53 protein-coding genes (1 of these 53 cut by a window edge) are annotated in these 55,963 nt (G+C 68.4%); 35 read left to right on the top strand and 18 right to left on the bottom strand.

Annotated elements, in window-relative coordinates:
* The 5 genes from FHS00_RS10335 to FHS00_RS10315 form a co-directional block, all read left to right on the top strand.
* Nucleotides 1-79 carry the end of a DUF2849 domain-containing protein gene (locus FHS00_RS10335; protein WP_183472734.1) on the top strand. It extends 221 nt beyond the left edge of the window, so the window shows 79 of its 300 coding nt (coding positions 222-300); its start codon lies off the left edge, out of view; it ends in the stop codon at nt 77-79.
* A gap of 2 nt (nt 80-81) precedes the next feature.
* On the top strand, nt 82-1,761 hold the full coding sequence (locus FHS00_RS10330; protein WP_183472731.1) for a nitrite/sulfite reductase: 1,680 nt from the start codon (nt 82-84) through the stop codon (nt 1,759-1,761).
* On the top strand, nt 1,751-2,500 hold the full coding sequence (locus FHS00_RS10325; RefSeq protein WP_183472728.1) for a phosphoadenylyl-sulfate reductase: 750 nt from the start codon (nt 1,751-1,753) through the stop codon (nt 2,498-2,500). Before FHS00_RS10330 ends, FHS00_RS10325 begins: the two co-directional genes overlap by 11 nt.
* Nucleotides 2,501-2,561: 61 nt before the next feature.
* A complete protein-coding gene (locus FHS00_RS10320; protein WP_183472725.1) occupies nt 2,562-2,969 on the top strand; it encodes a DUF934 domain-containing protein in 408 nt (135 codons plus the stop codon).
* 52 nt (nt 2,970-3,021) lie between these two features.
* Nucleotides 3,022-3,852, top strand: coding sequence for a ferredoxin--NADP reductase (locus tag FHS00_RS10315; protein WP_183472722.1), 831 nt, complete (start codon nt 3,022-3,024; stop codon nt 3,850-3,852).
* Between the two features lie 113 nt (nt 3,853-3,965).
* Here FHS00_RS10315 and FHS00_RS10310 read toward each other — a convergent pair whose 3' ends face one another.
* Nucleotides 3,966-4,553, bottom strand: coding sequence for a hypothetical protein (locus FHS00_RS10310; protein WP_183472719.1), 588 nt, complete (start codon nt 4,551-4,553; stop codon nt 3,966-3,968).
* 247 nt (nt 4,554-4,800) lie between these two features.
* Here FHS00_RS10310 and infC point away from each other — a divergent pair, with 247 nt between their 5' ends.
* Complete coding sequence (gene infC, locus FHS00_RS10305; RefSeq protein WP_322336374.1) at nt 4,801-5,277, top strand: translation initiation factor IF-3; 477 nt, start codon at nt 4,801-4,803, stop codon at nt 5,275-5,277.
* A 142-nt stretch (nt 5,278-5,419) separates the two neighbouring features.
* On the opposite strand, the gene FHS00_RS10300 is transcribed toward infC, so the two are convergent.
* Nucleotides 5,420-7,576 (bottom strand): OmpA family protein, encoded by a 2,157-nt coding sequence (locus tag FHS00_RS10300; protein ID WP_183472713.1) that lies wholly within the window; start codon nt 7,574-7,576, stop codon nt 5,420-5,422.
* 237 nt (nt 7,577-7,813) lie between these two features.
* Here FHS00_RS10300 and FHS00_RS10295 point away from each other — a divergent pair, with 237 nt between their 5' ends.
* From FHS00_RS10295 to FHS00_RS10270, 6 genes are all read left to right on the top strand, one after another.
* Nucleotides 7,814-8,767 carry a hypothetical protein gene (locus FHS00_RS10295; RefSeq protein WP_183472710.1) on the top strand — a complete coding sequence of 318 codons (954 nt, stop codon included), beginning with the start codon at nt 7,814-7,816 and terminating at the stop codon, nt 8,765-8,767.
* 63 nt (nt 8,768-8,830) lie between these two features.
* Nucleotides 8,831-9,883, top strand: coding sequence for a dihydroorotase (gene pyrC, locus FHS00_RS10290; RefSeq protein ID WP_183472707.1), 1,053 nt, complete (start codon nt 8,831-8,833; stop codon nt 9,881-9,883).
* A gap of 37 nt (nt 9,884-9,920) precedes the next feature.
* On the top strand, nt 9,921-10,595 hold the full coding sequence (locus FHS00_RS10285) for an orotate phosphoribosyltransferase (protein WP_183472704.1): 675 nt from the start codon (nt 9,921-9,923) through the stop codon (nt 10,593-10,595).
* Between the two features lie 208 nt (nt 10,596-10,803).
* Complete coding sequence (locus tag FHS00_RS10280) at nt 10,804-12,297, top strand: replicative DNA helicase (RefSeq protein ID WP_183472701.1); 1,494 nt, start codon at nt 10,804-10,806, stop codon at nt 12,295-12,297.
* A gap of 96 nt (nt 12,298-12,393) precedes the next feature.
* The gene (locus FHS00_RS10275; RefSeq protein ID WP_183472698.1) at nt 12,394-12,594 is read left to right on the top strand and encodes a heavy-metal-associated domain-containing protein; all 201 of its coding nucleotides are present in this window, start codon (nt 12,394-12,396) and stop codon (nt 12,592-12,594) included.
* Between the two features lie 23 nt (nt 12,595-12,617).
* The gene (locus tag FHS00_RS10270; protein WP_183472695.1) at nt 12,618-13,160 is read left to right on the top strand and encodes a L,D-transpeptidase; all 543 of its coding nucleotides are present in this window, start codon (nt 12,618-12,620) and stop codon (nt 13,158-13,160) included.
* On the opposite strand, the gene FHS00_RS10265 is transcribed toward FHS00_RS10270, so the two are convergent.
* The gene (locus FHS00_RS10265; protein WP_246391244.1) at nt 13,157-14,101 is read right to left on the bottom strand and encodes an NAD(P)-dependent oxidoreductase; all 945 of its coding nucleotides are present in this window, start codon (nt 14,099-14,101) and stop codon (nt 13,157-13,159) included. The two genes, FHS00_RS10270 and FHS00_RS10265, sit on opposite strands and share 4 nt — an antisense overlap.
* An 11-nt stretch (nt 14,102-14,112) precedes the next feature.
* Nucleotides 14,113-15,129: a glycosyl transferase family protein gene (locus FHS00_RS10260; protein ID WP_183472689.1), complete on the bottom strand. Its 1,017-nt coding sequence runs from the start codon at nt 15,127-15,129 to the stop codon at nt 14,113-14,115.
* A 188-nt stretch (nt 15,130-15,317) separates the two neighbouring features.
* Here FHS00_RS10260 and FHS00_RS10255 point away from each other — a divergent pair, with 188 nt between their 5' ends.
* On the top strand, nt 15,318-15,908 hold the full coding sequence (locus FHS00_RS10255) for a copper chaperone PCu(A)C (protein WP_246391243.1): 591 nt from the start codon (nt 15,318-15,320) through the stop codon (nt 15,906-15,908).
* A gap of 3 nt (nt 15,909-15,911) precedes the next feature.
* Here FHS00_RS10255 and argE read toward each other — a convergent pair whose 3' ends face one another.
* Nucleotides 15,912-17,051 (bottom strand): acetylornithine deacetylase, encoded by a 1,140-nt coding sequence (gene argE / locus FHS00_RS10250; protein WP_183472686.1) that lies wholly within the window; start codon nt 17,049-17,051, stop codon nt 15,912-15,914.
* Nucleotides 17,048-18,232, bottom strand: a complete 1,185-nt coding sequence (locus tag FHS00_RS10245; RefSeq protein WP_183472682.1) for a M24 family metallopeptidase — start codon at nt 18,230-18,232, stop codon at nt 17,048-17,050. The genes argE and FHS00_RS10245 overlap by 4 nt, the downstream gene beginning before the upstream one ends.
* 218 nt (nt 18,233-18,450) lie before the next feature.
* Between FHS00_RS10245 and FHS00_RS10240 the strand changes: the two genes are divergently transcribed.
* The 5 genes from FHS00_RS10240 to FHS00_RS10220 all read left to right on the top strand — a co-directional run bounded on the left by FHS00_RS10240 (nt 18,451) and on the right by FHS00_RS10220 (nt 25,145).
* Complete coding sequence (locus FHS00_RS10240; RefSeq protein WP_183472678.1) at nt 18,451-20,277, top strand: PAS domain-containing protein; 1,827 nt, start codon at nt 18,451-18,453, stop codon at nt 20,275-20,277.
* A gap of 136 nt (nt 20,278-20,413) precedes the next feature.
* The gene (locus tag FHS00_RS10235) at nt 20,414-22,018 is read left to right on the top strand and encodes an OpgD/OpgG family glucan biosynthesis protein (RefSeq protein WP_183472675.1); all 1,605 of its coding nucleotides are present in this window, start codon (nt 20,414-20,416) and stop codon (nt 22,016-22,018) included.
* A complete protein-coding gene (locus FHS00_RS10230) occupies nt 22,018-22,197 on the top strand; it encodes a hypothetical protein (protein ID WP_183472672.1) in 180 nt (59 codons plus the stop codon). The genes FHS00_RS10235 and FHS00_RS10230 overlap by 1 nt, the downstream gene beginning before the upstream one ends.
* Nucleotide 22,198: 1 nt before the next feature.
* Nucleotides 22,199-23,959: a glucans biosynthesis glucosyltransferase MdoH gene (gene mdoH, locus FHS00_RS10225; protein WP_183472669.1), complete on the top strand. Its 1,761-nt coding sequence runs from the start codon at nt 22,199-22,201 to the stop codon at nt 23,957-23,959.
* Complete coding sequence (locus tag FHS00_RS10220) at nt 23,952-25,145, top strand: OpgC family protein (protein WP_183472666.1); 1,194 nt, start codon at nt 23,952-23,954, stop codon at nt 25,143-25,145. Before mdoH ends, FHS00_RS10220 begins: the two co-directional genes overlap by 8 nt.
* Here the strand turns inward: FHS00_RS10220 and nadC are convergent.
* The 4 genes from nadC to FHS00_RS10200 all read right to left on the bottom strand — a co-directional run bounded on the left by nadC (nt 25,142) and on the right by FHS00_RS10200 (nt 30,105).
* Entirely contained in the window at nt 25,142-25,984 is an 843-nt protein-coding gene (gene nadC / locus FHS00_RS10215; RefSeq protein WP_183472663.1) for a carboxylating nicotinate-nucleotide diphosphorylase, read from the bottom strand. The genes FHS00_RS10220 and nadC overlap by 4 nt on opposite strands.
* Nucleotides 25,981-27,543, bottom strand: coding sequence for an L-aspartate oxidase (locus tag FHS00_RS10210; RefSeq protein ID WP_183472660.1), 1,563 nt, complete (start codon nt 27,541-27,543; stop codon nt 25,981-25,983). Before FHS00_RS10210 ends, nadC begins: the two co-directional genes overlap by 4 nt.
* 7 nt (nt 27,544-27,550) lie before the next feature.
* Nucleotides 27,551-28,603 carry a quinolinate synthase NadA gene (nadA, locus tag FHS00_RS10205; protein ID WP_183472657.1) on the bottom strand — a complete coding sequence of 351 codons (1,053 nt, stop codon included), beginning with the start codon at nt 28,601-28,603 and terminating at the stop codon, nt 27,551-27,553.
* A gap of 71 nt (nt 28,604-28,674) precedes the next feature.
* Nucleotides 28,675-30,105, bottom strand: coding sequence for a hypothetical protein (locus FHS00_RS10200; protein WP_246391241.1), 1,431 nt, complete (start codon nt 30,103-30,105; stop codon nt 28,675-28,677).
* A 223-nt stretch (nt 30,106-30,328) separates the two neighbouring features.
* Between FHS00_RS10200 and FHS00_RS10195 the strand changes: the two genes are divergently transcribed.
* The 5 genes from FHS00_RS10195 to FHS00_RS10175 all read left to right on the top strand — a co-directional run bounded on the left by FHS00_RS10195 (nt 30,329) and on the right by FHS00_RS10175 (nt 36,142).
* Nucleotides 30,329-31,912 (top strand): ABC transporter substrate-binding protein, encoded by a 1,584-nt coding sequence (locus FHS00_RS10195; protein ID WP_183472654.1) that lies wholly within the window; start codon nt 30,329-30,331, stop codon nt 31,910-31,912.
* A gap of 313 nt (nt 31,913-32,225) precedes the next feature.
* Nucleotides 32,226-33,233 (top strand): ABC transporter permease subunit, encoded by a 1,008-nt coding sequence (locus tag FHS00_RS10190; RefSeq protein WP_183472651.1) that lies wholly within the window; start codon nt 32,226-32,228, stop codon nt 33,231-33,233.
* Nucleotides 33,233-34,141 (top strand): ABC transporter permease subunit, encoded by a 909-nt coding sequence (locus tag FHS00_RS10185; RefSeq protein WP_183472648.1) that lies wholly within the window; start codon nt 33,233-33,235, stop codon nt 34,139-34,141. Before FHS00_RS10190 ends, FHS00_RS10185 begins: the two co-directional genes overlap by 1 nt.
* A 4-nt stretch (nt 34,142-34,145) precedes the next feature.
* A complete protein-coding gene (locus FHS00_RS10180) occupies nt 34,146-35,123 on the top strand; it encodes an ABC transporter ATP-binding protein (RefSeq protein ID WP_183472645.1) in 978 nt (325 codons plus the stop codon).
* On the top strand, nt 35,120-36,142 hold the full coding sequence (locus FHS00_RS10175) for a dipeptide ABC transporter ATP-binding protein (RefSeq protein ID WP_183472642.1): 1,023 nt from the start codon (nt 35,120-35,122) through the stop codon (nt 36,140-36,142). The genes FHS00_RS10180 and FHS00_RS10175 overlap by 4 nt, the downstream gene beginning before the upstream one ends.
* A gap of 42 nt (nt 36,143-36,184) precedes the next feature.
* Here FHS00_RS10175 and FHS00_RS10170 read toward each other — a convergent pair whose 3' ends face one another.
* From FHS00_RS10170 to FHS00_RS10145, 6 genes are all read right to left on the bottom strand, one after another.
* Entirely contained in the window at nt 36,185-36,763 is a 579-nt protein-coding gene (locus FHS00_RS10170; protein WP_183472639.1) for a hypothetical protein, read from the bottom strand.
* Nucleotides 36,764-36,901: 138 nt separating this feature from the next.
* Nucleotides 36,902-37,621: an ABC transporter ATP-binding protein gene (locus tag FHS00_RS10165; protein WP_183472636.1), complete on the bottom strand. Its 720-nt coding sequence runs from the start codon at nt 37,619-37,621 to the stop codon at nt 36,902-36,904.
* Nucleotides 37,614-38,402, bottom strand: a complete 789-nt coding sequence (locus tag FHS00_RS10160) for an ABC transporter ATP-binding protein (RefSeq protein ID WP_221188790.1) — start codon at nt 38,400-38,402, stop codon at nt 37,614-37,616. Before FHS00_RS10160 ends, FHS00_RS10165 begins: the two co-directional genes overlap by 8 nt.
* Nucleotides 38,399-39,433, bottom strand: a complete 1,035-nt coding sequence (locus FHS00_RS10155; protein WP_221188789.1) for a branched-chain amino acid ABC transporter permease — start codon at nt 39,431-39,433, stop codon at nt 38,399-38,401. Before FHS00_RS10155 ends, FHS00_RS10160 begins: the two co-directional genes overlap by 4 nt.
* On the bottom strand, nt 39,433-40,305 hold the full coding sequence (locus FHS00_RS10150) for a branched-chain amino acid ABC transporter permease (protein ID WP_183472633.1): 873 nt from the start codon (nt 40,303-40,305) through the stop codon (nt 39,433-39,435). The genes FHS00_RS10155 and FHS00_RS10150 overlap by 1 nt, the downstream gene beginning before the upstream one ends.
* 12 nt (nt 40,306-40,317) lie before the next feature.
* Complete coding sequence (locus tag FHS00_RS10145; RefSeq protein ID WP_183472630.1) at nt 40,318-41,460, bottom strand: ABC transporter substrate-binding protein; 1,143 nt, start codon at nt 41,458-41,460, stop codon at nt 40,318-40,320.
* 182 nt (nt 41,461-41,642) lie between these two features.
* On the opposite strand from FHS00_RS10145, the gene paaG reads away from it, so the two are divergent.
* The 11 genes from paaG to FHS00_RS10090 all read left to right on the top strand — a co-directional run bounded on the left by paaG (nt 41,643) and on the right by FHS00_RS10090 (nt 51,515).
* A complete protein-coding gene (gene paaG / locus FHS00_RS10140) occupies nt 41,643-42,440 on the top strand; it encodes a 2-(1,2-epoxy-1,2-dihydrophenyl)acetyl-CoA isomerase PaaG (protein ID WP_183472627.1) in 798 nt (265 codons plus the stop codon).
* Nucleotides 42,437-42,874: a hydroxyphenylacetyl-CoA thioesterase PaaI gene (gene paaI, locus FHS00_RS10135; protein WP_343064602.1), complete on the top strand. Its 438-nt coding sequence runs from the start codon at nt 42,437-42,439 to the stop codon at nt 42,872-42,874. Before paaG ends, paaI begins: the two co-directional genes overlap by 4 nt.
* A 40-nt stretch (nt 42,875-42,914) precedes the next feature.
* Complete coding sequence (gene paaK, locus FHS00_RS10130) at nt 42,915-44,225, top strand: phenylacetate--CoA ligase PaaK (protein ID WP_183472624.1); 1,311 nt, start codon at nt 42,915-42,917, stop codon at nt 44,223-44,225.
* Nucleotides 44,226-44,282: 57 nt separating this feature from the next.
* Nucleotides 44,283-45,134 (top strand): PaaX family transcriptional regulator, encoded by an 852-nt coding sequence (locus FHS00_RS10125; RefSeq protein ID WP_183472621.1) that lies wholly within the window; start codon nt 44,283-44,285, stop codon nt 45,132-45,134.
* 156 nt (nt 45,135-45,290) lie between these two features.
* On the top strand, nt 45,291-46,259 hold the full coding sequence (gene paaA, locus FHS00_RS10120) for a 1,2-phenylacetyl-CoA epoxidase subunit PaaA (protein ID WP_183472618.1): 969 nt from the start codon (nt 45,291-45,293) through the stop codon (nt 46,257-46,259).
* Nucleotides 46,260-46,264: 5 nt separating this feature from the next.
* Nucleotides 46,265-46,549 (top strand): 1,2-phenylacetyl-CoA epoxidase subunit PaaB, encoded by a 285-nt coding sequence (gene paaB / locus FHS00_RS10115; protein ID WP_183472615.1) that lies wholly within the window; start codon nt 46,265-46,267, stop codon nt 46,547-46,549.
* Nucleotides 46,549-47,298: a 1,2-phenylacetyl-CoA epoxidase subunit PaaC gene (gene paaC, locus FHS00_RS10110; protein ID WP_183472612.1), complete on the top strand. Its 750-nt coding sequence runs from the start codon at nt 46,549-46,551 to the stop codon at nt 47,296-47,298. The genes paaB and paaC overlap by 1 nt, the downstream gene beginning before the upstream one ends.
* Nucleotides 47,299-47,303: 5 nt before the next feature.
* A complete protein-coding gene (gene paaD, locus FHS00_RS10105) occupies nt 47,304-47,789 on the top strand; it encodes a 1,2-phenylacetyl-CoA epoxidase subunit PaaD (RefSeq protein WP_183473147.1) in 486 nt (161 codons plus the stop codon).
* On the top strand, nt 47,789-48,859 hold the full coding sequence (locus FHS00_RS10100) for a ferredoxin--NADP reductase (protein WP_183472609.1): 1,071 nt from the start codon (nt 47,789-47,791) through the stop codon (nt 48,857-48,859). The genes paaD and FHS00_RS10100 overlap by 1 nt, the downstream gene beginning before the upstream one ends.
* A 2-nt stretch (nt 48,860-48,861) precedes the next feature.
* Entirely contained in the window at nt 48,862-50,907 is a 2,046-nt protein-coding gene (gene paaZ / locus FHS00_RS10095; protein WP_183472606.1) for a phenylacetic acid degradation bifunctional protein PaaZ, read from the top strand.
* Nucleotides 50,907-51,515 carry an acyltransferase gene (locus FHS00_RS10090; RefSeq protein ID WP_183472603.1) on the top strand — a complete coding sequence of 203 codons (609 nt, stop codon included), beginning with the start codon at nt 50,907-50,909 and terminating at the stop codon, nt 51,513-51,515. The genes paaZ and FHS00_RS10090 overlap by 1 nt, the downstream gene beginning before the upstream one ends.
* On the opposite strand, the gene FHS00_RS10085 is transcribed toward FHS00_RS10090, so the two are convergent.
* Entirely contained in the window at nt 51,512-51,976 is a 465-nt protein-coding gene (locus tag FHS00_RS10085) for an Lrp/AsnC family transcriptional regulator (protein WP_183472601.1), read from the bottom strand. The genes FHS00_RS10090 and FHS00_RS10085 overlap by 4 nt on opposite strands.
* Nucleotides 51,977-52,105: 129 nt before the next feature.
* On the opposite strand from FHS00_RS10085, the gene FHS00_RS10080 reads away from it, so the two are divergent.
* The gene (locus FHS00_RS10080) at nt 52,106-55,519 is read left to right on the top strand and encodes an indolepyruvate ferredoxin oxidoreductase family protein (protein ID WP_183472598.1); all 3,414 of its coding nucleotides are present in this window, start codon (nt 52,106-52,108) and stop codon (nt 55,517-55,519) included.
* A gap of 38 nt (nt 55,520-55,557) precedes the next feature.
* Here FHS00_RS10080 and FHS00_RS10075 read toward each other — a convergent pair whose 3' ends face one another.
* Nucleotides 55,558-55,716 carry an RSP_7527 family protein gene (locus FHS00_RS10075; RefSeq protein WP_183472595.1) on the bottom strand — a complete coding sequence of 53 codons (159 nt, stop codon included), beginning with the start codon at nt 55,714-55,716 and terminating at the stop codon, nt 55,558-55,560.
* Nucleotides 55,717-55,963: the final 247 nt, after the last annotated feature.

Genomic DNA, 55,963 nt, shown 5'->3' with positions numbered 1-55,963 from the left:
CGAGCCCACGCATTTCCGCGAAACCTTCCGCACCCGCGGCCCGTCGAACTACGCCCACGGCAAGCAGGTGGAGCTCTGAGCATGTACCACTACAACGACTTCGACCGCACCTTCGTCCAGGAGCGCGTGAACCAGTTCCGCGGACAGGTGGAGCGCCGGATCGACGGCTCCCTCAAGGAGGAGGAGTTCCGTCCGCTGCGGCTGATGAACGGCCTCTACCTGCAGCTGCATGCCTACATGCTGCGCGTGGCGATCCCCTATGGCACGCTCTCCTCCGACCAGATGCGCACGCTGGCGCTCCTGGCCGAAAAGTGGGACCGTGGCTACGGCCATTTCACCACGCGCCAGAACATCCAGTACAACTGGCCCGCGCTCAGCGACGTGCCGGACATGCTGCAGGCGCTGGCTGACGTGGGCCTCCACGCGATCCAGACCTCCGGCAACACCATCCGCAACGTGACCGCCGACCATTTCGCCGGGGCTGCCCAGGACGAGATCGCCGATCCGCGCCCCGTGGCCGAGCTGCTGCGCCAGTGGTCGACCGATCACCCCGAGTTCCAGTTCCTGCCGCGCAAGTTCAAGATCGCAGTGACCGGCGCGAGCCATGACCGCGCGGTGATCCAGGCCCACGATATCGGCATCCAGATCGTCGAGAACGCCCGCGGCGAGATCGGCTACAAGGTGCTGGTCGGCGGCGGCCTCGGCCGGACCCCGATGATCGGCAAGGTGATCGAGGAGTTCGTCTCCCAGGAGGACCTGCTGCCCTACTGCGAGGCGATCGTCGCCGCCTACAACCTGCTGGGCCGCCGCGACAACAAGTACAAGGCCCGGATCAAGATCACCGTCTTCGAGAACGGCCTCGACGCATTCCGTGACGCGGTAAACGAGCAGTTCGCCCGCACCAAGCCCGCCTTCTCAGGCGTGGACGTGAAGATGTTCGAGGAGATCCGCACGCAGTTCGCCCCGCCGGCTTGGCGCAATGCCCCGGTGGACGCCTATGAGGCGGCCTACGGCGCCGACCCGGTGTTCCGTTCCTGGGCCGACACCAACCTCACCGCGCATCGCGCCGAGGGCTACGCCATCGTTTCGGTCTCGCTCAAGAAGCCGGGCCAGACGCCGGGTGACGCCACCGCCGAGCAGATGCGCGTGCTGGCCGACCTGGCCGACGCCTACGGGCATGGTGAGCTGCGGATCAGCCACGAGCAGAACGTGATCCTGCCGCATGTCCACAAGTCGGACCTGCCGAAGCTGCATGCCAAGCTGCGCGAGCACGGCCTCGCCACCGCCAATATCGGGCTGGTGTCGGACATCATCGCCTGCCCCGGCATGGATTACTGCGCGCTGGCCACCGCCCGCTCGATCCCGGTCGCGCAGCAGATCGCGCTGCGCTTCGAGGAGCTGAAGCTGGAGCACGATGTCGGCCCGCTCAAGATCAAGATCTCGGGATGCATCAACGCCTGCGGCCATCACCATGTCGGCCATATCGGCATCCTCGGGCTCGACCGCGCCGGCGTCGAAAACTACCAGGTTACGCTGGGCGGGTCGGGCGACGAGAATGCCGCGATCGGCGAGCGCGCCGGCCCCGGCTTCTCGGCCGAGGAGATCGTGCCCGCCATCGAACGGCTGGTTCTCGGCTATCTCGACCTGCGTGCCAGCCGCGAGGAGAGCTTCCTCGCCGCCTATCGCCGGCTGGGGCCCGAGCCGTTCAAGGCCGTGCTCTATCCCGAGCAGGTGAAACGGGAGAGAGCGGATGCTGCATGAGACCCCGCATCGGATCGACGAGACCGTCGCCGAACTGAACGGCCGCTACCGTCACCACGGCGCGACGGCCGTGCTGGAAAAGGCGCTGGCCGAGCACGCGCTCGGCCGGATCGCCATGGTCAGTTCCTTCGGCGCTGAATCGGTGGTGCTGTTGCACCTCGTCTCGGTGATCGACCGGACCACGCCGGTGCTGTTCGTCGACACTGAGATGCTGTTTCCCGAAACGCTGGCCTACCAGCAGGATCTGGCGGAGCGGCTGCGCTTCACCGACATGCGGACCATCAAGGCCCGCCCCGAGTCGCTGGCCGCGCATGACCCCGAGGGTCTGCTGCACAAGTCCGACACTGATTTGTGCTGCGCGATCCGCAAGACCGAACCGCTGCAGCGCGCGCTGTCAGGCTTCGACAGCTGGATCACCGGACGCAAGCGCTACCAGGGCAAGACCCGTGCCGCGCTCGAATTCTTCGAGAACGAGGACGACCTGCGGATCAAGATCAACCCGCTGGCCCACTGGACCAGCGAGGACCTGCAGGACTATATCGCCGAGAACCGGCTGCCGCGGCATCCGCTGGTGGCCCAAGGCTACCCCTCGATCGGCTGCGCGCCCTGCACCAGCAAGGTCGCGCCGGGCGAGGATCCCCGCGCCGGGCGCTGGCGCGACAGCGACAAGGAAGAATGCGGTATCCATTTCGTGAACGGCAGGATGGTGCGCGGCAAACCCGCCGAAGCCACCAGCTGAGACGCCGGAATTGGCCAATTCTTCGAAGTGACGAACAGGGGCGCGGCCCCGAGAGGACCAGATGACCGTGATCGTGACCGACAAGGGCTTTGCTCCCGACGACTTCACCGGCGGCTTCGCGCCGCTGGCCGAGGCGAGCGCGACCGACACCGCGATCGAGATCGCCCCCGCCGACGACCCGCGCGAGCTGGTCGGCCGGCTGGGCGAGATCGCCGCCATCCGGGTGCTGTTCCCGGCCTTTTCCGACGGGCGCGGCTTCACCCATGCCCGCGACCTTCGGAGCCTGGGCTTCACCGGCCGGCTGCGCGCGGCCGGCCACGTGATCGCGGATCAATACGCCATGGCCCGGCGTTCGGGTTTCGACGAGGTCGAGATCTCCGACGAGCTGGCCGAGCGCCAGCCCGAGGAGCAGTGGCTGGCCCGCGCCGACTGGCAGGCGCATCACTACCAAGCGCGGCTGCGCGGCTGAGCCGCCTTTACCTCCTGCGCCCCCTCCCCTATTCGAGCCGAGCGAGAAAGACATGACCGAGCAAAGCCCAGTGACCCAGACCAACGCCGCCCGCGTGGCCCAGTCCCCCGACGCGCAGGTCGTGACGTCCGTGCGTCACTACACCGACAGCCTGTTCTCGTTCCGCATCACGCGGCCCGCGAGCCTGCGCTTCCGTTCGGGCGAGTTCGTGATGATCGGCCTGATGGGTGACAACGGCAAGCCGCTGATGCGCGCCTATTCCATCGCTTCGCCCAACTGGGACGAGGAGCTGGAGTTCTACTCGATCAAGGTGGCCGACGGTCCGCTCACCTCGAAGCTGCAGCACATCCAGAAAGGCGACCACGTCATCCTGCGCCCCAAGCCAGTGGGCACGCTGGTGCATGACGCGCTGATCCCCGGCAAGCGGCTGTGGCTGTTCTCGACCGGCACCGGCTTCGCGCCTTTCGCCTCGCTGCTGCGCGATCCCGAGACCTTCGAGAAGTTCGAGCAGGTGATCGTGACCCATACCTGCCGCGACGTGGCCGAGCTGACCTATGGCCGCGAACTTGTCGACAGCGTCAAGAACGACGAGATGCTGCGCGAGCTGATCGGCGAGGAGAACCTCGACAAGCTGGTCTACTACCCGACCACGACCCGCGAGGAGAGCCCCAAGATGGGCCGGATCACCCATCTGATCGAGAATGGCGAGCTGTTCTCGGATCTCGGCGTCCCGACGCTCGACCCCGAGACCGACCGCGCGATGGTCTGCGGCAGCCTCGCCTTCAACCTCGACATCAAGGAACTGCTCGAAAAGGCCGGCCTGCGCGAGGGCGCCAACTCCGACCCGGCCGAGTTCGTAATCGAGAAGGCCTTCGTCGGCTGATCATTCAAAGCCTGTAAATAGAAACGCCGCGCGGAGCGATCCGCGCGGCGTTTCTGCATTTGGCCGCTGCTATCGGCGAGCGATGCGGCCCGGCGCGCCGGGCCGCAGCCGGATCACTCGACGCCGAGCTCGGCGCGGATGTCCTCGAGCAGCGCGTCGCGGATCGCGGGGTAGCGGCGGGCGCGCTCCAGCGCGGTGGCCAGCTGATCGCGGCGGTCGCTCTCGAGCGCGCTGTCGGCGATCGCCTGCTGCACGGCCTCGTAGTCGAAGGTCTCGGGCTCAAGCGCGGCCTCGATGATGGCGAGACCTTCGTTGTTGCCGGCGGCCTCGGTGCCGAGCGCCTCTTCGGCCTGGGCCTCGACCTCTTCGGCGAGGTTCTCGTCATCCATCAGGATCACCGGCTCGGCCCCCTCGGGCGCGTCGACGGTCTCTTCCTCGACTTCCTCGGTCAGCGCCTCGGTGTCGGCGGCACCGCCCTCGGGCGGGGTGATCTCGCCCATCTCGTCATTGGGTTCGATATCGGCAGCCGGCGCTTCGGCCTCTTCGTCGACGATGTCCGCGGTCGGGGTCTCGGCCAGCTGGCCCACCTCTTCATCGGTGGCTTCGTTGGTCGTGACCTCAGCGTCGTCGCCGCCCCAGATCGAAGTCACCACGACGACCGCGAGCACCGCGGCGGCGATGATGCCGAGAATTTTCATCATTGCGCTGTTCCTTGCTGCAAAACCTGAACTGTTTGCGGCCCACATAGCACGCTCTGGGGCATATGCCATCGCCCGAAGACCCTCATGGCGCGGCGGACCCCTTGTTTTGCGGCTTGAATCGCACTACCCGGACGACTACCTTCTGCCCACCAAATCGAACAACCGAAGGACGTGCACCATAGCCCGCAGACCTCATAACGCGCCTCCCACGCGCGACACCGGCCCCCGCGTCAACGAACGTATCCGCGTGGCCGAAATCCGACTGATCGGACAGAACGGCGAAAACATCGGCGTCGTCACCCCCGAGCGCGGCCTCGCCCTGGCCGAAGAGGCCGGTCTCGACCTCGTCGAGATCTCGCCCAACGCCACGCCTCCGGTCTGCAAGATCATGGACTTCGGCAAGTTCAAATACGAGACGCAGAAGAAGGAAGCCGAGGCGCGCCGCAACCAGAAGACCTTTGAAATCAAAGAGGTCAAGTTCCGCCCCAATACCGACACGAACGATTACGACGTGAAGATGCGGAACGTGCTGCGGTTCCTCGAGGCCGGTGACAAGGTCAAGGTGACCCTGCGCTTCCGGGGCCGCGAGATGGCCCACCAGGAACTGGGCCGCGAGCTTCTGGAGCGTGTCGCCAGCGACGTGTCCGAAATCGGCAAGGTCGAGAACATGCCGAAGATGGAAGGCCGCCAGATGGTCATGATGATCGGGCCGACCCAGAAGTAAGGGTCGTACACCGGCGAATCCAAGGGGCTGCCCATCGGGCGGCCCTTTTTGTTGACGCCTCCCCGCCCCGGGTCCCGATCCTGGGCCGACATGAAAACAGGCCGCCCCGAGGGGCGGCCCGCATGTCGTTCAAAGGTGCAGCTTACTGCGCGGAGGCAACCTGCTGCAGCAGCGGCGTGATGCGGCGCACCGTGGCACGACGGTTGGCCTGAACGTCGCCTTGGCTCTCCACCTTCAGGAACCGCTCACCATAGCCCTGCACCACGAGGTTCTCGGGCGGGATGGCGAAGTTCTCGGTCAGCGCCAGCGCCACCGTCTCGGCCCGACGGTCCGACAGGGCGAGGTTGTAGGCGTCATTGCCGACCGCGTCGGTGTGACCCTCGATCAAGAACACCTCGCGCGGGTTCTCGGCCAGCCGTTCCTCGATCGCGAGGCCGAGATCGACCAGCGTCGAGGCCTGCTCGGGCCGCAGCGCCGCCGAACCGGTGGCGAAGGTCAGCGTGTCCAGATCGATCGCCGGAACCAGCGCCCGGACCGGCTCGATTTCGCGGATCTGGCGCAGGCTGTAGCCACGGCCGGTATCCACCGAAGCCTCGGCGCGGAGCGCCTCGAGCAGCGCGGCACGGTCGGCTTCGGCGGCCGAGATGGTGATCGGCGCCGCCTCCATCTCGCGCAGCGAACGAACGTCGACCGGATCGGACTGTGCCAGATCGTCGAACAGCTCGATCTCGGTGCCGTCGGCGAAGACCCGGGTGCGGCGCAGGACGCGGCCCTGCGCATCACGGATGGTGACGACCTTGGTGCCGTCCTCGCGGGTCAGCGTGGTCCGGGTGGAGCCGTCGCTGAACGTCTCGGTGCGCAGGTCGGCGCCCGGCTGACGCAGCAGCGCGTCGTCGTCACGGTAGATCTCGAGCCCGTTCTCACCCTGCACCACGACCCGGTCGCCGGTGTTCGCCACGACCTGACGGCCGTTGTTGAGCAGCGAGCCCACGGCCACCGCGCCGACGCCCAGAAGAAGCGCCTTCTGGAAGTCGGACAGGCCGTCGCGATCCTTCTTCTTCGACTCGGTCTGGGTCTCGTTCGAAGCCTCGGTGGAGACGCTGGCGGCGAACTCCTCATCGCTCTGACGTGAGTTCTCCTCGTCGATCTCGGTCTCGGTCACCTCGGCCGGCTCGGCCTCGGACGCCGCGGCCGATGCGGCCACCGCGGTCTGCGGCTCCTCGGCGGTCGGGTCGACGTTCTCATCCGGCGCCGCGGTCTCGGTGTCGGCCTGGGTCGCGGTCGGAGCTTCGGCCTCGGTCGGCGCAGGGGTCTCGGCCGTGGCAGCGGTTTCGGCCTCTGCACCGGCTTCGCTATCGCCCGTCACCTCGGTCGTCGCCGCGGCATCCTGCTCGGCCTGGGCCTGGGATTCGGCTTCGAGCTGGGCCTGAAGCTCGGCCGCGCGCGCGGCGCGGTCGGCATCGGCCTGCGCCGGATCGGTGGCCGCGGTCTCGGCCTGCATCGGCTCCGACGCGCTCTCGGCCTCGGCGGTCGTCTCGGGCTGCGCCGTGTCGGCCGGAGCATCGGTCGCGATGGCTTCAGCCTGGGCGTCCGCCGGCGCGGTCTCGGTCATCGCTTCCGCTTCCGCGGTCTCGGCGGTGACCTCGGGCTCAACGGTCTCGGTCAAGGCTTCCGCCGGGGCGGTTTCGGCCATGGCTTCGGGCTGAGCGGTCTCGGCGGTTGCGTCCGCCGGGGCGGCCTCGGCCATGGGCTCGGCAGCAGTCTCGGGCGCGGCCTCGGCGGTCGCCTCAGGCTGAACCTCCTCTACCGGCGCTTCGGGCTGCGCCTCGGGGCTCACCGAAGCGCTGGCGGCGGCATCGCCGGCCGCGCCTTCGGTCTCCATTTCGGCTTCGGCCTCGAGTTCACCGCTCTGCTCGACCTCGGTCTCCATCTCGATGCCGGCCGCCTGGCCGAGCTCGGTGGCGATCGCCGTCCCGGCCGCGAGCGAATCGCGTGCCATGTCGAGCGCCGCCTCGATCTGCTCGTCGCCCGCTTCGCGCAGCATCTCGAGGTTCAGCCCGTATTCGGCCAGCATCTCGTCGTCGAGCCGGCCCTCCTCGGCCATTTCGCGCAGCGTCTCGACCGGCAGCTCGTAGAGCGCCACGCCGGCTTCGGGCGCATCCGCGCAGGGCGGCGTCTCGCCATCGAGGCAGAACATCTCCTGCCCGGCCTGCTGGGCCTGGGCCAGCGGCACCAGGTTGGGCAGCATCAGCGACAGGCTGGCCGCCAGTGCGGTCGTGGTACGAAAGCTCTTCTTCATCGACATCTCCTCTCGGGCCGCCCCGGGTGCGGGGCGGATCCGTCATTGCCAGCGCAACGCGGGCAATGGCCGCAAAGGTCCGTCAACTTCGCAGTTATGCAATAACCATGTGTCGGACAGCCACTTTCAGGCGCTGCCCGGGACGACAAATGAGCACTGGCCTTGCCAATTTACGCCGTAATCGCGCAGGATTCTGGTAAGCCATGGGAGACCCACTCCCTCAGCCCGGAGCGACCGATGACCGAGAACCTGCCTGATCCGCACACCGACTTGAGCGGCCTGTCCCCTGCGGACTGGCAGGCCCAGCTCGACCGGATCGGCGAGGAGTTCGGCTATTACGAACCGCTGGGCCAGCACCATGCGGCGCTGTTCATCGATGCCGGGCCGCGGCTCCTGGTGACCTTCGAGACCCGGGATTCGATTCGCCGCCGTCCCCGCGCCCTGCCGCGCGGCTTCGAGATGCTGGCGCGCACCGGCTGGTCGCTTCTAGTGCTGATCGCGGATGACGAGGGCTGGTTCCGCTCGCCGCGTGTCTGGGGCTATGTCGACCGTCTGGTCGATGAAGGCTTCTTCGAGGATTTCGAGCGAGTGCTGTTTCACGGGCATCACGCCTGCGGCTATGCCGCCGCCGCCTATTCGGTCGCCTCGCCCGGGGCGCGGGTGCTGGCGCTGCGCCCGATGGCGACGCTCGATCCGGCCATCGCCGGGTGGGACCGGCGCCACCTCGCCGCGCGGCGGCTCGATTTCACCAGCCGCTTCGGCTACGCGCCCGATATGGTCGACGCCGCCGCTAAGGTGACGCTGATCCACGACCCGAGGCACGCCGCCGATTCGATCCATGCCGCGCTGTATCGCCGGCCCAATGTCGTGGCGCTGCCCGCCTTCAACGCCGGCAGCCGCATCGAGCCCGTGCTCGACCAGATCGGCGCGATGCCCGAGCTTCTGGAGCTGGCGATGGAGGACCGGCTCGACCGCGCCGCCTTTGCCAAGATCTGGCGCGGCCGTCGCGGCAATCCGCTCTATCTGCGCGGCCTGCTGCGCCAGCTCGAACAGGCCGACCGCCCGGCGCAGGTCGCCCGGCTGTGCCGCCATGGCATCACCACGCCCGAAGCCAAGCATTACGCGCGACGGCTCGAGGCGCTGATCGGAGCCGATCCGGCCGAGACGCGGGTGCTGACGCGCAGCGCCTGACCCGGGGACGCGGCCACTCGTGACCTATGGTCAGGCCGAACGACCCGGTGTAGGAGAGCGGCCATGAAAGACGCACGCCCCGACCGGATCACGATCCGCCGCCCCGACGACTGGCACCTGCATCTGCGAGACGGCGCCATGCTCGAAGCCGTGGCCCCCGAGAGCGCCCGCCATTTCGGCCGCGCGATCATCATGCCCAACCTCGTGCCGCCGGTCGTGACCGCCGCGCAGGCCGAGAGCTACCGCGAGCGGATCCGCGCCGCCCTGCCCGAGGGCTCGGGCTTCACGCCGCTGATGACGCTCTATCTCACCGAGGACACCGGTCCCGCCGATGTGCGCCATGCGCATGAGAGTGGCATCGCCACCGCGGTGAAGCTCTACCCGGCCGGCGCGACCACCAATTCGGCCTCCGGCGTGCGCGACTTCGACAAAGTCCGCCCGGTGCTCGAGACCATGGCCGAGATCGGCATGCCGCTTTGCGTGCATGGCGAGGTGACCGACGGCGCGATCGACATCTTCGACCGCGAGGCGGTGTTCATCGACCGCGTGCTCAAGCCGATCCGCCGCAGGACGCCGGATCTGCGCATCGTCATGGAGCATGTGACCACCGCCGACGCGGTGGATTTCGTGCGCGACAGCCCACGCAACCTCGCCGCGACGATCACCACGCATCACCTGATCATCAACCGCAACCACATCCTCGCCGGGGGCATCAAGCCGCATTACTACTGCCTGCCGGTCGCCAAGCGCGAGCGGCACCGTGTGGCGCTGGTGCAGGCGGCGGTCTCTGGCGATCCGCGCTTCTTCCTTGGCACCGACAGTGCGCCGCACAGCGATCCGGCCAAGCTGCAGCCCTGCGGCTGCGCGGGGATCTTCACCGCGCCCAACACCATGTCCTGCCTCGCCGAGGTGTTCGAGGCGGCGGGCCGGCTGAACCATCTCGAGGCCTTCGCCTCGCTCAACGGGCCGCGCTTCTACAAGCTTCCCGTCAACGAGGACACCATCACCTTGGTCCGGGGCGCACCCGTGACCTATCCCGAGCGGATCGAGACCGGCGACGGCCCCGTCACCGTGTTCGACCCCGGCTTCGCGCTGCACTGGCGCGTCGAAGACTGACCCTCCCCCGACGCATTCCCTACACGAAGAGTTCGAGATGATCCCCACCGGCTACCCCCCGAAGGACGAGATCGCGCGGCTGACCGCGCGGATGCTGCTGGAAATCGGCGCGGTGAAGTTCAACGCGACCGAGCCCTTTACCCACGCCTCCGGCAAGCTGGCGCCGACCTATGTCGATTGCCGCATGCTGATCTCCTTCCCGCGCATCCGCGCCACGGTGATGGATTTCCTCGCCGTGTCGATCATGCGCGAGGCGGGCTTCGAGGCGTTCGACAACGTCACGGGCGGCGAGACGGCGGGCATTCCCTTCGGCGCGATGATCGCCGAGCGACTGGCCCTGCCGATGAGCTACGTGCGCAAAAAGCCGAAGGGCTACGGCCGCAACGCCCGGATCGAGGGCGTGATGACCGAGGGCCAGCGCGCGATCCTGGTCGAGGACCTGACCACCGATGGCGGCTCCAAGCTCAGCTTCGTCGAGGCGATCCGCGAAACCGGCGCGACCTGCGACTGGACCGCGGTGATCTTCTATTACGGCATCTTCGAGGGCGTGACCGAGGCCCTCGCGGAGAAGGGCATCGGCCTCATCCACCTGTGCACCTGGTGGGACGTGCTGGCCGAGGCGCGCGCCATGGAGGCGTTCGACGCCGACACGCTCGACGAGGTGGAGCGCTATCTGCGCGACCCGAAGGGCTGGGCTCCGGCACGTGGCTGAGGTGTGACGGTCGGCCCGAAACAGCCGACCATCTGCCCCCAGGGAAACCAGATGTTGACCCAAGGCACCTCGTCGCGCCAAGATGTGGCGGGCGAGGTGTCTCCACAGCTTATCCACAGCCTTATACAAGTTGCGTCCCCGCCCCGTCGCATCCTATCAGCGACGATACGCGCCGCGGGCACGGCGCGAGGGCCAAGGGGTAGCTGCGATGAACGAGATCACGACATTCCGTCCGGGTGCGCTGGAAGAGGCGAAGCCGGACCAGATGCCGCATTCGATCGAGGCCGAGCAGCAGCTCCTGGGCGCGATCCTCACCAATAACGACGTGTTCGACCGGATCGCGATGATCGTTTCGAAGGACCATTTCTACGATCCGGTCCACGCGCGCATCTTCGACGTCGCCGCCCAGCGCATCGCCAAGAACGCGCTGGCCTCGCCGGTCACGCTCAAGACCTTTCTCGAGGATGACGAGGGACTCAAGGAGCTGGGCGGCCCCGCCTATCTCGCGCGTCTCGCCGGCGCCGCGATCTCGGGCTTCGCCGCGCGCGACTACGCGCAGATGATCTACGATCTGGCGATCCGGCGCGAGCTGATCATGCTCGGCCGCGACATCGCCGACCGGGCTGCCAAGGTCGAGGTCTCCTCCGAGCCCAAGGAGCAGATCGTCGAGGCCGAGCAGAAGCTCTACAAGCTTGCCGAACAGGGCAGCTCGGAATCGGGCTTCCAGTCCTTCCTGCGCGCGGTGACCGACGCGGTGAAGGTCGCCAACGCCGCCTATCAGCGCGACGGCGGCCTTGCCGGTGTCTCCACCGGTCTCGTCGATCTCGACAAGAAGCTCGGCGGTCTGCACCGGTCGGACCTTCTGATCCTCGCCGGGCGCCCCTCGATGGGCAAGACCTCGCTCGCGACCAACATCGCCTTCAACATCGCCAAGGCCTACAAGCGCGGCATAACCCATGACGGCACCGAAGGCGCCGTGAATGGCGGCGTCGTCGGCTTCTACAGCCTCGAGATGTCGGCCGAGCAGCTGGCTGCGCGTATTCTCTCCGAGGCGTCCGAAGTGCCCTCCGAGCAGATCCGCCGCGGCGACATGACCGAGGCCGAGTTCCGCCGCTTCGTCGACGCGGCCAAGCAGCTCGAGAGCTGCCCGCTCTATATCGATGACACCCCGGCCCTGCCGATTTCCCAGCTCGCGGCCCGCGCCCGCCGTCTCAAGCGGACGCACGGGCTCGATGCGCTGTTCGTGGACTACCTGCAGCTGGTGAAGGGCACCGGCAAGGGCGAGAACCGGGTGAACGAGATCTCCGAAATCTCCCAAGGTTTGAAGGCCATCGCCAAGGAACTCGACATCCCGGTCGTCGCGCTGTCGCAGCTGTCACGTCAGGTGGAAAGCCGCGAGGACAAGCGGCCGCAGCTTTCGGACCTGCGGGAATCGGGCTCGATCGAGCAGGACGCCGACGTGGTGATGTTCGTGTTCCGCGAGGAATACTACAAGGAACGTGAGAAGCCGGGCGATCACGAGATGGACAAGATGGCGGTCTGGCAGGACGAGATGGAGCGCCTGCACGGCAAGGCCGAGGTCATCATCGGCAAGCAGCGCCACGGGCCCATCGGTTCGGTCGATCTCAGCTTCGAGGGCCGCTTCACCCGCTTCGGCAATCTCGTGAAGCCCTGGCAGGACGGCAGCCCCCGGGAGTTCTGAGCCGGAATTCGGGACGGTCATCCGATAACAGCCCGCAAATATTGACCTGCGGGCCGATGGTGCCTTCCTAGGAAGGGCAACTATCGGAACACCCGTATGGACAGCTATATCATCCCGGATATCCGCACCGGTCTGTGCCGCGCCGTGATCGAGCGCGCGATCCGCGACATCGATCCCTCGGCCACCGTGGCGGTGAACATCGAACGGCGCGTGGCCGAGATCGGCAGCAATGTCGGTGACGTCGCGATCCGTGGCCGGCTGGCGCAGGCAGGTTTCCGCGCCGAGCGCATCGGCTGAGAACGACCCCGAGGAGGACGACCATGAGCATCACCCGTCGCAGCCTGCTTCTCTCGGCGCTGGCCGCGCCGCTGGCCGGGCCGCTCGCCGCCCACCAGCGTACCGCGCTGCTGCCGACCGAAGTGCGCGTGCATCCGCGCCTGAGGCCGGGCGACATCTACGTGATCCCCGAAGACTTCCACCTCTACCATATCCGCCGCCCGGGCGTCGCGATGCGCTACGGCGTGGGCGTCGGTCGCGCGGGGCTGGAGTTCAAAGGTTCGGCGGTGATCCAGCGCAAGGAGGAGTGGCCGTCCTGGCGGCCGACCGACGACATGATCGCGCGCGAGCCCGAAAAATACGCGCAATATGCCGACGGCGTGCCGGGTGGGCCGGACAACCCGCTGGGGGCGCGGGCGCTCTACCTGTTCCGCAACGGGCGCGACACCTATTACCGCATCCATGGCACGACCCAACCGGAGACGATCGGCTCGTCGGTTTCGAATGGCTGCATCCGGCTGCGCAACGAGGACGTGATCGCGCTCTATGACCAGGTGGCGTTGGGCACCCACGTCACCGTGGTCTAGCCGAACCCCGGCCTGATCCCGGGCACGTGCTCGACCGTAAGCGCGGCCTCGCGCAGCGGCCCGGGCAGCTCCTCCCCCGCCCCCGGCACAAGCAGCACGACCCGCGCGCCCTCGCCCGCCGCCGACAGCGCGGCGGCGATGGGATCGTCCGAGACCAGCCGTTCGGCGTCGCGGCGCGCCAGCTCCAGCAGGCCGGGGGCGAGCCCCGGCGCGTGCACGATCAGATCCGCTTCCTGCATCCGGCGCACGCCGCGCAGGCTCATCAGGTCGACCTCGCCCGGTCCGGCGCCGACATAGGCGACCGAACCCTCGGCCGGGCCCGGCCCCTCTTCCAGCCGTGCCTTTAGCAACTGCGCCGCGCGTCGCTCGGAGCCCGCGGCATGGGCGGCGCGCACCGGGCCGGAGAAAACCCAGACCCAGAAATCGCGGCGCGCCCGCGCCGACAATCGCTGCCCCACCGCGCCGCGCATCCGTCCCGCCAGCGCCGCCAGCGCGCCAAGGCGCGGCTCGAGCATGGTCTCCACGGCGGTCTTGATCTGGCGGCCGAGCACCGGCGCCGTGCCTTCGGTGCCGATCGCCACCACCACCGGGTCGCGGTCGACGATCGAGGGTGTCAGCGCGTCGCACAGGGCGGGACGGTCGACCACATTGACCACCGGCGCGCCCATGGCCTTGGCCAATGCGTGCAGCGCCCCGTCCGCGCCGGCCGAGCCGGTGGCGACGAAGGTGATCGCGGCGTTGTCGAACAGCTCCGCCCGGATCTCGCGCGCATCCACGAGCCGCACGCGCCCCTCATCGGCCAGCGCCCGCAGTTCCTCGTCGAACTCCAGCCCTGCCACCACGATCTCGGCATCGGTACGGATGACCAGACGCGCCTTCTGCGCCGCCTGCTCGCCACCGCCGAGGATCACGATCCGGCGGCCGGTCGTGGCGAGAAACATCGGGAAAGCCTTCATGCCGCCTGCGCTCCGGGCAGCGCGGCGCGGTCGCGCGCCTGCCACAGCGCCTCGGCCAGCGCCTCGGCACGGGCGAGGCCGGGCGCCGCGCCCAGCGCCAGCAGCGCGAGCGCCGCGGTGCCGGTGACCAGCGCGGTGGCGAAGTGGTCATCGCTCTCGCCGCGCCAGAGCCGCAGCAGGTCCTCCGGCTGCCCACCGGGATCGGCCAGCCGGCGGGTTTCGTCGCGCAGCGCCTGCGCGGTCAGGTCGACCGCCTCGCCGTCAAGCAGGCCGAACAGCTCGATCTCCTTGGACGGATTGCGCTCGAACTCGCCGCCCGCGCCCTTGAGGATCAGCACGTTGCGCTGGCCCATCAGCGCCCCCGCATCGGCCTGCAGCCCGCGATATGGCGGGTGGAAGACGCCTTCGACCTGCGCGGATGCGCCGAACGGATTGGCGACCCGCAGCACCGTGTTGACGCAGGAGCGCAGCCCGAACGCCTCGCGCAGGCGGATCAGCCGATAGCCGCCGGGCGACCACGCCTCGAGCGGGACATAGGCAATCGAATGGGCGTCGAGTGCGCGGCCGAGCGCCTCGCCGGTCTCGACCGTCTTGATGCCGAGCGCGGGCAGCGCGTCGCGGATCTCGTGCCGATGCGCGTTCCAGCCATGCAGCGCGACGCGGTGGCCGGCGCCCGCCACGAGCTTGGCGGCCAGCAGAAACCAAGGCAGGCCGCGGGTGCGTCCAGCCGCGTAGGAGGGCCAGTCGAGATCGGGCGCGGCATTGCGCCATTCCGGCCCCGAGGCGAGCGCGTCGGCGAAGCCCGCGATCTCGGCTGCGTCCTCGCCGCGATAGCGCATCACCATCAGAAGCGCCCCTGCCGCTTCGGGCGCCGCCGTTCCGTCGAGGATCAGCCGCATCGCCTGCGCTGCCTCCTCGCGGGTCAGGTGCCGTCCCCGCCCCGGGCCGCGCGCCACGGTGCGGACGAAGGGCGCGAGTGCGGTCGCGTCCTGTTCTGCGGATGGCTGCGTCATGGTCCTGCCCTCTCGTCGGAATCGCCCTTCAGACTAGGCCGTCAGAGGCGCAGAGGAAGGGCATGGGGTCAATCCGCGGGACGCCGAGGGCCGGGCGATGCCGCGACACCAAGCCGCTTTTTCGGGCGCGGTGCCGATGTTATGGGCGGCAGGCGCCCCGAAGGCGCGACCAAGGATCGGAATTCGTCATGATGTTACGCCCCTTTGCGCTTCTTGTCGCGCTCGGTCTCGGTGCCGCCGCGCAGGCGCACGAGTTCGAGGAAGGCGACCTTGCCATCCTCCACCCCTTCGCCATCGAAACCGCTGCCCGTGCCACCACCGGGGCGGGCTACTTCGAAGTCCGCAACGACGGCGATCAGGCCGACGCGCTGATCGGTGTCGAGGCGGCGTTTCCCAAGGTGGCGCTGCACGAGGCCGTCGAGACGGACGGCATGATGACGATGCAGCCGATCGAGCGCGTCGAGATCGCGCCGGGCGAGACGCTGACCCTCGCGCCGGGTGAAGGCGGCCACGTGATGTTCATGGGGATCGACGCGCCCTTCGAGGTGGGCGCGCGGTTTCCCGCGAAGCTGATCTTCGAGCGGGCCGGTGCGGTCGAGATCGAATTCGTGGTCGAGCCGCGCCCGGAACCGGGTGCGGACCAGTCGACGATGGATCATTCGACCATGGACCATTCGGGCATGACCGACGGCGAAGGTGGCATGGATCATGGTATGATGGACCATGATGAGACGAACCACGGCGAGATGGATTACGGCGCGGACGCTGCCGCCGAGTGATGGCTAGAGCCGCCCGGCACCGAGCCGGGCGGCCAGCCCCTCCAGCATGTCGAGGCAGGCGGCAAGTTGGCCTTCCTCGAGATACTCGTCCGGGCGGTGCGCCTGCGCGATGTCGCCCGGTCCGCACAGCACCGTGTCGATCCCCAGCCCCTGCCAGATCCCCGCCTCGGTGCCGAATGGCACGAGGCCCGGCGTCCCCCCGACCAGATCGAGCGCGAGATCGCGCGCGGCGTTGGCTGCGCGTGGCTCCAGCCCGACTATCTCCCCGAAGCATTCCGTCTCGATGACGAGGCCGGGCTGGGCCGCCATCTCGGCCTCGACGAAGGCGGCGAGCGCACGTTTCACGTGGGACGCCTCGGCGGGCACGACCGGGCGCATCTCCCATTCGACGCTGGCCTGCCCGGCGATCACGTTGCGCGCGGCCCCGGCGGTGATCCGTCCGAGATTGATCGTCGCCCATGGCGGATCGAAGCGGCCCTGCGGGCGCCTCTCGCGCAACTCTGCCGCCAGTCCATCGAGCCGCAGCGCCAGGCGCGCCGCCACCATCCCAGCGTTGATGCCGCGGTCGGGCGCCGAGCCATGGCCGTCGCGGCCTGCGATGCGGGTGGTGTATTCGTAGCTGCCCTTGTGCCCTTCGATCACGGCCATGCGGGTCGGCTCGCCGACGAATGCCATCGCCGGGCGCGGCCCCTCCCGCGCCATGACCTCGGCGAGCGCCACGGCGCCCATGCAACCGACCTCCTCGTCATGGGTCAGGACGACGTGAACCGGCGCGCCGCAGGTCGCGAGCCGGGGCGCCATCGCCACGCAGGCAGCAATGAACCCCTTCATGTCGCAGGTGCCGCGCCCGAAGAGCCGACCGTCCTCGCGGCGCAGGCGGAACGGGTCCGAGGTCCATCCCTCGCCCGCCGGCACCACGTCGAGATGGCCGGACAGCATTACCCCGCCTGCACGGTCCGGGCCGAAGGAGGCCACGAGGTTCACCTTGTCGTTGCCCAGATCCGGCAGCAGGCGGATCCGGGCACCCTGCCCCGCCATCCGCCCGGCCAGCATCTCGGCCAGCGCCCGGTTGGAGCGATCCGAGACGGTCGGATAGGCCACCATCTCGGCCAGCAGCGCGACCGCCGCTTCGAACACGCTCATGGCTTCACGAAGAGCTTGCGGTCGAGGTCGCACAGCGTCTCGGCCGGGCCGCTCTCGCGGATCAGGATCGTCTCGGTGGTCTCCAGCCCCCACCCCTCCATCCAGATGCCCGGCATGAAGTGGAAGGTCATCCCCGGCTCCAGCACCGTCAGGTCGCCCTTGCGCAGGCTGGCGGTCCGCTCGCCCCAGTCGGGCGGGTAGCTCAGCCCCACGGGATAGCCGCAGCGGTTCGGCCGGTGGATGCCGATCCGCTTGAGCGGGGCATGCAGCGCGGCGGCGATGTCCTGCGTCGTGTTTCCCGGCCGCGCGGCCTCCAATCCTGCCTCGAGCCCCTCGGTCAGGGCCTCGGCGGCGCGCGCCATCTCCTCGGGCGGCGGCCCGAGGTGAACGGTCCGGCACAAGGGCGCGTGGTAGCGGCGCACGCAGCCCGACAGCTCGAAGAAGGTGGCCTCGCCGCGCTTCATCGCGTCGCCGTTCCAGGTCAGATGCGGGGCGGCGGCATCCGTGCCCGAGGGCATCAGCGGCACGATGGCGGCATAGTCGCCCCAGTCGTCGCCCACCCCGCGCACGGCGGCGCGCATCACCTCCCCCACCAGATGGTTCTTGGGCAGGCCCGGCTCGGCCAACTCGATCGCCTGCCGGGCGATGGTCTCCGAAATTCGGGCGGCGCGCCGCATCAGCGCGATCTCGGGCGGCGATTTCACCAGCCGCCGCCAGTTCACCAGCGCCGTCGCGTCGACCAGCGTCGCGTCTGGCAACGCCGTCTCCAGAACGGCATGCGCCTTGGCCGAGTAGTAGTAATTGTCCATCTCGACGCCGATCCGAGCGCGGCCCTGCCCCATGCCGATCAGCCGGGCGGCCAGATCCTGCATCGGATGGCGGGTCGCGGATTGCACGTAACGGTCGTCATAACCGAGGATGCAGGCTTCCGGCATCCAGACGGTGCGCGCCGCGCCGGCGGTGTCCTGCATCCGCCCCCACCAGCAGGGGTCGCCGTCGAGCGACAGAATGACCCCCTGATGCACATAGAAGGACCAGCCGTCATACCCGGTGAGCCAGCTCTGGTTCGAGGGGTCGGTGACGAAGAGCAGGTCGATCCCGGCCGCGTCCATGGCGGCGCGCGTGGCATCGAGGCGGCGGTTGTATTCGGCGGCGTCGAAAGGGGCGGCGTATGGGCGCATGACGGGATCTCCTGACACGACCAGCCCAGACCGCCGTGGCCGCCCTGGTCAACGCCGCCTGCGCCACGTGCCGAGCGAAAAACGACAAACGCCTGCAAGCGGGGCGTTTTCGCGCGCAGATGGTGGGTCGGCCACGACTTCGCTTGGCAAGAGCGTGGTGTTGGAGCTACACAAAAGTAGGGGATCGAGGGGACGCACGGGGGGCAGAACGCAGAGCGATGAAGATCGATGGCGTCGATCAGATCCCCCGCGCCGGGGCGGAAAACGCTCCTCTCGGCGGGCCGGGCGTGGATTCGGGCTTTCTCGCCGCTCTGGATGCCTCGCCCTCGCCCATGTGGCTGTCGAACCCCGATTATGAGGGGACCTATTTCAACCGCGCCTGGCTGGAGTTCCGGGGCCGGAGCCTGGCGGAGGAGATCGGCGGCGGCTGGATCACCGGTATCCACCGCGACGATCTACCGGCACTCGACGGCTATGCCGACGCGCTGGCGGCGGGACGCCCCTTCCAGGTGGAATACCGGCTGCAGCGGCATGACGGCGCGTGGCGCTGGATGCTCGACAGTGCGGCGCCGCGCCGCGATCCCGAAGGGCGACTCGTCGGCTTCATCGGCAGCTGCGTCGACATCACCGACCGCCGCGAGATGGAAGAGACCCTGCGCCACAGCGAGGCCCGGCTGCAGCAGGCACAGGAGGCGGCGGCGCTCGGGGTGTATGACTGGGACATCATCGGCGGCCGGATCGACTGGTCGCCCCAAATGTACCGCCTCTATGGCCTCGATCCCGCGAGCGAGACCTGCTCGGATCCGCTCGGCCTCATCGCCGCATGGGCGGGACGGCTGCATCCCGACGACCGGCCCCGCTGCGAACGCGAGCTGCGTCAGAGCATCGAGGGCGATGCCGAGCAGCTCGCCATGGCGTTCCGGGCGATCCATCCCGAGCAGGGCCTGCGCTGGATCGAGGGGCGCGGCCGGATCATGCGCGACGCCCGTGGTCGCGCTCTGCGGCTGACCGGCGTCAATTTCGACGTCACCGAACGGCATGCCCGCGAGGCGGCGCGCGAGCGCTCGGCCATGATGCTGGGGATGAGCGTCGAGGTCGCGGCGATCGGCACCTGGGAATACGACCCCGACACCCGCCAGGTCACCGCTTCGGCCCGCACCGATGCCTTGTTCGGCCTGACGCATCTGGGCGGACCCCGACCCTTGCGGGACTATGTCGAGCGGGTCCATCCCGAGGACCGCGACGCGCTGCAGATCAGCCTGACCGGGCCGATCGCCGACGGCGAGGAGACCTCACGCCTCTACCGCCTCCTGCGCGACGACGGCCCGCCTGTTTGGGTAAGCACGCGCGGCCGGATGGTCCGGCTTTCGGATGGCAGCCGGCGGCTGATCGGTGCGATGACCGACGTGACCGCCGCCCAGCAGAAGGCGGAGGCCCGCGAAGCCGCGCTCGAGCATCGTCAGACGCTGCTGGCCGAGCTGAACCACCGGATGAAGAACAACCTCCACCTGATCCTGTCGATGCTCCGGCTCGAGGCGAACCGGGCCGAGCGGCCCGAGGGGATCGTCGCCGCGACCGAACGGATTGAGGCGGTAGCCGATCTGCACGCGCAGCTCGGCTTCGATGAGGAGGCGGGCCGGGTCGGTTTCGCCGCCTATCTCGAGGATCTCGCGGCACGGCTGCGCCGCTCGGTGCTGCAAGGCACGCGGATCGAGCTGGAGTGCCGGGTCGAGCCGGTCGAGCTTGAGCTCGACATGGCGGTGCCCCTCGGTCTCGTGGTCAACGAACTGATCACCAACGCCATCAAATACGCCTTTCCCGAGGGTCGCGGACGGATCGGCGTCACCCTGCGCCGCGCTGCGGACGGGGCGGTGCTGGTGACCGTCGAGGATGACGGACACGGTCCGGGAGAGACGCGGGAGGCGCCGTCGTCGGGGCTGGGGTCACGGCTGGTGGCCGGGTTGTGCGCGCAGATCGGTGCCACGATAGACAGCCGCAGCCTGCCCGGAATGCGGCACGAGATCCGGCTTCCGCCGCAGCGTTGACCACCTTGTCGCCGGGCTCCGCCGATGCATGGCAGGTTGCCGCATAAGCGCATTGCAACCCGCGCGCGGCTGCCGCATGGGAGGGCTAGACACGCGATGCGATTCACCTCGCGCACCTCACGCCCAAAAGACCCAGATGCCCGATTTTCCCGACAATTCCCCGCGCTTCGATCGCCGAGGCCTGCTGCGCGCGATCGGCGCTTCCGCCGCCTTTCTGGCCGCGATCGGCGGCACCGGCGCGCCCGCTCAGGAGCCGCCCCGGGTGATCCCGCCCGCGCCCGACGACACCCCCATGGCCTTCGACTTCGAAAGCCTGACCGCCGAGATGCGCGCGCTGGCCTCCGCCGCCCCTGCCCCGGCAGAACGCCCGAAGCTGCCGCTCGGCCCGCTGGGCTATGACGACTACCGACTGATCGCCTTCGACGCAGAGCGGGCCCGCTTTCGCGACGGCGAGACGCCGTTCCGGTTGCACGCCTTTCACATGGGCTGGCTCTTTGAAGAGCCGGTGCGGCTCTATCATCTGCAGGACGGCCTGGCCCGGCCGATGCGGTTCGATACCGAGGATTTCGACTATCGCGGCCGCCTCGCCAAGGCGGCGGAAGAAGTGGCCGAGCTGCCCGGCGTGGCCGGGTTCCGGCTCAACGCGCCGCTCAACCGCCCGGACCGCGAGGACGAGCTCGTGGCCTTCCTTGGCGCCAGCTACTTCCGGGCGCTGGGCCGCGACAGCCGCTACGGCATCAGCGCGCGCGGCGTCGCGATCGACACCGCCACATCGCGGGCCGAGGAGTTCCCCCGCTTCACCCGGTTCTGGCTGGAACCGGGTGTGCGCGAGGTGACGATCTATGCCGCGCTCGAGGGAGAGACGCTGACCGGTGCATATCGGCTGGTCGTTACCCCGGGCGAGGCCACCGAGATCGAGGTGACGGCGCGGCTGTTCTTCCGCCGCGCGCCCGAGCAGCTCGGCATCGCGCCGCTGACCTCCATGTTCCTGTTTTCCGAAAAGAACCGGGCCGATTTCGACGACTACCGCCCCGCTGTGCATGACAGCGACGGGCTGTGCATCGAGCGCGCCGATGGCGACGTGCTGTGGCGGCCGCTCAACAACCCGCCCCGGCTCGCCTCCTCCTATTTCGGAGAGGTCGGGCCGCGCGCCTTCGGGCTCTATCAGCGCGACCGCGACTTCGAGAGCTACCAAGATGGCGGCGCCCGCTACGAGCGGCGCCCGTCGCTGCGGGTCGAGCCGGTCGGCGACTGGGGCCGTGGCGCGGTCCGGCTGGTCGAGATCCCGACCGAGCTCGAGGCGAACGACAACATCGTCGCCTTCTGGGTGCCCGAGGACAAGATTTCCGCCGGCGACGAACGCGAGTATGCCTATCGCCTGCGCTGGGGCGACCTAGACCCCGAACCCGCCGCAGAGATCGCCCATGTCGCCGAGACGCGGGCCGGAGCCGGCGGCGTCTCGGGTGTCGAGAGCGCACCGGGCACCCGCAAATTCGTCATCGACCTCGAGGGCGGCGCGCTGGAGCGGCTTTCCGGCGATGCCGAGGTCGAGCTGCGCGTCGAGGCGCATGGCGGCGAGATCCTGTCCCAGACGCTGGAGCGGATCGAGGCCAATGGCCGCTGGCGCGCGGTGCTCGACATCGCCGCCGCCCCCGACACCACGGTCGAGCTGTCGGCGCACGTCGCCGGCTTCGGCCGCAAGCTTTCGGAAACCTGGCTTTACCAGTGGATCAACGCCTGATGACCGACCAAGTGACGACCCGGACCGACGCCCAGACCGACCTGCAGCATGAGGCCGCGCGGCTGGGTGCCCTGCCCGCCGCACCGCTGGCAATGCCGCGCCAGCGCCTCGAACATGTCCCGCTGCGGACCCGCCTTGCCCGCCTGCGGGCGCTCATCGCTCCGCGCGCGGACGCCTGACATGGCCGATCCCCGCCCCTACGGGGCGCGCGGCGCGGCGCTGGGCGCGAGTCTCGGGCTCGCCGCCGGCGCCTTCGTGCTGTTCTTTGCCCAGCGCCAGACCGGCGGCCTGTGGGTCGAGTTTGCGCGCAGCCTGCTGATCCTGATGGCGACCTTCTGGCTGGCCTGGGGCGCGGCACAGGCGCTGCTGGGCCTGTGGCCCGGCTCGGGCGCCACGCCGCGCCGCGCCGAGCCGAAGGGCCGCTGCGCCATCCTCGTGCCGGTGCACGAAGAGGATCCGCGCGCCACCTTCGCCCGCATCGCCGCCATGGACGCCGCGCTGGCCGAAACGGCGCAGGCCGGGCAGTTCGACTTCGCGATCCTGTCGGACACGCGCTCGCCCTCTGGTGCGGCGCGCGAAGCGTCGTGGTACCTGCGTCTGCTGCGCGATCGCGACGCACAAGGCCGCATCTTCTATCGGCGGCGCAGCTCGAACGCCGGGCGCAAGGCCGGCAATATCGAGGATTTCCTCAAGACCTCCGGCGCCGCCTACGAGTTCGCGCTGATCCTCGACGCCGACAGCCTGATGAGCGCCGAGACCATCATCGAGATGACACGGCGCATGGCGGGCGAGCCGCGGCTGGGGCTGCTGCAGAGCCTGCCCGGCGTGATCCGCGCCGGCTCGGTCTTCGGCCGCGCGATGCAGTTCTCGGCGGCGCTATATTCGCCCGTTTTCGCACGCGGCGTGGCCCGGCTGCAGGGCGAGACCGGGCCATTCTGGGGCCATAACGCCATGGTCCGCGTGCGCGCCTTCGCCGAAAGCTGCGCGCTGCCGGACCTCTCGGGGCCGCCGCCCTTTGGCGGGCATATCCTCAGCCATGACTACGTCGAGGCGGCGCTGCTCGCCCGAGCGGGCTGGATCGTCCGGCTCGATCCCGACCTGACCGGCTCCTACGAGGAAGGCCCCGAGAACATCCTCGCCCATGCCAAGCGCGACCGTCGCTGGTGCCAGGGCAACCTGCAGCATGCGCGGCTCCTGGCGGCGCCGGGGCTTTTGCCGTGGAGCCGCTTCGTCTTTCTGCAGGGCATCCTGGCCTATGTTTCGTCGCTGTTCTGGCTGGGCTTTCTCGCCACCTCGATCCTGGCGCCTTCGCTCAGGGTCGCACCCGATTACTTCCCCCTGCCGGGATGGTCGTTCCCGGTGATGCCGCCGAACGAGACCGCACGCACGGCGGGGCTGATCATCGGCGTGCTGGGGCTGCTGATCCTGCCGAAGCTCCTGATCGCCGTGCAGGCCATCCGTTCGGGCCGGGCGGCGGGATTCGGCGGCCCGGTGCGACTGCTGACCTCGACGCTGGTCGAAATCGCGCTGTCGAGCATCACCGCGCCGATCTTCCTGATGTTCCAGACCCGCTCGGTGCTGCAGGTTCTGTCCGGCCGCGACGGCGGCTGGCCCGCGGCGGCGCGCGGCGAAGGGCGGCTCGGGCTGTTCGAGAGCTGGCAGGCGAGCCGCTGGATCACCGTGGCAGGGCTGGCCGGACTGGCCGCCGCCTGGAAACTCTCGCCCGAGCTGACCCCCTGGCTGCTGCCGGTCGCGGGGCCGATGATCGCGGCGCCGCTTGTGATTTGGATCACCTCCCTGCCCTGCCGCATCCCCTTCGCGGTACCTTCCGAAACCGCCCCCGACCCGATCCTCGCCCGACAGGAAAGCATAGGCGCGTCCTGGGCCTCTCTGACCGATGCCGACCCTGCCCCCAGCCATCCGGAGCCGCTCCATGCCTGACGCCGTCTTGATCCCGGTGGCGCGCCACCAGCCCAAGTTCCGCGACCCGAGGCTCGACGTGCTGCGCGGGATTGCGCTGGTGATGATCTTCATCAACCACGTGCCCGGCAACTTCTGGGAAGACTGGACCAGCCGCAATTTCGGCTTTTCCGACGCGGCCGAGGGTTTTGTCCTGATGGCGGGCATCTCGGCCGGCTTGGCCTATTCCGCCGGCTTCTGGGTCCGGTGGCCGTGGCAGGGCGTGGCCAGGATCTGGCGCCGGGCCTGGACGCTCTACCTCGTCCACCTGCTGATCACCTTTGGCGCGCTGGGCATCGCCGCCGCACTTGCGGTCTTTGCCGACATGCCGGCGATGCTGTGGAAGCACGGCATGGGCCTGCTCTTCCGCGACCCGCTTGGCTTCCTGATCGGGGTGCCGACGCTGGGCTTCCAGATCGGCTATGCCAACATCCTGCCGCTCTATTTCGTCCTGCTCATGGCCGCACCGCTGGTGCTGTGGGCGGCGGTGCGGCGTCCGCTATGGACCCTCGCGGCCTCGACGCTGCTGTGGATCGCGGCGTCATATTTCAGGCTGACGCTGCCCAACTATCCCACCGGCGGCTGGCAATTCAGCCCGCCCGCCTGGCAGCTCCTGTTCGTGCTGGGCATCGTCACCGGCATCGCTGCCAAACAGGGCCGCAGGCTGGTGCCGGCACGGCGCTGGCTGATGGCCGTGGCGGTCGGTTTTCTGCTGCTGTCGCTCGCATGGATGAACATCCCCACGATCGGCAAGACTGGCAATCACCTGCTGTGGATGGCCAACCAGCAGGGCGTGCCGGGCTTCATGACGAGCTTCAACAAGCCCTATCTGAATCTGCCGCGGCTGCTGCACCTGTTGGCGCTGTTCTACGTGCTGGCCTCCTGGGGTGCAGTGCGCCAGGCCTGCGCCTCACGCCTTGCTGCGCCCTTCGCGCTTCTGGGACGGCAGGCGCTGCCGGTCTTCGCGCTGGGCTCGATCACGATCTACCTGATCCAGGGGATCAAGACCGAGACCGGCGAGAACTTCGCGCTCGACACGATGATGCTCGGCACGGGTCTGGCCCTGCAGCTGGCCTTCGCCGCCGCGCGGCAATACTGGCCCGCGGATCGCGACGGGGCGGGCAAGGCGGCAGCCGCTCCGCTGCCCCGAACGGCGCTCGCCGCCTAGAAGTCGAGACCGAGATCGAGGGTGCGCGCCGAATGGGTCAGCGCACCCGACGACACGTAATCGACCCCGGTGGCGCAGACCTCGGCCACCCGCTCGCGTCGCATGTTGCCAGAGGCCTCGGTCACGAGGCGGCCCGACACCATCTCGACCGCACGGGCGAGATCGGGGGTCGACATGTTGTCCAGAAGCACGACATCGGCGCCGCCGACTTCCAGCACCTCGGCAAGCTGGTCGAGCGTGTCGACCTCGATTTCGATCTTGAGCATGTGCGAGGCCGCGGCCGTCGCGGCCTGCAGCGCGGCCCGGATGCCACCGGCGGCGGCGATATGGTTGTCCTTGATCAGGATCGCGTCCGAGAGGCCGTAACGGTGGTTGAAGCCACCGCCATGCAGCACCGCGAGCTTTTCGGCCGCGCGCAGACCCGGCGTAGTCTTGCGGGTGCAGGTGACGCGCGTGGCCGTGCCCGCCGTCTCCTTTACGAAACCGGCGGTCAGCGTGGCGATGCCCGAGAGCCGTCCCGCGAAGTTGAGCGCGACCCGCTCGGCCGAGAGGATCGAGGCGGCGGCGCCTTCGATTTCCATCAGCGTATCGCCCGGGGCGCAGGGCGCGCCGTCGGCGAGACGGGTCGTGACAGTCAGCGACGGATCGACGAGGCGAAAGGCGATCGCGGCGATCTGCATGCCCGACACCACCCCGGCCTCGCGCGCGTTGATCCGCGCGGCATAGCGGGTGGTGGCCGGGATCACGGCCCGGGTCGTGACGTCGCCCCACGCGCCCAGATCCTCGTGCAGCGCGTGGCGCACCATCGGCTCGAGCAACAGGTCGGGGATCTGGGTCATGCGGTCTCCGTGGCCGCGCATTCGGCGCGGATGGTCAGGGCCTCGTCGAGCGTCAGTCGGCTGCGACGCGCCTGGGCGGGGTCGGTTTCGGGGTGATCGGTGCGGCAATGGCCGCCCCGGCTCTCGGTGCGCGCCAGCGCGGCGGCGGCGACCAGCGTCGCGGTGGCGGTCATGGTGCGGAAGGCGGGGGCGGGCTCGGCGGCCTCGAGCACGGCGATGCCGGCGAGGGCGCGGCGCAGCCCGGATGCGTCGCGCAGCACCGCGACGTGATCGGTCATCAGCCGGCGAAGGGCTGCCACGCTCTCGGGCGCGGGGCTGCGGCCGCCGGTGGCGAAGGCGATGTCGACATCGGATGCGCCATCGGGAGCGTCGGTTTCCCGCATGATGTCCTCGGCGCAGAGACGCGCGAAGACGAGCGCCTCCAGCAGCCCGTTCGAAGCGAGGCGATTAGCCCCGTGCAGCCCGGTGGAGGCCGCCTCGCCGCAGGCCCAGAGCCCCGCGAGGCTGCTGCGTCCGCGCGCGTCGGTCTCGACGCCACCCATATGGTAATGCGCAGCCGCCGCAACCGGGATGGTTCCCGCGACCGGGTCGATCCCCGCCCGGGCGCAGGCCTCGGCCACGGCGGGAAAGGTCTCGACCACGCTGGCGCCAAGGCTGATGCGGGTGTCGAGTGCCGGGTTCCGCCCCGCCTGCCGCTCGGCAAAGACGGCGCGGGCGACGATGTCGCGCGGGGCCAGTTCGGCCTGCGCGTGCAGCGCGGTCATGAACCGCTCGCCCGCGTCGTTGACGAGCCACGCCCCTTCGCCGCGCAGCGCCTCGGTGGCGAGCGGCAGCGGGTCCTCGCCGGTGGCGATCGCGGTGGGGTGGAACTGCACGAACTCGGCGTCGGCGATCACCGCGCCCGCGCGCGCTGCCGCGCCGATGACCTGGCCGCGGATGCGCGGCGGGTTGGTGGTGTGCAGCCACAGCCCGCCCGAGCCGCCGCCCGCCAGCAGGATCGCCGGGGCCTCGATGGTGACGGGCGCCGACCCCGCGGCGCTCTCGATCACCACGGCGGTGGCGCGGCCGTTCTTGGCTTCGATGCCGGTGAGCAGCGCGCCGGGCAGCACCTGCACCGACGGGCAGCGCGCCAAAGCGGCGATCAGCGTGTCCATGATCTGGCGGCCCGCCTGGTCGCCCTTGACCCGCACCACCCGCGCCGCGCCATGCGCCGCCTCGCGCGACAGAACGTAGCCGCCTTGGGCATCGCGGTCGAAGGGCGTGCCGAGGCCGGTCAGCTCGACGATGTGCTCGCGCGCGGCGCGGGTGACCAGATCGGCGATGGCCGCGTCGACGGTGCCCGCGCCTGCGGCCACCGTGTCAGCGGCATGCGCCTGGGGGCTGTCGGCAGCGTCCATTGCGGCGGCGACGCCGCCCTGCGCCCAAGCGCTGCTCGCTCCCTGCCCCGGCGGCTCGGGCGCGATCATCAGGACCGGGCGCGGCGCCAGCGCCAGCGCAGCCGAGATCGCGCCGAGGCCGGCACCGATGATGACGACGCGCTCGGTGCGCAGGCGGGTCATGGTCGGATCACGCGCGGGCCAGGCTGCGCGACAGCTCGATCATCCGCTCCACGGCACGGCGGGCCGGGACGGCGACCTCCTCGGGCACGACGACCTCGGGCGACATGGTGTGCAGCGACCAGAGCACCTTTTCGAGGCTGATCATCTTCATGTAGGGGCACATGTTGCACGGCTTCTGAAAGGTCACATCCGGGAAGGCATCGGTGATGTTCGACGCCATCGAGCACTCGGTGACCAGAAGCGCCTTCTTGGGGCGTTCGCGGTCGATCCAGTCGATGATGCCGCTGGTCGAGCCGGTGAAGTCCGCCTCGGCCGTCACCTCGGTGGTGCATTCGGGGTGGGCGATGATCTTCACCTCGGGGTCGGCGGCGCGATAGGCGCGCATCTCCTCGGCGGTGTACTGCTCGTGGACTATGCAGCTGCCCTCCCACCAGACGATGCGCTTGGTGGACTGCTTGGCCACGTTGCGCGCGAGGTGCTGGTCGGGGGTCATGATAACCGTGTCGCTGTCCATCGCCTCGACGATCTGCAGCGCGTTGGCCGAGGTGCAGCAGATGTCGGAGGCGGCCTTCACCTCGGCGGTGGTGTTGACGTAGCTCACGACCGGCGCGCCAGGATACTTCGCGCGCATCTCGGCGATGCCCTCGGCGGTGATGCTCTCGGCCAGCGAGCAGCCGGCCTCCATGTCGGGCATCAGCACGGTCTTGGCCGGGTTCAGGATCTTGGAGGTCTCGGCCATGAAGTGCACGCCGCACTGCACGATGACGTCCGCCTCGACGCGGGTGGCCTCGATCGCGAGCTGCAGGCTGTCGCCCACCACGTCAGCGATGCCGTGATAGATCTCGGGGGTCATGTAGTTGTGGGCGAGGATCGCCGCGCCACGCTCGCGCTTGAGGCGGTTGATCGCCTCGACATAGGGCGCGTGCATCGCCCAGTCGACGGGGCTCAGGACCTTGTCCATCCGCGCGAAGAGGTGGGCCTGCCGCTCGGCGGCCTCCACCGACGGCGCGAGATCGTAATGCCGCGCAAGCTCCTCGCGCATGATGCGTGTCTCGAACATTTGCCTCACCTTGCGTCAGCTGATGCGGCAGGCTCATACAGGGGCCGGACGGAAAGTTCCAGATCGTGCGATCAGGACCAAAGGCCAAAGCCCACCGCCCACAGGGTCAGCAGCACCCCGGTCACGGCGGCATAGGCGCCGTTCCACTTCAAACCGACATGCAGCGCGCTCTTGCCCGCGAAATTGCCGGTGAGCAGCGTCGTCGCGGTGAAGGGCGAGGTGATGCCGGATATGCACCAGCCGGCGGTGATCGCCACGAAAAGCGCGACCGGGCTCACCCCCATCGCCTCTGGCGTGGGCAGCAGCGGGAACAGCAGCGTCACACCGAGGATCGGGTTCATGCCGAGCTGGCCGGTCACCGGAATGAACCAGACCAGCGCACCGAGGATCAAGGGCCCGGGCAAAGCGGCGATCCACGGCGCGAAACCCGCGACATGGGGCGCCAGCAACCCGGCCCCCGCGGTGCCGATATAGCCCGCCATCATCAGCAGCGTCAGTTCCGGCCGGTAGCGCGGCAACTCGCGCGTCGTGAACTGGCGCCCCCGGCGGGCGGCGCCCCGCGCACCTTCCTGAAGCATGACCCAGCCCACCGCCAGCAACGGCACGACGAGCAGCACCGCGCCGACCACCCGCACCTCGAAGGTGTCGTGCAGCAGCCAGACCGGCACCCCCAGCAACGCAAGGAGCAGCGCCAGCGGCAGCAGCGCCGAAAGCCCGCCCTCGGGCTGGTGGCGGGCCGGGGTCCGGCTGAGCTTCGGCTTGAAGATCTGGTCCATCGCCCAGCCGGTCCCGGCGATGATCGCGCCGGTCACCAGCGCCGGGCCGAGCGTGGCGCTGTAAGGTGCCCCGGGCAGCAGGCCGCCAGTAATTGCCACGGCAAAGGAGAGCGGCGACCAAGGCAGCACCGAGACGAAGGCGCGCTGCACCGCGAGCAGCATCCGGCGGGTGCGGTGAAAACGGATCTCCGGGTCCGGCTCGCGTTCCGAACTGGCGACCGCGAGGCTACCCAGCAGGGCGATCGAGCCGTAGTTGAGCAGCACCGAGAAGGCCTGCCCGCCCATCGTCAGGGCGAGGTAGCGCCGACCGGGCGGTTGCGCGGCGAGATAGCGGCCACAGGCGCGGATCGCGGTCGAGGTCTCGGCCGCCGCGCGCAGCGTCGCCAGCGCGCAGAAGAAGGCACCGATGAAGGCCGCCGAGCCCAGCCCCGCCAGCACCGGCGCGGTCCAATCCCCACCCCGCGCCCAGAGCGCCACGGTCAGCGCCAGCGCGACCCAGACGAAGTTCAGCCGCCGCCCCCTGAGCCGCAGTGCCAGAAGCAGGATCACCGGCGGCACCATGAGCGCCGCGCCAAAGCCTGCCCCGGTGGCGGGGGCCCAGTCCTTCAGCGCGACCAGAACGGTGAGCAGGACCAGCGCCGCGCCGAGCAGCGGCTCGGCCCGGAGCGGCGTGTCGGCCCGCGCGGTACGGGCGGACAGGAAGGGAAAGCGGAACGAGAGGGCCATGAGTCGCCGGATACGGGAACGGCGCGACCATGGCCCCCGGACCGAGCCACCGCAAGCCGATCCCGCCTCTGGCCGCCCAGCCGGCCGTCCGTCCCGTTTCCGCGAAGTCAGCGGAACGCGGGGTCTTGCCTGACGGGGCGTGCTGGGACAACGTGGCGTCACAACGCATCGACCGAGTGGCACGGCTTGTGCCGAAAACGGTCGGGCCACCAGGGAGAACGACATGAAGATGAAGACATGGTTGGCCGCCGGGGCGGCTACGCTCGCGCTCGCCGGCGCGGCACAGGCCCAGAACCTGGTCTATTGCTCCGAGGGGAGCCCCGAGGGCTTCGACCCGGCGCTCTATACCTCCGGCACCACCTTCGACGCCTCGTCGCACACCGTCTACAACCAACTCGTCGAGTTCGAGACCGGCACCACCAACGTCGTGCCCGGCCTGGCCGAGAGCTGGGAAGTGTCCGAGGATGGCACCGAGATCACCTTCATCCTGCGCCAGGGCGTCAAGTTCCACTCGAACGACCGCTTCACCCCGTCGCGCGACTTCAACGCCGATGACGTGATCTTCACCTTCGAGCGGCAGCGCGATCCCGAGCATCCGTTCCACACCGCCTCGGGCGGCACCTGGGAATACTTCCAGGGCATGTCGATGCCCGACCTGATCGAGAGCATCGAGAAGGTCGACGACTACACCGTCAAGTTCAACCTGACCCGCCCCGAGGCGCCCTTCATCGCCAACATGGCGATGGACTTCGCCTCGATCCTGTCGGCCGAATACGCCGACGCGCTGACCGACAACCCCGAGATGCTCAACCAGGAGCCGATCGGCACCGGTCCGTTCGAGTTCGTGGCCTACCAGAAGGACGCGGTTATCCGCTTCGAGCGTTTCGACGACTACTGGGGCGAGCCCGCCAAGGTCGAGAACCTGATCTTCGCGATCACCCCCGACGCCAGCGTGCGCTACCAGAAGCTGCAGGCGGGCGAGTGCCACGTCATGCCCTACCCGAACCCGGCCGACATCGCCGCGATGAAGGAAGCCGAGGGCATCGAGGTGATGGAGCAGGAAGGCCTCAACGTCGGCTACCTCGCCTACAACACGACTCAGGCGCCGTTCGACAAGCCCGAGGTGCGCAAGGCGCTCAACATGGCGATCGACAAGCAGGCGATCCTCGATGTGGTGTTCCAAGGCTCGGGCAAGATCGCCAAGAACCCGATCCCGCCGACCATGTGGTCCTATAACGAGGAGATCGAGGACGACAGCTACGATCCGGAAGCCGCCAAGCAGATGCTCGCGGATGCCGGCGTCGAGGACCTGTCGATGAAGATCTGGGCGATGCCGGTGCAGCGCCCCTACAACCCGAACGCGCGGCGCATGGCCGAGCTGATCCAGGAAGACATGTCCGAGATCGGCGTCGACGTGGAAATCGTCTCCTACGAGTGGGGCGAGTATCTCGAGCGCTCGAAGGACAAGGATCGCGACGGCGCGGTACTGCTCGGCTGGACCGGCGACAACGGCGATCCGGACAACTTCCTCGCCGTGCTGCTGGGCTGTGACGGCGTCGGCGGTTCGAACCGCGCGCAGTGGTGCAACGACGAGTTCGAGGCCCTGATCCAGGAAGCCAAGACCAAGTCGTCGCAGGAAGAGCGCGCCGAGCTCTACAAGGAGGCCCAGAAGGTCTTCAAGGAGCAGGCGCCCTGGGCCACCATCGCCCACTCGGTCGTCTCGATGCCGATGCGCTCCGAAGTCGAGGGCTATGTCGTCCACCCGCTGGGCGGCCACATCTTCGACAACGTCTCGATCGCCGAGTAATCCGCGCGAGATCGACATGAGGGTCCGGGGCCGTGATGGCCCCGGACCCTTCGCGTGTTCGGGCTCCGCCGCTTGACCGATGCGTCAGCTCCGGCGCAGTCTGAGGCAGACCCCGCGTCAAGGATCACAAAATCTCGACAGGATCGCGAACCGTGTGATATGAGGCGCGCTCATCAGGCCGCCCTGCCACGGGCCGCCGCCGACCGAGACCCCGATTGCCAAGCAACAGGAGACCCGTACCGGCATGGTCATCCCCCATTCCATCGGACCCGCCGCCCCCGTGCGACCGGTCCCCAGCAAGGCGGGCCGCTAGATGCTGCGCTACGTGCTGTCGCGCTTCGCGACCTTCCTGCCGACCTTCATCGGCGTCACGCTCATCTCCTTCGCCTTCATCCGGGTGCTGCCGGGCGATCCGATCATCGTCATGGCTGGCGAGCGCGGCATGACGCAGGAACGCTACGACGAACTCGTCGTGCAGTTCGGCTTCGACCGCCCCATCCTGGCCCAGTACTGGGACTACCTGACGGGCGTGCTGCAGGGTGATCTGGGCACCAGCTACGTCACCAAGAAGCCCGTCTGGGACGAGTTCTTCGCGCTGTTCCCGGCGACGCTGGAGCTGTCGATCTGCGCGATGATCTTCGCGGTGGCTCTGGGCCTTCCGGCGGGGGTGATCGCGGCGATGAACCGCGGCAAGCTGTTCGACAGGACGCTGATGTCGACGGCCTTGGTCGGCTACTCGATGCCGATCTTCTGGTGGGCGCTGCTGCTGATCATCGTCTTCTCCGGCAATCTCGGCTGGACGCCGGTCTCGGGCCGGATCGACCTGCTCTATTATTTCGACGACGTCACCGGCTTCATGCTGATCGACAGCCTGCTGTCGGGCCAGGACGGCGCCTTCACCTCCGCGGTGCGGCACCTGATCCTGCCGACGATCGTGCTCGGTACCATCCCGCTCGCGGTGATCGCGCGCCAGACCCGTTCGGCGATGCTCGAGGTGCTGGGCGAGGACTACATCCGCACCGCGCGGGCCAAGGGCCTGCCGCCGGGCCGGATCAACGGGATGCACGCGCTCAGGAACGCGCTGATCCCGGTGATCACCGTGATCGGCCTCTCGGTGGGCACGCTGCTCGCCGGGGCGATCCTCACCGAGACGATCTTCTCCTGGCCGGGCATCGGCAAGTGGATGGTCGATTCGATCTTTCGCCGCGACTACCCGGTCGTGCAGGGCGGGCTGCTGCTCATCGCCGTGATGGTGATGGTGGTGAACCTGACCGTCGACCTGCTCTACGGCCTCATCAACCCCAAGATCAGGAAGCGCTGATGGACCACGCACTCTCCAAAGAGGTGGAAACCCAGGTCGAGAAGCGCCCCGGCCGGCTGCGCGAGTTCTGGTTCTACTTCCGCGAAAACCGCGGCGCGGTGTTCGGCTTCTGGGTCTTCCTGGCCTTCGTCTTCGTCGCCGCCACCGCGCCGTGGATCGCGCCGCACGACCCCACCCAGCAGTTCCGCGCGTTCACGCTGGTCCCGCCGGTCTGGCAGGAGGGCGGCAGCTGGACCTTCCCGCTGGGCACCGACCCTCTGGGCCGCGACATGCTCTCGCGGCTTCTGAACGGGGCGCGCTACTCCTTCTTCGTGGGCATCGTCGTGGTGGTGATCGCGGCCTCCGGCGGCATCCTGCTGGGCCTGCTCGCCGGCTTCTCCCCGAAATGGCTCGACGCGCTGATCATGCGCCTGATGGACATCATCCTCGCCTTCCCGTCGCTGCTGCTGGCGCTGGTGCTGGTGGCGATCCTGGGGCCGTCGCTGTTGAATGCGATGATCGCCATCGCGATCGTGCTGCAGCCGCATTACGTGCGCCTCACCCGCGCGAGCGTGATCGGCGAGATGGGCAAGGACTACGTCACCTCGGCCCGCGTCGCGGGCGCCGGTCTGTGGCGGCTGATGTTCGTCACCGTGCTGCCGAACTGCCTCGCGCCGATCATCGTGCAGGCCGCGCTGTCCTTCTCGACCGCGATCCTCGACGCCGCGGCGCTAGGCTTCCTCGGCATGGGCGCGCAGCCGCCGACCCCCGAATGGGGCACCATGCTGGCCGAGGCGCGCGAGTTCATCCTGCGCGCCTGGTGGGTGGTCACCCTGCCCGGCCTGGCGATCCTGATCACCGTGCTCGCCATCAACCTGATGGGCGACGGCCTGCGCGACGCGCTCGACCCGAAACTGAAGCGGAGCTGATCTCATGAGCCTTCTGAGACTGCGCAACCTCTCGGTCGAGTTCGCGACCACCGGCGGCCGCTTCCGCGCCGTCGACCAAGTCGATCTCGACGTCGACAAGGGCGACGTGCTGGCCATCGTCGGCGAAAGCGGATCGGGCAAGTCGGTGTCGATGCTGGCGCTGATGGGGCTCTTGCCCTGGACCGCCAAGGTGACGGCCGACGAGATGGTCTTCGACGGGCACGACCTGTCGAAGATGTCCGCCCGCGCCCGCCGCAAGATCGTCGGTAAGGACCTGGCGATGATCTTCCAGGAGCCGATGTCCTCGCTGAACCCGTGCTTCACCGTGGGTTTCCAGATCCGCGAGGCGCTGAAGATCCATCTCGGCATGGACCGCAAGGCCGCGCAGGCGCGCGCGCTGGAGCTGTTCGAACTGGTCGGCATCCCCGATCCGGAGCAGCGGCTCAAGGCCTTCCCGCACCAGATGTCGGGCGGCATGAACCAGCGGGTGATGATCGCCATGGCGATCTCCTGCAATCCAAAGCTCCTGATCGCCGACGAGCCGACCACGGCGCTCGACGTGACGATCCAGGCGCAGATCCTCGATCTGCTGGTGCGGCTGAGGGACGAGACCGGCATGGGCCTCGTGCTGATCACACACGACATGGGCGTGGTGGCCGAGACCGCCCAGCGCGTCTCGGTCCATTACGCCGGCCAGAAGGTCGAGGAGCAGCCGGTGCGCCCGCTGTTCCGGTCGCCGCACCACCCCTACACCTCGGCGCTGCTCGCGGCCCTGCCCGAGCGCGCGACCGACAGGCGGCTGCCGACCATTCCCGGCGTGGTGCCCGGCCAGTTCGACCGGCCGCAGGGCTGCCTGTTCTCGCCACGCTGCCCCTATGCGGATGATCATTGCCGCAAGGTGCCCCCGGCGCCGCGCGGGCCGGATCTCGGCCTCGCGCGCTGCCACTACCCGCTCAACACCGACGAAAGGCTCGCCTCGTGAGTGCCGTGACCACAGACGCCCCGACCGCAAAGACCGGCCCCGTCGTCACCGCACGCGGGCTGACGCGCCATTACGAGGTGGGCGGCGGGCTGTTCGCCAAGCCCCGCGTGGTGCGCGCGCTGTCGGATCTCGATTTCGAACTGACGCCGGGCCGCACGCTGGCGGTGGTCGGTGAATCGGGCTGCGGCAAGTCCACCCTCGCCCGAGTCGTGACGCTGATCGAGGAGCCGACCCGCGGCGATCTGGAGATCTCCGGGACCAACGCCACCCCCGATGCCTGGAAGGGCCTGCGCTCGAAGGTGCAGATCGTGTTCCAGGATCCCTACGGCTCGCTCAACCCGCGCCAGCGGATCGGCCAGATCCTGATGGAGCCGCTGCTCATCAACCGGCCCGACATGCCGGCGTCGGAGCGCGAGGCCAAGGCGCGCGAGATGCTGCGTCTGGTGGGTCTGCGGCCCGAGCATTTCGACCGCTACCCGCACATGTTCTCGGGCGGGCAGCGCCAGCGCGTGGCGATCGGCCGGGCGCTGATGCTGGAGCCGGAAGTGCTGGTGCTCGACGAGCCGGTCTCGGCGCTCGACGTGTCGATCCAGTCCTCGGTGCTGAACCTGCTAATCGACCTGCAGGAGAGGATGCAGCTGGCGTACCTGTTCATCAGCCACGACCTGTCGGTGGTGCGTCACGTCGCCGACGAGGTGACGGTGATGTATCTGGGCCGGGCGGTGGAGACGGGTCCGAAGGAGATGATCTTCGACAACCCGCAGCATCCCTATACCAAGGCGTTGCTGTCGGCGACGCCGCGGGCCGACCCGGAAGCCGCCAAGGAGCGGATCAAGCTCGAAGGCGAGCTGCCCTCGCCGCTCGCGGTGCCGCCGGGCTGCGCCTTCGCACCGCGCTGCTGGAAGGCACAGGAGAAGTGCCGCGCCGCGCGGCCGCTGCTCGACGGGAACGTCCAGAAGTCAGCCTGCTTCTTTCCCGAGGGTGAGGGCAAGCCCTCGGCCGAGGCGCCGGAAAGCTGAACGGAGAAGGGGGCCAGCTGGCCCCCTTCGCTTTTTCGAGCGTCAGAGCTCCCGCTCTCTCCACTCTCTCACTGCATAGATGGCTTCGGCGACGGCCCGCTGCGCGGCGTCAGGCCCCTCGACATGATCAAAGCCATGATCAGCCCCCGTCACCATGTACAGGGTCAGCCCAAACTGTCGCCTGAGGGCTTGGCGCAGTTCCGCGCGGTTGGAGGGATCCTCGGTTCCCAGCACCGCCAATCCCCTTCCCGGCCAGTCGCGCATCCAGGACAAGAGCGGCGTGCCGAGCAGACTCGGGGTCAGCCAGATAGCCCGGGTCCGTTCCGGGGCGCAAAGCCCGGCCGACAGGGCCGCGACCATCGACAGCGTGCCGAGTGATTTGCCGATCAGCCAAACCCGCTCGTAGGGGCGCATGGCCGACAGATGCGCCACGACATCCCGCCCATCCGCCGCGATGCGGGCGAACTGCTCGGCATCGGGGGCGCCCAGGAAGGCCTCATCCTCGGCATAATCGAACGCCAGCCGCGCTACGTCGCAGCCTGTCCGCTCGAACAAGGCAGCGGTGCTATGCAGCAGCGGACGGCCGCAGCCATAGCGCAACCCCGGCAGCACGATCGCCAATTCGCGCCCTCCCCGGCGGTGAAGCGCGCTTGAAGAGGCGGTCGGCCTGTCGAGGGCGGAATGCGCAGGATCTCGGTCATGCCATGACCCTGGGGCCGCCCGCCGCTCCGTACAAGCGGAAGTTGTGGGATGCCGCCGTCAGGCGCCGAGATAGGCTTCGCGGATGCGCGGGTCGGCGATCAGCTCGGAGGCCAAGCCCGATAGCGTGATCTCGCCCTGCTCCATGACATAGCCGCGATCCGCGATCGACAGCGCCGCATAGGCGTTCTGCTCGACCATCAGCAGCGTCACACCGCGATCGCGCAGGCTCTTCACCACCGCGAAAACCTGATCGACCAGCACCGGGGCAAGGCCCATCGACGGCTCGTCGAGCAGCAGAAGCCGCGGCCGGCCCATGATGGCGCGACCGATGGCGAGCATCTGCTGCTGCCCACCCGACAGCCCGCCCGCCGGCAGGGCCGACTTGTCGCGCAGGATCGGGAACAGGCGATACACCTCCTCCATGTCGGGACCGAGCGCGTCACGGCGGTGATAGCCGCCCAGCGCGAGGTTCTCGGACACGCTCAGATCTCCGAAGATCTGCCGGCCTTCCGGCGAATGGGCGATGCCGAGGCTTGCACGGGCGTGGTCGGGGCGGCGGGCGATATCCTCTCCCGCGAGGCGGATGGCCCCCGCCTTGATCGGCTGCACGCCGGAGATACAGCGCATCAGGGTCGTCTTGCCTGCGCCATTGGCCCCGACCAGCGAGACGATCTCGCCCTCCCTCACAGTGAGATCGATGCCATGCAGCACCTCGATCGGCCCATAGGCACTCCGCAGGCCGGTGATCGACAGGAGCGGTTCGGTGGTCTCAGCCATGGGCGGCGGCCTCGGCTTCGGCAGCGCCATGCACGCCCAGATAGGCGGCGATGACCTGGCTGTTGGTGCGGATCTCCTCGGGCCCGCCCTCGGCGATCTTGCGGCCCTGATCGAGCACCACGATGTGCGACGAGATGCGCATGACCATCCGCATGTCGTGTTCGATCAGCACCACGGTCTTTCCCTCCTCGGCGATGGCGTGGATCAGGTCGTCGACCTCGCGGGTCTCCACTGCGTTGCAGCCCGCCGCCGGTTCGTCGAGCAGCAGGATCGTGCAGCCGGTGACCAGCGCGCGCGCGATCTCCAGCCGCTTGAGCTGGCCGTAGGACATCTCCGAAGCCGGGCGATGCGCGAGATCGGCAAGCCCCGCGCGCGCCAGCGCGGCCATGGCGGCGTCGCGGCTTCGAGCGGTCGCACGCCGTGCCGGGCCGAGGCCCAGAAGATCGGCCAGCAGGTTCGATTTCTCCTGCATGTGGCAGCCGGTCATGACGTTGTCGAGCGCGGTCATCTGCGGAAAGACCTGCAGGTTCTGGAAGGTGCGGGCCATGCCGCATCGCGCCAGCTCATGCGCCGGCAGGCCGGTCACGTCGCGCCCGTCGATGCGCACGGTCCCCGAACTCGCGCGGTAGACGCCGGAGACGAGGTTGAACAGCGTCGTCTTGCCGGCGCCGTTCGGACCGATGATCGAGGTCACCTCACCCGGCTTGGCGGTGAAGCTCACCCCGTCCACGGCCTTGATGCCGCCAAAGGCGATCCCGATGCCGTCGATCTCGAGGCTCATGATTTCCTCCGGTTCCACAGATCGGCGATGAAGGGCACGAGGCCGCGGCGCATGGCGATCATCGTGACGACCATGATCGCGCCCAGCACCATGTGCTCGTAATCGGCGAAGACGGTGAGCAACTGGGGCAGCGCCGTCAGGATCAGCGCCCCGACCAGTGCCCCGAAGACCGAGGCCGCGCCGCCCAGCACCGCCATGGTCACCATCTCGACCGAATGCATGAAGCCCCCGGTTTCCGGGGTGATGTAGCCATTGGCCAGCGCCAGAAGCGCCCCGGCCACGGCGGCATAGATCGCCGAGATCACGAAGGCGCGCGACTTGGCCCGGGCCACGTCGATGCCGAGCGAGCGCGCGGCGACGTCGCTGTCGTGGATGGCCCGGAGCGCGCGGCCCGACGGGCTGTTCGCGAGGTTCACGGCGATCGCCGCGCCGATCGCCGCGACGAAGCCCGCGACCCAGTACCACGCCTCGGCCGATTTCAGCTTCAGCCCCACGAGCTTGAACAGGTTGCGGGCATTCATGCCCGACACGGTCATGCCGTCCGGCCCGCCGGTCAGCCAAGCCTCCTTGGACAGCACCATCCAGATCAGCATGCCAAGGCCCAGCGTCGCGATGGCGAGGTAATAGCCAGACAGCCGCAGGATCGGCCGGCCCACGACCAGCGCCAACAGCCCTGCCAGCGCCACGCCCCCCGCCATGGCGAGCGGCGAGGGAATGCCGTAGTTCGGGCCGATCGCCGTCGCATAGGCGCCGATCGCGAAGAACCCGGCATGGCCGAGACTGACGAGACCGACATAGCCGAGCAGCACCACGATGCCGGTGACGGCCAAGGTGTTGATCCAGACCAGCGTGCCGACGCGGTAGAAATAGCTCGACGGAAAGATCAGCGCGCCGAGGGCGACGAGAACCGCGAAGATCAGGAAGGTGCACAGCCCCGGTCCGATCAGGGCGCGCGCCTTGCCATTGCCCACATGGGCCCGACGGGCCGTTTCGACCGGCGCGGTCGCCACGGTGGTCCCCTGTCCGGCCATCACACCCGCTCCATGATACGTGCGCCGAACAGACCTTGCGGGCGCAGGAACAGCACCAGAAGGATGACGATGAAGGCGGAGGCGTCCTTGTAGTCCGACGAGATGTAGCCCGCCGTCAGAGCCTCGATCAGCCCGATCAGAAGCCCGCCCGCAAGCGCGCCGAGGGGCGATCCGACACCGCCCAGCATGGTGGCCGAGAAGCCCTTGAGCGCCATCAGCACTCCGACGTCGTAGCTGGTGAAGGTCACCGGCGTCGCCAGCACCCCGGCCAGCGCGCCGATCGCCGCAGAGAGCGCGAAGGACAGGTTCATCGCGCGGCCGGTGTTGATGCCGACGAGCGCGGCCGCCATGCGGTTCGACGCGGTGGCACGAATGCCGCGCCCGGCGCGGGTGCGGTTCAGGAACCACGCCAAAAAGGCGAAGACCGCGACGCTGCCGCCGATGATCCACAGGCTCTGCGGCAGGATGGTGGCCCCGCCGACGCGCAGGGGCGCGTCGCCGGAAAAGCCGTCATATCGATGGATCTGCTTGTCGAAGACCGCCTGCATGGCACCGCGCAAGAAGATGCTGGCGCCGATCGTGATGATGATCAGCGACACCAGCGGTGCCTGCCCCGCCGGCCGGATCGCCAGCCGGTAGAGCAGAACCCCCACAAGCATGCCCGCGATCACCGCCAGCGGCGCGGCAATCCAGACCGGGACGCCCGCACCGATCAGCGCCGCCGCCGTCATGCCGCCGATCACCACGAATTCGCCCTGGGCGAAGTTCACCACGCCGGATGCGTTGTAGATCAGGGTGAAGCCCAGGGCGATGGCCGCGTAGATCGCGCCCACCGTGATCCCCGAGATCAGGAATTGCAGAAGCTCCGACAAGACGCGCCCCTTCTATTCTTCGACCGGTTTCCAACCACCATCCGCGACCTTGAGGATGCGGAAGGCCGACAGGTCGAGCCCCATGTGATCCTCGGGCGTGAAGCTGTAGACGCCGGTGACGCCCGCATGGCCCTCGGTCGCTTCGAGCGCATCGCGGATCTCGACCGGATCGGTCGAACCGGCCCGCTCGATCGCGTCGACCAGCAGATGGAAGGCGTCATAGGCATAGCCGCCGAAGGTCGAGGGCTTCTCGCCGTATTTTTCCTCGTAGGCCGCGATGTAGTCCTGCACCGGCTGACGCTGCGGGTCGTCCTCGGCGAGCTGGTCGGGGATCAGCAGCGGCGTCGCGGGCAGGCGCAGCCCCTCGGCCGCCTCACCGGCGAGATCGAGGAAGGCATCGGAGGCGACGCCGTGGCTCTGGTAGAACGGCAGTTCCAGCCCGAGCTGGGCGTAATTGCGCGTCACCACCGCCGGGCCTTGGCCGAAGCCGGGGTTCACAATCGCCTCGATGCCGTCGGTGGCGGCGATGTTGGTGAGCTGCGGGGTCATGTCGCTGTCGGTCGCGCCATAGCTTTCATCGGCGACGATCTCGACGCCCGAGGCTTCGGCCACGTCGAGGCACTGCTCACGCATCGAGGCGCCGAAGCCGTCGGTGCCCGAAATCAGCCCCACCTTCGACAGGCCGCGCGCCGTGATGTCGGCAAAGATCTTCTCGCAGGCCATGCGGTCGGTATGCGGGGTCTTGAAGACGAATTCCTGCACCGGGTCGACGATCACCACCGCGCCGGCGAGGCTGATGAAGGGAATCTCGTAATCGGCGAAGAGCGGCGCCATCGCCATGGTCGCGCCGGTGGACGAGCCGCCGATCACCGCGACCACCTCATCCTCCTCGATGAGACGGGTCGCGAAGGTGCGCGCCTTGTTGGGATCGGCACCGTCATCATAGACGATCAGCTCGACCTCCTCGCCGTTGATGCCGCCATTGGCGTTGAGTTCCTCGACCAGCATCTCGAGCGTCTTGGCCTCGGGGTCGCCGAGAAAGGCGGCCGGGCCGGTGATGGCGAGCGAGGCGCCGATCCGGATCTCGGCGATGGCGGGTGCGGCGGTCAGAATCGCCAGCGCCGAGACGCCGGCGGCAACGGCTTGTCTTCTCATGTCATTCCTCCCTTTCGTCACGCCAAAGCGCGTATTTTTGGCATTGCGTGACGCTTTATTCATTGACCACCCGCGACCGACATGCAACACATTTTTGCGGAAGCCGCCCCATTTCCGTGCCCCTTTCTAGATGCCGGGCACGGTCCAGAAGGCCGGGGCGTGCGCGACCTGTGGGAGGGACCATGACCGAGCCCAATCTGCTCGAAGAGCTGTCGGACGGCGTGCTGCGCCTGACGCTGAACCGGCCCGAGCGGCTGAACGCATTCACCCCAGACCTGCACGCGGCGCTGCGCCGGGCGCTGTCACGCGCGTCCGAGGACGAGGCGGTGCGCGCGGTGCTGCTGACCGGTGCGGGGCGCGGCTTCTGCGCCGGACAGGATCTCGGCCAGCGCCACCCCGACGCCGAGGGCGGTGCGCCCGATCTGGGCGAGACGATCGGCACCTTGTGGAACCCGCTGGTGCGGGCCATCCGGGACCTGCCCAAGCCGGTGATCTGCGCGGTCAACGGCGTCGCGGCCGGCGCGGGCGCGAATCTCGCCATCGCCTGCGACATCGTCATCGCGGCCGAAAGCGCCCGCTTCATCCAGTCCTTCGCCAAGCTCGGCCTCGTGCCGGATTCAGGCGGCACCTGGACGCTGACCCGGGCGCTGGGCGAGGCACGTGCCAAGGCGCTGGCGCTGACCGGCGCCCCCCTGCCCGCCCAACAGGCTGCCGAATGGGGCCTGATCTGGAAAACGGTGCCGGACGCCGCTCTGATCGAAGAAGCCACCGCGCTGGCCACCGCCCTCGCCAAGGGGCCGACCTATGGCTTTGGCCTGACCAAGCAGGCGATCCAGGCGGCAGGCGCGCAGGATCTCGACGCCAGCCTCGACCTTGAGCGGGACCTGCAGCGCAAGGCGGGCTTCTCGCCCGACTACGCCGAAGGCGTACGCGCCTTTACCGAGAAGCGGGAGCCGGTCTTCACCGGGCGGGCGCAGTGAGCGGGGCGGTTGAGATGAAGCTCGACCCGCAGGCGCAGGCCGAGAAGCGTACCGCCGAGATGTGGGCCGAGGACACCGCCAGCAAGGCGATGGGGATGGAACTGCTCGAGGTGGGGCCGGGCCGCGCGGTGATGCGGATGCGTGTGCGCGAGGACATGGTGAACGGCCATGGCACATTGCATGGCGGCATGACTTTCGCTTTCGCCGACAGCGTCTTCGCCTTTGCCGCAAACAGCTATGACTACCAGGCGGTCGGGGTGCAGTGCGACATCGTCTACCACGCGCCCGGTCGGCTGGGCGACCTGCTGATCGGCACCGGCACCGAGGTGACCCGCAACGGACGCTCGGGGCTTTATGACGTGGCGGTGCGCCGCGAGGACGGCACGCTGATCGCCAGTTTCAGGGGCACATCGCGCATCGTTACGCGGCGCTGAGGGAAAACGGCGCGGGAGGACGCGCCAGAGGGAGGACGAGATGCTCACAAGACCCACCGGGGCGCGCGCGCCCCTCGACCCGATCGAAACCGCCTCGCGCGACGAGATCGCCGCGCTGCAATTGCGGCGGATGAAGGAAACCCTGACCCGCGCCTATGAGGGCTCGCCCTTCTACAAGACGAAGTTCGACGCCTGCGGCGTTCATCCCGACGATCTAAAGTCCCTGTCGGACATCAGGAAGTTTCCCTTCACCGTGAAGCAGGACCTGCGCGACAACTATCCCTTCGGCATGTTCGCCGTGCCGCAGAACCGGATCGCGCGGCTGCACGCCTCCTCGGGGACGACCGGCAAGCCGACCGTGGTCGCCTATACCAGGAACGACATCGACACTTGGGCCGACCTGATGGCCCGCTCGATCCGCGCCGCGGGCGGCGCACCGGGCGACATCTGCCACGTCGCCTATGGCTACGGCCTGTTCACCGGGGGCCTCGGCGCGCATTACGGGGCCGAGCGTCTGGGCTGCACCGTGGTGCCGGTCTCGGGCGGGATGACCGAGCGGCAGATCACGCTGATCGAGGATTTCAAGCCGTCGATCATCATGGTCACCCCCTCCTACATGCTGTCGATCCTCGACGCCTATCGCGCCGCCGGGCTCGATCCGCGGCAAAGTTCGCTGCGAACCGGAATCTTCGGCGCCGAGCCCTGGACCAACGCGATGCGCGAGGAGATCGAGCAGGCCTTTGACATGGACGCGGTCGACATCTTCGGCCTGTCCGAGGTGATGGGCCCTGGCGTCGCGCAGGAATGCGTCGAGACCAAGGACGGGCTGCACATCTGGGAGGACCATTTCTACCCGGAGATCATCGACCCCGAGACCGGCGAGCCGGTCGAGGACGGCCAGAAGGGCGAGCTGGTCTTCACCTCGCTCACCAAGGAGGCCTTTCCGATCATCCGCTACCGCACCCGCGACCTGACCCGGCTGCTGCCGGGCACCGCGCGCTCGATGCGGCGGATGGAAAAGGTGACCGGGCGCAGTGACGACATGATCATCCTGCGCGGGGTCAACGTCTTCCCGACCCAGATCGAGGAGCAGATCCTGAAATGCGCGGCGCTCGCCCCGCATTACCAGATCCACCTGTCGCGGAGCGGCCGGATGGACGAGATGTGCATCCATTGCGAATGCAAGAGGGAGGTCGACGAGGCGACGGCGCAGGCCGCCGCGCGCGAGCTCACCGGCCATGTAAAAAGCGTGGTCGGCGTGTCCTGCAAGGTCGAGATCAAGCCTTGCGGCAGCATCGCCCGCTCCGAGGGCAAGGCACGCCGCGTCGTCGACGCTCGGCCCAAGGGCTGAATTGTGCCTTTGACGCGAGGGCAGTACACGGGTCCTCGCGCACAACCCGGAGCCGACATGTCGCCTGACGCCCTCGACCATGCCCTCGCCGCCCATCCGGTCAGCGCCGGCGCCTTCATCGTTACGCTCTACGGCGACGTGGTGGCACCGCGCGGCGGCGAGATCTGGATGGGCAACATCATCTCCGCCTGTGCCGCCGTCGGGCTGAGCGAGAGCCGGGTGCGCACCGCCGTCTCGCGACTGGTGGCGGCCGAGAGGATCGAGGGCGTGAAGGACGGGCGGCGCAGCTATTACCGGCTGACCCCCTCGGCGGCAGAGGAATTCCAGCGCGCCGCCCGGCTGATCTATCGCCGCCCCCGGGCCGAGCCGCTGAAGGGCTGGCACCTCGTCGCCCTGCCGCAGGGGCCGGGCCGCGAGGCGCTGGTGGCGCGGCTGACGCGGCTGCGCTTCGGCATGGCCGACCCCTATCTGGCGATCCTGCCCGATCGCGGCGATCCGCTGCCGCGACTGGGCGCGCCGCATTTTCGCGCCACCACCGATGACGATCTCACAGAGATGGCCCGCGCGGCCTGGCCGCTCGAGGCATTGGCCGAACGGATGACGCGCTTCATGACGGCCTTCGCCCCGCTCGACGGCGTCTCATGCAGCCCCGAGGAGGCGCTCGGCCTGCGGCTGCTGCTGGTCCATGTCTACCGCGACATCGCGCTGTCCGATCCGGCGCTGCCGCTGGGCATGCTGCCCGAGGATTGGCAGGGACCGGCGGTGCGAGCGCTCTTCGCCCGGCTCTACCTGCATCTCACGCCCGGCGCCGATGCCGCCGTGGCCCGAGACTTCGTCGACCGCGACGGCCCTCTCCGGGCAGATCCGACCCGGACCGCCCGGCGGATCGCCGATCTCTCCTACGACTGACCCCCTCCCCGTTCCGCTGGGCGGAACAGCGACAGAAGCATCACGCGACCTCCGACTTGTGACTTGAAACGTGCCGCTTTACGTGTCACATAATTTGCAGGAAGCGTAGAATCCCGTGAGGTGATTGCCGCGCACCTCATCCGTAGGAGACCTGTCATGTATGCACAGCTCGTCGAGACCGGGGCCGCCGAGACCTCGGAGAAGGACCGGGAGTTCCAAGCCAAGATCGACCGCGGCGTGCGGATCGAGGCCAATGACTGGATGCCCGAGGGCTATCGCAAGACGCTGATCCGCCAGATCGGCCAGCACGCCCATTCCGAGATCGTGGGCCAGCTGCCCGAGGGAAACTGGATCACCCGGGCGCCGAGCCTGCAGCGCAAGGCGATCCTGCTGGCCAAGGTGCAGGACGAGGCCGGGCACGGGCTCTACCTTTATTGCGCGGCTGAAACGCTGGGCATCTCGCGCGACGAGATGACCGCGCAGCTGCTGGCGGGCAAGGCCAAGTATTCATCGATCTTCAACTACCCCACCCTGACCTGGGCCGATATCGGCGCGGTCGGCTGGCTGGTCGATGGCGCGGCGATCATGAACCAGGTGCCGCTGCAGCGCTGCTCCTACGGGCCCTATTCGCGCGCCATGATCCGCATCTGCAAGGAAGAGAGTTTCCACCAGCGCCAAGGCTTCGACATCATGCGCCAGCTTTGCCAGGGCACCGAGGATCAGAAGGCGATGGCGCAGGACGCGCTGAACCGCTGGTGGTGGCCCTCGCTGATGATGTTCGGCCCTTCCGACAAGGACTCGGTGCATTCCGAGCAGTCGATGAAGTGGGGCATCAAGCAGAACACCAATGACGAGCTGCGCCAGAAATTCGTCGACCAGACCGTGCCGCAGGCCGAATGGCTGGGCCTCACCGTGCCCGACCCCGACCTCGCCTGGAACGAAGACAAGGGCGGCTACGATTTCGGAGAGCCCGACTGGACGGAGTTCTACGAGGTGCTCAAGGGCAACGGCCCGTGCAACCGCGACCGGCTGGCGGCGCGCAACAAGGCCTGGGACGACGGCGCGTGGTATCGCGACGGGCTGACCGCCCATGCCGAGAAACAGCAGACCATCGCGGCGGAGTGAGCGACATGAGCAAGGAATGGCCCCTGTGGGAGATCTTCATCCGCGGTCAGCACGGGCTGTCGCACAGGCATGTCGGCTCGCTGCATGCGCCCGACGCCGAAATGGCGCTGAAGAACGCGCGTGACGTCTATACCCGCCGCAACGAGGGCATGAGCATCTGGGTGGTGGAATCGAACAAGATCACCGCTTTCGATCCGGACACCGCCGAGCAGAACTTCGCCGCGCCGAAGTCCAAGGTCTACCGCCACCCGAGCTTCTTCAAGATCCCCGACGACGTGGGGGCGATGTGATGGATCCGCTTGTCACCTTCTGCCTGCGGATGGGCGACACCACGCTGATCCTCGGCCAGCAGACCGCCGCATGGTGCGGCCATGCTCCGGTGCTCGAGGAGGACATCGCCTTTGCCAATATGGGGCTCGACCTGATCGGCCAGACCCAGCTGTGGTACGAGATCGCCGCCGAGGCTGAAGGCAAGGGTCGCACCCCCGACGACCTCGCCTTCTTCCGCACCGAGCGGCAGTTCCTCAACGCGCAACTGGTTGAGCGACCCAATGTCGACTTCGCCCATGCGCTGATGCGGCAATACCTGTTCGACGCCTGGCACCTGCCGATGCAGGAGGCGCTTTGCGAGAGCGGCCATGAGGCGATCCGCGATCTGGCACAGAAATCGGTCAAGGAGGTGCGCTATCACATCGACCGCTCGCGCGACCTGATCGTGCGGCTGGGCGACGGTTCGGAGGAGAGCCGTGCCAAGATGCAGGGCGCGCTCGACGCGCTGTGGCCTTATGCGGACGACCTGATGGCGACCGACGAGGTCGAGGAGACGCTCGCGGCGCAGGGCGTGCTGCCCGGCCTCGACCGGGTCCGCGCGGCTTTCGAGGCCGAGACCGCCGCCACGATGTCCCGCGCAACGCTGGAAATCCCCGGCAACGGCCACGCCCGCATCGGCGGCCGCACCGGCATCCACACCGAGACCATGGGCTATATCCTGGCCGAGATGCAGTCGATCCCGCGCAGCTTCCCCGACGCACGCTGGTGAGCGCGATGCGCCCCGATCCCGACACCGTGCGCGGCTGGCTGGGCGAGGTGCCCGACCCCGAGATCCCGGCGATCTCGGTCGTTGATCTCGGCATCGTCCGCGACATCGGTTGGGAGGAGGACACCTTGGTCGTCGATGTCACGCCGACCTATGCCGGCTGCCCCGCGACGCTGGTGATCGCGCTCGACATCGAAACCGCGCTGCGCGACCGTGGCATCGACAAGGTCGAGGTGCGGCGCAGGATGTCGCCGCCTTGGTCGACAGACTGGATCAGCGATGAGGGGCGGCAGAAGCTGCTCGATTACGGTATCGCCCCGCCGCAACTGAATGCCGCCAACTGCGCCGGCATGTTGTCGGCCCAGAGCGCCGCCTGCCCGCTTTGCGGCTCGGAAAACACCGAGGCCATCGCGGTGCGCGGCTCCACCCCCTGCAAGGCGCAGTTCCGCTGCCGCGACTGCCGCGAGCCCTTCGATTACTTCAAGGCAATCTGATGCAAGAGTTCTATCCGCTGACCGTCACCGGCATCGACCACGACACCCGCGACGCGGTGGTGGTCTCGCTCGCCCCCGCCAAGGGCGACTGCGAGAAGTTCCGCTTCCGACCCGGCCAGTATCTTACCTTTCGCCGCGAATTCGAGGGCGAGGAGCTGCGCCGCTCCTACTCGATCTGCGCCACTCCCGAGGAGGGGCTGCGGGTCGGCATCAAGAAGGTCGATGGTGGCGCCTTTTCAAGTTTTGCCAAGCACGATCTGAAGGTCGGCGACACGCTCGAGGCGCTGCCGCCGCAAGGTCGGTTTCATGCGCCCGAAGAAGCAGGCGAAAAGCACTATCTCGGCTTTGCCGCAGGCTCCGGCATCACCCCGGTGCTGTCGATCGCCAAGAGCATCCTCTCAGGTTCTCACGCTGCCCGCTTCACGTTGGTCTACGGCAACCGGCGGCTGTCATCGGTGATGTTCAAGCGCGAGATCGGCGATCTGAAGGACCGCTATCTCGACCGGTTGAACGTGGTGCACGTGTTCTCGGGCGAGGCGCAGGAGATCGAGCTGTTCTCGGGCCGGATCGACGCCGAGAAATGCCGCGCGCTGTTCGGCCCCTGGGTCAGCCCCAAGGCCGAGATGGCCTTCATCTGCGGCCCCGAGGCGATGATGAAGGACGTGGCGGCCGCGCTCGAAGAGGCGGGCATGCCGAAGGAGAAGATCAAGTTCGAGCTGTTCGGCGCCGCCCAGCCCGGGCGCGCCAAGATGCGGGCCGCCGCGCAGGCCGCGCGCGAGAGCGGCGACATGGTCCGCGCGACCGTGATCCTCGACGGCGTGTCGCGCAGCTTCAAGATGCCCCGTACCGGCCAATCGGTGCTGGACGCGGCGCGCGAGCACGACATCGATGCGCCCTTCTCCTGCAAGGCGGGCGTCTGCTCGACCTGCATCGGCCGGGTGAAGTCCGGCGAGGTCGAGATGATGCAGAACTACGCGCTCGAGGACAACGAGGTGGCGGACGGGCTGGTGCTGACCTGCCAGTGCCTGCCGCTCTCGGACGAAATCATCATCGACTACGAAGGACACTGAGCATGCTGGACGCCATTCCCACCGAACCGCGCCGCCTCGAGTCCTATGTCGCTGGCCGCTGGCAGGCCGGCACTGGCGAGGGCCAGGTCGTGGCCGATGCCGCGACCGGTGACCCGGTCGCCCGGGTCGACGCCACCGGCATCGACATGGAGGAGATGCTGCGCCATGGCCGCGAAAAAGGCGGCCCGGCCCTGCGCGAGATGACCACGCATCAGCGCGCGATGATGATGAAGCGGATCGGTCTGGCGCTGATGGAGCGCAAGGAGGAACTCTACGCGATCTCCACCGCCACGGGCGCGACCCGTTCCGACAGCTGGATCGATATCGAGGGCGGCATCGGCACGATGCTCTCCTACGCCTCCAAGGGCCGCCGCGAATTGCCCAACGCGCAAGTCATCCCGGATGGCGCGCCGGAGATCCTATCCAAGGATGGCAGCTTCATCGGCCAGCACATCCTGATGCCGCTGGAAGGCGTGGCGATCCACATCAACGCCTTCAACTTCCCGGTCTGGGGGATGCTGGAAAAGCTCGCGCCGACATGGCTCGCCGGCATGCCCGCCATCGTGAAGCCCGCGAGCCAGACCGCCTATCTGACTGAAGCCTGTGTGCGGCTGATACTGGAAACCGGTGAGCTGCCCGAGGGCGCGCTGCAACTGATCTGCGGTCGCACCGGCGACCTTCTGGACCGCGTCACCTGTCAGGACGTGGTGACCTTCACCGGCTCGGCCGCGACCGCGCGCAAGCTGCGCAACACGCCGGCGATCATCGAGAACGCTGTGCGCTTCACCGCCGAGGCCGACAGCCTCAACGCCTGCATCCTTGGTCAAGATGCCACACCCGAAAGCCCGGAGTTCGATCTGTTCGTCAAGGAAGTGCATCGCGAGATGACCGCCAAGGCGGGTCAGAAATGCACCGCGATCCGTCGCGCCATCCTGCCGCGCGCGCTGGTCGAACCGGCGGTCGAGGCGCTACGGGCGCGGATCGAGAAGACGGTGATCGGCCATCCCGATGACGCCGCCACCCGCATGGGCGCTCTGGCCTCGACCGATCAGGTCGAAGAAGTGCGCCGCGCGATTGATGCGATCGGTGCCGAGGCACGCATCGCCATCGCCCCGGGTTCGGTACCCGAGAAGGGCGCCTTCGTCGCGCCCTGCGTTCTGGTCTGCGACACCCCCCTGACCGCCAAGGCCCCGCACGAGATCGAAGCCTTCGGCCCGGTCTGCACGCTGATGCCCTATGACACGCTGGACGAGGCGATTGAGATCGCCAATCGCGGCGCGGGCTCGCTGGTCGCCTCGGTCTTCACCGACGATACCGAAGTCGCGAAGACGCTGGGTCGCGGCATCGCCAAGCTGCATGGCCGGGTGCTGTTCGGCAACCGCCTCTCGGCCAAGACCTCGACCGGTCACGGCTCCCCCCTGCCCCAGATGGTGCATGGCGGGCCGGGTCGCGCGGGCGGCGGCGAGGAGTTGGGCGGCATGCGCGCCGTGAAGCACTTCATGCAGCGCACCGCGCTTCAGGGCACGCCGGACCAGCTCACCGCCGTCATTGGCCAATGGATGCCGGGCGCCACTCGCCGCGAGACCGAAGTGCACCCGTTCCGCAAGTCGCTGGCGGAGTTGGAGATCGGCGACACCGTCGTCACGCCCGCCCGCAAGGTGACGGTCGAGGACATCGAGCACTTCGCCAACTTCACCGGCGACACCTTCTACGCCCACATGGACGAAGCCGCCGCCAAGCGGAACCCGTTCTTCGAGGGCCGCGTCGCGCATGGCTATCTGATCGTCTCCTTCGCCGCCGGTCTCTTCGTGCAGCCCGACGAGGGGCCGGTGCTCGCCAATTACGGCGTCGACAATCTGCGCTTCATGACCCCGGTGAACGCGGGAGACAGCCTGCGCGTCCAGCTTACCGCCAAGCAAATCAATCCGCGCGAGACGGATGATTACGGCGAGGTCCGCTGGGACTGCACCGTGCTGCGCGACGATGCCGAGGTGGTGGCGCAATACGACGTGCTGACGCTGGTCGCCAAAGAGCAGCGGGACCTCTGATGGCCCGTGTCTATGCTTATGACGGGGTGGTCCCGGTGGTCGACCCGACCGCCTTCGTTCACCCCGAAGCCGTCCTGATCGGCGATGCCCTTATCGGGCCCGGCGCCTATGTCGGCCCCGGCGCGATCCTGCGCGGCGATTTCGGCCGCGTCATCGTCGGCGCCAACGCCAACCTGCAGGAAACCTGCGTCATGCACGCCTTTCCGAACAAGGACGTGGTGATCGAGGAACGCGGCCATGTCGGCCATGGCGCGGTGCTGCATGGCTGCCGGGTAGGCGAGAACGCCATGGTCGGCATGAACGCGGTGATCATGGACGACGTGGTGATCGGGGCCGAGAGCATCGTCGCCGCGCTGGCCTTCGTGAAGGCCGGGATGCAGATCCCACCGCGCTCGATGGTGGTGGGCATGCCCGCCAAGGTGATCCGGGAACTCACCGAGGACGAGGTGGCGTGGAAGAGCCAGGGCACGGCGATCTACACCCGCCTCGCCGCCGAAGCCCGGGACAAGCTGGTGCCTTGCGATCCCCTGCCCCGCGCCGAGGAAGGCCGCCGCCGGATCGAGGCGCCGGCCTATGATCCAAAATACCTCGCCACGCCGACCCGCTAGAGCGGCAGCACGCCCCGCGTCTTGACGGCGCGCAGCACCATGTTGGTCTGCGCGCTGGCCACCGCGGGCTGGCGAAACAGGAATTCCTCGAGAAAGGCGTTGTAGGCGGCAAGGTCGCGGCACAGCACCCGCAAGTGGTAATCCGCCTGCCCCGTGGTGGCATAGCATTCCTGTACCTCGGACCGGGCCCGCACCGCGCGAATGAAATCCTCGACGGGCCGCATTTCGTGGCGCACGAGGCTGACATGCACGATCGCCTGGAAAGTCAGGCCGCAGGCTTCGGGGTTGAGCCGGACCCCCGGTCGCTCGATCGCGCCCGCCTCTTCGAGAGCCCGCACCCGCCGCCAGCAGGACGAGGCCGACATGCCGACCTTCTCGGCCAGATCGGCGTTCGACAGACGGCCGTCCTCCTGAAGAGCGGCGAGGATGCGGATGTCGGCAGGCTGGAGAGATGCGACCATGTCATTCCGAAATCAGGCGTCCGTCTGAAACGGCATTCCGCAAACTACCGCTGATCGCGCGAAACTGAAAGCAATATCCAGACCGTCGGGTCCAGAGTGAAACGAGCCAGAGTCAGGGAGGACTCCGCCATGACCGATCAATCGCACCGCTTCCGCAGCTACCGTCTGTCGGACCGCTATGACCGCACCGAGGGGCGCGTTTTCCTGACCGGCACGCAGGCCCTGGTTCGGGTGATGCTTGACCAGGCGCGGCGCGACCACGAGGCGGGGCTGAACACCGCGGGCTTCGTCTCGGGCTATCGCGGCTCTCCGCTGGGCGCGCTCGACCTCGAGATGTGGCGCGGCAAGGCGCAGCTCGAAGCGCATCGGATCGAGTTCCTTCCCGCCGTGAACGAGGATCTGGGCGCGACTGCCGTGCTCGGCGCCCAGCAGGTCGCGCTCGACCCCAGGCGCGAGGTCGATGGCGTGTTCTCCATGTGGTACGGCAAGGGGCCGGGCGTCGACCGTTCGGGCGACGCGCTCAAGCATGGCAACGCCTATGGCTCCTCGCCCAAGGGCGGCGTGCTGGTCGTCGCAGGCGACGACCATGGCTGCGTCTCCTCCTCGATGTCGCACCAGTCCGACGTCGCCTTCATGGCGTGGTTCATGCCGGTGCTGAACCCGGCCTCGGTCGGCGAATACCTTCCCTTCGGCGAATGGGGCTTCGCGCTGTCGCGCTTTTCCGGCATTTGGGTCGGCTTCAAGGCAGTGTCCGAGACGGTGGAGAGCGGCCGTTCGGTCGAGCTGCTGCCGCCCCGCGAGTTCGTGCAGCCCGACTTCACCGCGCCGCCGGGCGGGTTGCATGTCCGGCTGTCGGACCTGCCCAGCCCCGAGATCGAAGCGCGGATGCAGCACAAGCTGGCCGCAGTGCAGGCCTTTGCCGAGGCCAACCCGATCGACCACGCGATCTACGACATCCCCGACGCCCGCTTCGGCATCGTCACCACCGGCAAGGGCCATCTCGACCTGATGGAGGCGCTGCGCCTCCTGGGCCTCGACGAGGCCGAGTGCCGCCGCCTCGGGATCGACATCTACAAGGTCGGCATGGTCTGGCCGCTGGCCCGCCGCGCGGCGCTCGACTTCGTGCAGGAAAAGCAGGAGGTGCTGGTCGTCGAGGAGAAGCGTGGCATCATCGAGAGCCAGCTCAAGGAATATTTCTACGACTGGCCCGGCCACAAGCCCGCCCGCATGGTCGGCAAGTTCGACGGGCCGGGCAATCCACTCCTCCCCTGGACCGGGGAGCTGTCCCCCAAGGTGCTCCTGCCGGTGCTGGCGCGGCGGCTCGACAAGATGTTCCCCGAAGAAGGCTTTCCGGCCCGCGCCCGCGCGCTGACCGAGACGCCGCCACCGGTGCTGTCGATCCCCGGCGCGACGCGCACGCCCTATTTCTGCTCGGGCTGCCCGCACAACACTTCGACGAAGCTGCCTGAGGGCAGCCAGGCGAATTCGGGCATCGGCTGCCACGTCATGGCCTCTTGGATGGACCGCGAAACGCTGGGCTATGCGCAGATGGGCGGCGAAGGCGTGCCTTGGGTCACCGCGTCGAAGTTCAACGGCAACCGCCACATCTTTCAGAACCTCGGCGAAGGCACCTGGTACCATTCCGGCAGCCTCGCGATCCGGCAGGCGGTCGCGGCGGGAACCAACATCACCTACAAGATCCTCTACAACGACGCCGTCGCCATGACCGGCGGCCAGCCGGTGGATGGCCCCGTCAGCGTGCAGGGCATCGCCCAGTCCTGCCGGGCCGAAGGGGTGGAGCGGATCGCGCTGGTCTCGGACGACCCGCTGAAATTCGATCACGCGGATTTTCCCAAGGGCACGACCATCGACCACCGCCGCCATCTCGACCGGATCCAGCGCGAACTGCGCGAGATCCCTGGCGTCACCGTGCTGATCTACGAGCAAACCTGCGCCACCGAGAAGCGCCGCCGCCGCAAGCGCGGCACCATGGAGGACCCCAAGCGCTTTGCCGTGATCAACGAGCTGGTCTGCGAAGGCTGTGGCGACTGCTCGGTCGCGTCGAACTGCCTGAGCGTCGAGCCGCTGGAGACCGAGTTCGGCCGCAAGCGGAAGATCAACCTGTCGAGCTGCAACAAGGATTTCTCCTGCCTCGAAGGCTTCTGCCCGAGCTTCGTCACCGTCGAGGGCGCGACGCGCCGCAAGCGTGGAGGTGCGGGCCTTGACGTGATCGAGACCGCCCGCGAACTGCCGTTGCCGGACCTCCCCACCCTGTCGCGGCCCTACGACCTGCTGGTGTCGGGCGTGGGTGGCACGGGCGTGGTCACGGTCGGCGCGCTGATCACCATGGCGGCGCATCTGGAGGGCAAGGGCGCGAGCGTGCTCGACTTCACCGGCTTCGCGCAGAAGTTCGGCACGGTGCTGTCCTATATCCGCCTCGCCCGCAGCCCAGACGAGATCAGCCAGGTCCGCATCGAGCAGGGCAGCGCCGACGCGGTGATCGCCTGCGACATCGTCGCATCCTCCTCGCCCAAGGCGAGCGTCTGCTACCGCCCCGGCACGCGGGTCGTGCTCAACCGTGCCGAAATGCCCACCGGCGATCTCGTGCTGCATCGCGACGCCGACCTGAAGGTGGATGCCCGGGAAGCGGCGATCGCCCAGGCGGTCGGGGCCGAGGGGCTCGACGCCTTTGACGCCAATGCCGCCGCCGAGGCGCTCCTGGGCGATGCCGTCTACTCCAACGTGATGATGCTCGGGCATGCCTGGCAGCGCGGTTTGGTGCCCGTCAGCCTCGCCGCGCTGGAACAGGCGATCGAGCTGAACGGCGTCTCGGTCGAGAAGAACCGCGCGGCGCTGGCCAGTGGCCGGCTGATGGCTGCTCGTCCCGACGCGCTCGGCCGCAGCGAGCGGGCCGAGGAGACGGTCGAGCAACTGATCGCGCGCCGGGCCGACTTCCTCGAAGCCTATCAGGACGCGGACTGGGCGGCACGTTACCGCGAGAAGCTCGCCAGCTTCCGCGCCGCTTTGCCCGAGGCACATGCCAACGAGCTGACCGGCCTCGCCGCGCGGTCGCTGTTTAAACTGATGTCCTACAAGGACGAGTACGAGGTGGCACGGCTGCACGTCGAATCCGGCTTCGCGGACAAGCTGCGCAAGGAGTTCGACGGAAACTTCACCGTCACCCACCACCTCGCACCGCCGCTGCTCCCCTTGGGGCGCGATTCCCGCGGGAGGCCGCGCAAGCGAGGCTTCGGGCCGTGGATCGGACCCGTCTTCAACCGGCTTGCCCGGATGAAGCGGCTGCGCGGCACGCGGCTCGATCCGTTCGGCTATACCGCCGAACGGCGAATGGAGCGCGCGCTGATCGGCTGGTTCGAGGGCGTGATGGCAGATTGCGCCAAGACGGCCGCGCAGGCCGACCCGGATATCCTTCGCGCTCTGCTGTTGGCGCCGATGGAGATCCGCGGCTTCGGCCCGGTGAAGGCCGAAGCAGTCGAGCGCGTCAAACCGCAGGTCGAGGCGCTGCGCGCGCAGCTTGGATGAGAGAGCATGGTGGCGTGGTCAGGCGACCACGCCGTCGCTCACGCCGCGAGCGGGCGCGCGGCCGTGGCCACGCCCAGCCGCGCGACCATGCCACGGACCAGCCCTGCGATTGCCTCGGCGCGCATCCGGCGGGCTTCGGCCAGCAGGGCATCGACCTGGCTCTGGGTGGGGCGGGCGTAACGGGTATTCGGGGGCATTTTCGACAGTTCCGGTTCAGCTGCGGGCGATCCTGCCCGCCCGCTTCAGATGGACCTGTCCGCCGCCGGATGCCAGTCATTCCCGCCTTGCGTTGCCTGCATGGATCACGGGACATACCGGCACGAAATGCCGGAGCATCTCGGTGGCATTGCACCTAGGCTCAGGACCCATTGATCTTGATGAGGCTGCGTGATTCAGGCTCCCCGAGGAGCATGATCAATGAGCAACCTTTTCTGGCTGACGACC

This window comes from Limimaricola variabilis, from assembly GCF_014195545.1.
Classification (GTDB): Bacteria; Pseudomonadota; Alphaproteobacteria; order Rhodobacterales; family Rhodobacteraceae; genus Limimaricola; species Limimaricola variabilis.
The sequence above is the reverse complement of the archived record's forward strand: the minus strand, read 5'-3'. Positions and strand labels throughout refer to the sequence as shown.

Excerpts from the sequence above, each read along its gene's own strand:
- pyrC (WP_183472707.1), top strand. The coding sequence starts at position 8,831 with ATGAAAGACGCACGCCCCGACCGGATCACGATCCGCCGCCCCGACGAC.
- FHS00_RS10245 (WP_183472682.1), bottom strand. The coding sequence starts at position 18,232 with ATGCGCCCATACGCCGCCCCTTTCGACGCCGCCGAATACAACCGCCGC.
- FHS00_RS10295 (WP_183472710.1), top strand. The coding sequence starts at position 7,814 with ATGACCGAGAACCTGCCTGATCCGCACACCGACTTGAGCGGCCTGTCC.
- FHS00_RS10080 (WP_183472598.1), top strand. The coding sequence starts at position 52,106 with ATGACCGATCAATCGCACCGCTTCCGCAGCTACCGTCTGTCGGACCGC.
- FHS00_RS10310 (WP_183472719.1), bottom strand. The coding sequence starts at position 4,553 with ATGATGAAAATTCTCGGCATCATCGCCGCCGCGGTGCTCGCGGTCGTC.
- paaZ (WP_183472606.1), top strand. The coding sequence starts at position 48,862 with ATGCTGGACGCCATTCCCACCGAACCGCGCCGCCTCGAGTCCTATGTC.
- FHS00_RS10240 (WP_183472678.1), top strand. The coding sequence starts at position 18,451 with ATGAAGATCGATGGCGTCGATCAGATCCCCCGCGCCGGGGCGGAAAAC.
- argE (WP_183472686.1), bottom strand. The coding sequence starts at position 17,051 with ATGAGCGTGTTCGAAGCGGCGGTCGCGCTGCTGGCCGAGATGGTGGCC.
- FHS00_RS10260 (WP_183472689.1), bottom strand. The coding sequence starts at position 15,129 with ATGACGCAGCCATCCGCAGAACAGGACGCGACCGCACTCGCGCCCTTC.
- FHS00_RS10230 (WP_183472672.1), top strand. The coding sequence starts at position 22,018 with ATGACCGACCAAGTGACGACCCGGACCGACGCCCAGACCGACCTGCAG.
- FHS00_RS10265 (WP_246391244.1), bottom strand. The coding sequence starts at position 14,101 with ATGTTTCTCGCCACGACCGGCCGCCGGATCGTGATCCTCGGCGGTGGC.
- FHS00_RS10085 (WP_183472601.1), bottom strand. The coding sequence starts at position 51,976 with ATGGTCGCATCTCTCCAGCCTGCCGACATCCGCATCCTCGCCGCTCTT.
- FHS00_RS10315 (WP_183472722.1), top strand. The coding sequence starts at position 3,022 with ATGACCGAGCAAAGCCCAGTGACCCAGACCAACGCCGCCCGCGTGGCC.
- FHS00_RS10185 (WP_183472648.1), top strand. The coding sequence starts at position 33,233 with ATGGACCACGCACTCTCCAAAGAGGTGGAAACCCAGGTCGAGAAGCGC.
- FHS00_RS10195 (WP_183472654.1), top strand. The coding sequence starts at position 30,329 with ATGAAGATGAAGACATGGTTGGCCGCCGGGGCGGCTACGCTCGCGCTC.
- FHS00_RS10145 (WP_183472630.1), bottom strand. The coding sequence starts at position 41,460 with ATGAGAAGACAAGCCGTTGCCGCCGGCGTCTCGGCGCTGGCGATTCTG.
- FHS00_RS10220 (WP_183472666.1), top strand. The coding sequence starts at position 23,952 with ATGCCTGACGCCGTCTTGATCCCGGTGGCGCGCCACCAGCCCAAGTTC.
- nadA (WP_183472657.1), bottom strand. The coding sequence starts at position 28,603 with ATGTTCGAGACACGCATCATGCGCGAGGAGCTTGCGCGGCATTACGAT.
- paaD (WP_183473147.1), top strand. The coding sequence starts at position 47,304 with ATGCGCCCCGATCCCGACACCGTGCGCGGCTGGCTGGGCGAGGTGCCC.
- paaB (WP_183472615.1), top strand. The coding sequence starts at position 46,265 with ATGAGCAAGGAATGGCCCCTGTGGGAGATCTTCATCCGCGGTCAGCAC.
- FHS00_RS10190 (WP_183472651.1), top strand. The coding sequence starts at position 32,226 with ATGCTGCGCTACGTGCTGTCGCGCTTCGCGACCTTCCTGCCGACCTTC.
- FHS00_RS10125 (WP_183472621.1), top strand. The coding sequence starts at position 44,283 with ATGTCGCCTGACGCCCTCGACCATGCCCTCGCCGCCCATCCGGTCAGC.
- FHS00_RS10180 (WP_183472645.1), top strand. The coding sequence starts at position 34,146 with ATGAGCCTTCTGAGACTGCGCAACCTCTCGGTCGAGTTCGCGACCACC.
- paaC (WP_183472612.1), top strand. The coding sequence starts at position 46,549 with ATGGATCCGCTTGTCACCTTCTGCCTGCGGATGGGCGACACCACGCTG.
- nadC (WP_183472663.1), bottom strand. The coding sequence starts at position 25,984 with ATGACCCAGATCCCCGACCTGTTGCTCGAGCCGATGGTGCGCCACGCG.
- paaK (WP_183472624.1), top strand. The coding sequence starts at position 42,915 with ATGCTCACAAGACCCACCGGGGCGCGCGCGCCCCTCGACCCGATCGAA.
- FHS00_RS10280 (WP_183472701.1), top strand. The coding sequence starts at position 10,804 with ATGAACGAGATCACGACATTCCGTCCGGGTGCGCTGGAAGAGGCGAAG.
- FHS00_RS10090 (WP_183472603.1), top strand. The coding sequence starts at position 50,907 with ATGGCCCGTGTCTATGCTTATGACGGGGTGGTCCCGGTGGTCGACCCG.
- FHS00_RS10100 (WP_183472609.1), top strand. The coding sequence starts at position 47,789 with ATGCAAGAGTTCTATCCGCTGACCGTCACCGGCATCGACCACGACACC.
- FHS00_RS10300 (WP_183472713.1), bottom strand. The coding sequence starts at position 7,576 with ATGAAGAAGAGCTTTCGTACCACGACCGCACTGGCGGCCAGCCTGTCG.
- FHS00_RS10165 (WP_183472636.1), bottom strand. The coding sequence starts at position 37,621 with ATGGCTGAGACCACCGAACCGCTCCTGTCGATCACCGGCCTGCGGAGT.
- paaA (WP_183472618.1), top strand. The coding sequence starts at position 45,291 with ATGTATGCACAGCTCGTCGAGACCGGGGCCGCCGAGACCTCGGAGAAG.
- FHS00_RS10210 (WP_183472660.1), bottom strand. The coding sequence starts at position 27,543 with ATGACCCGCCTGCGCACCGAGCGCGTCGTCATCATCGGTGCCGGCCTC.
- FHS00_RS10075 (WP_183472595.1), bottom strand. The coding sequence starts at position 55,716 with ATGCCCCCGAATACCCGTTACGCCCGCCCCACCCAGAGCCAGGTCGAT.
- FHS00_RS10325 (WP_183472728.1), top strand. The coding sequence starts at position 1,751 with ATGCTGCATGAGACCCCGCATCGGATCGACGAGACCGTCGCCGAACTG.
- FHS00_RS10255 (WP_246391243.1), top strand. The coding sequence starts at position 15,318 with ATGATGTTACGCCCCTTTGCGCTTCTTGTCGCGCTCGGTCTCGGTGCC.
- FHS00_RS10270 (WP_183472695.1), top strand. The coding sequence starts at position 12,618 with ATGAGCATCACCCGTCGCAGCCTGCTTCTCTCGGCGCTGGCCGCGCCG.
- FHS00_RS10285 (WP_183472704.1), top strand. The coding sequence starts at position 9,921 with ATGATCCCCACCGGCTACCCCCCGAAGGACGAGATCGCGCGGCTGACC.
- FHS00_RS10330 (WP_183472731.1), top strand. The coding sequence starts at position 82 with ATGTACCACTACAACGACTTCGACCGCACCTTCGTCCAGGAGCGCGTG.
- FHS00_RS10200 (WP_246391241.1), bottom strand. The coding sequence starts at position 30,105 with ATGGCCCTCTCGTTCCGCTTTCCCTTCCTGTCCGCCCGTACCGCGCGG.
- FHS00_RS10155 (WP_221188789.1), bottom strand. The coding sequence starts at position 39,433 with ATGGCCGGACAGGGGACCACCGTGGCGACCGCGCCGGTCGAAACGGCC.
- mdoH (WP_183472669.1), top strand. The coding sequence starts at position 22,199 with ATGGCCGATCCCCGCCCCTACGGGGCGCGCGGCGCGGCGCTGGGCGCG.
- FHS00_RS10275 (WP_183472698.1), top strand. The coding sequence starts at position 12,394 with ATGGACAGCTATATCATCCCGGATATCCGCACCGGTCTGTGCCGCGCC.
- FHS00_RS10235 (WP_183472675.1), top strand. The coding sequence starts at position 20,414 with ATGCCCGATTTTCCCGACAATTCCCCGCGCTTCGATCGCCGAGGCCTG.
- FHS00_RS10320 (WP_183472725.1), top strand. The coding sequence starts at position 2,562 with ATGACCGTGATCGTGACCGACAAGGGCTTTGCTCCCGACGACTTCACC.
- FHS00_RS10160 (WP_221188790.1), bottom strand. The coding sequence starts at position 38,402 with ATGAGCCTCGAGATCGACGGCATCGGGATCGCCTTTGGCGGCATCAAG.
- paaG (WP_183472627.1), top strand. The coding sequence starts at position 41,643 with ATGACCGAGCCCAATCTGCTCGAAGAGCTGTCGGACGGCGTGCTGCGC.